The following is a 46,375-nucleotide window of genomic DNA, read 5'->3' on the forward strand; positions in this document are numbered from 1 at the left end:
AGATATTGTAATGCTAGCTTAGCCTTGACTGTAACAAATATTTTTTATTAGATTAATATTTTGGTTGGATTTTTTTCAGGAACTCAGAGAGGGATTCAACAAGATATTTGAATTTCACAAAATTGATTGGAGCCTTGATCAAAAAAGTCGATGCCTGATATAGATGTGGTCAAAAATGTCTGATTTTGCGGATATCACTATACCCCCCATACCAATGGACCGACCTCATGCAATAACTCCTTCGTATTGAGCGATCGATTCATGGCGCTGCAATCAACTTCCAATACGCCGTCCGCCGTTACCATGCGGGGATCGGATCATCTTTACCAATAGCTGGAAAATGAGCAAATCAGCCTTGCATTTACCACCTATCAGACCAATCGGTTATTTCTAGTCGGGCGCAAAGCCAATGGGCGCCTGGCAGTCAACGAGCGCTTGTTTGATAAGCCGATGGGACTATATGCCAGCGGTGAAAATCTTTACATGGCGACTCGCTACCAAATCTGAGAATTGGAAAACCGCCTGGCACAAGGCGAGCAACATCAAGGCAGCGACCGTTTATACGTGCCCAGTCAATCCTATACAACGGGTGACTTGAATGTGCATGATGTAGTGGTGACCCAAGCACAACAAATACTCTTCATCAATACTGATTTCAGTTGCCTGGCAACATTGCAAGCAGGATTCAGCTTCGCCCCTGTTTGGAAACCGCCATTTATTACCAAACTAGCAGCAGAAGATCGTTGCCATTTGAATGGTCTGGCGATGCAAGATGATCAACCAATGTACGTCACCGCATGCAGCGCTACGAATGAAGCGGCAGGCTGGCGTAATCATCGAATGGATGGCGGTGTGGTGATGCACATTCCCAGCAATGAAATCATCGCCACGGGTTTATCGATGCCACACTCACCGCGCTGGTATCAGGGCAAGTTATGGTTGCTTAACTCCGGCACCGGCGAATTGGGTTATTTGGACGACCATAAATTTGTATCGGTCACATTCTACCCAGGCTTTGTGCGCGGCCTTGCGTTCTGGAAAAACTATGCTTTGGTAGGGCTTTCACAATTACGTTCTAAAACTTTTACCGGCTTGACGCTGGAAACTCGCCTTAGCGATCAGAACATGACAGCTCAATGCGGCTTGGCCGTAATCGACTTTAATACCGGTAACCTTTTACACGCATTACACATTGGCGGAGTCGTTGAAGAATTATTTGATGTTGTGGTGTTGCCCGATGTGCGCCAGCCTATGGTGATTGGTTTTCAAGATGACGATATTGATCGGCTGATTTCTTCCCCCGATTCGGGTGGATTGATGATTACTAAGCCGACCATGAAACGCCCTGGATTTGGTCAATCGACGCAGGTGGCTGGTTTGCCACGCGCTTCACAATCGGCTGATTCTGCAGATATAGCTGAATGGTGGTGCAGGAAAAGATACTTTGGACGGAGGAACCGGTCGCGAGACTCTTGATGGCGGATTTGGCGCGGATTTACTCAAGGGTGGATCTGGTGATGACAATTATGTGGTCGATAGCGCAGGTGACAGCGTGATCGAGGCTGCGGGTGGAGGTATCGACGCAGTTAGCAGCAATATAACGTATGCATTACCCGCTCAGGTCGAAAACCTGATTTTAACGGGAATATCCGTTATTAACGGTACCGGCAATAGTCAGGCCAATCAGATCACAGGAAACTCTGCTAATAATCAATTAAAAGGTGCAGCGGGTAACGATATTCTCGACGGGCGGCAAGGCGCAGACACGCTGACCGGCGGAATGGGTAACGATATTTTCAGATTGACCACGATGGGACATGTGGATGCGATAACGGACTTTAACGTTGCCAATGACACGATCCAGCTTGAGAATGCCATCTTCCCTGCTTTGACGGCAACAGGCACTTTAGCCGCCAGTCGATTCAGAATCGGTGCTGACCAATGCGGATATCGTGATGATTTGATCTGGATTGCTAGTTTTGGGAGAGTTTTTGGATAAACAGCAAATTCCTATGCTAGCCAGAAAAAGAAGGGATAGCATTAAGATCAGCCTAAACTTGATTTTGATGCTAATCCGGTAATGAGTAAACAGACGTAAGGTCGATTTTGTTTTAACGAGTAATAGGCTTCCAAGCTGATGGCGTGTTTAAATACGACCGCTAGTCGAGAACAGGCATCACATCAGCACGCCACCTTCCGGTTCTAGCGGCGCAGGGATGGAAGATTCTCCCAGTTGTTGTTTTAAGTCAATTTCGATATTACGACAAATGGCAGACATTGGGACGTCTTCCATTTTTCGTTCAAAGGGTTCTTCGGTGCGTTGTCCAATACGCTCAGTGATCGTAAAAATTGAAGCCAAGATTACATAAATCGGTAAAGTCCCCCATCCAAGGTGCTGGACAAGCCCTAGTGGGAGTAATAGCACAAAAATCCAGACGAAGGATTTGGTGAAAAAACCGTATTGGCGAGGCAATGGCGTGGTTTTGATTCGCTCGCAACTGCCTTGAGCAGCAAAAAATGCTTTGATTGATTCCATCAGTCCGAAGATATAGGCTTGTTCGTCAATCCAGCCCGTCATATTCAGCTCCTTTAATCGTTGAGCCTGCCGGTGGTTCAATTGCGCTGCTTTATTCGCCGCCTTGCTCAGTTCTTGATATTCTGAATCGGACAAAAAAGGTTTTAGTTCTTGCCAGGTTTCCTCGCGCCGCAATTGCAAGCGAAGGGCATTTAAAAAAGCCAGGTGCCGATAGATGATTTCGGTATGGATGTTTGTTATGGTTTCTTGAAGTGCTGGTATTTGCGAATTTGGATAGCGAACGTATCCCATCACCTGAGAAGTAAAATTCCGTGAAGCATTTGTCAGGCTACCCCAGGCAGTCCGAGCTTCCCAGTATCGATTGTATGCTTCGTTATTCCGAAAACCCAATAAAATCGCCACGGCGATTCCAAATACACTGATTTCTGCATCAGGAAAAGTTAAGTTTTCAAAATAAGAACGTGCATTTAATGCACAGACGAGATACCCATATGCAAGGTAAAACAGGATATTCCACCCATCAATTTTGAGTATCCATTTAAGTCGTATTGTTCGTTGTACAATCATAGATGGTTTTTCTGTTAAATGTGGGATTAAAAGAAACTTCAACGCAAGCTGGAGAAGAATTCTGCAAATATTCGTTCAAGCGGTCATTAGCAGATATTGGAAAGTGCATTGACTAAGATTCATGGTATACCGTTTAAAATTTTTTGTGTATGCAATTATCCAGTAGAGTAGAGCTGCAACCAATACAGGCTGTACGCTGGCTTAGCCGAGTGATGATTTTGACAGGTATGGTTTTGTTTCTGGTGTCGCTATCCGGCTGTGTACATCAAAAATTCGTCAATGAGACTTATCCTCGTTGGGGGAAAGAAGTTCGAATTGATCCGTCCGATGGTGATGGGTCAATGATACTGCGAACACTCTCTCCATCGGATTCTGCTAAAACCTTTGCTTGTGTGTTATTGGTTCACGGCATGAACGAGCATATCGGACGCTATGGCGAGGTGGCGCGTTATTTTGCCCAGCAGTTTATGGTTGCGGGTTTTGATCATTATGCGCATGGGTTGTCCAATCCGATATTGCGACAAGCAGATTTAGCGATAGTGAACGGTGCAGGTAGACAAGAAGTCAGCGATGCTTACCTAGCGCAAACGACGCTGAAGGACTTGCAACCACTTCGACGCAATCTGGATCGGGCGCTTAGAGAAACGATTACGCAGTGCGACAAAGAGAGCGATCCGGGACGTCCATTATTTATCGTTGCACATAGTTTGGGTGCTTTGGTGACGGCTTCTTACTTGATACAGCTGCAAGATGAGGTTGATCTGATCAAGCGCGTGCGCGGGGTCATTTTTCTGGCTCCTGGATTTGCCGTCAGTGAACCGCCGGGGTGGCGCGGTTGGGTGGCTAATCCGTTGATCAAAATGTCTTTTCATGCTGAAACGCATTTCTTGCACCCCCAGGATGAACCCTTGCCTTTGTTAATTTTTAATCAGGCACTAGCGTTAGTGACTGTGCCCATTTTGGACAGCTTGTTTGAAATACTGTCCTGGCCTGGTTTGCGCAGCCTTGTGACACCTATTGCTCCGGATTGGGTGCAGGATTATTTGACCGATAGTGAAGAAGAAAAGGCACACCTGCGGGCTGATGGCTGGGTTGTTCGCCGTAGCTTGCTGCGTTTCGTGAAAGGTATTGAAGCAGAGATTGTGCATTTCCGCCTCCAAATGACACAATTTACAACACCTTATTATCTGGTGTATTCGGAGCAGGATCCGATCACGCCAGCATGGGGCAGCAAGGATTTTGTTCATGCGACTATACAGCATCATCCTGATAACGAAATTCTGACGTTTCCCAACTCTCACTATCACCAGCATCTGTTTTTAAAAGAACCTGCGCGTACCGAGCTTTTGAGAAATATTGTGCAATGGATGGAGCATCGCTTGAATGCGTCGGAATGATCACTGGCATGCGGTATCAGTGCCACGATTGGTGGTCTCGACTAATGTGATCCTTTATACTTGTCATGCTGTTTAAAAGCACAGTCTGAATAGAATGTGAGGTGATAGAGACATGATGAAGGCAGCATTATCGGAACTGATGCAACGTATACCCGGCAAAGCGAGTGCGGAATGGCCCATGGGTGAGCCTTTTACGCTGGCATTTGCGCATGGCACCATGTCGGTTGAAGTTTATGCACCCAAGGATACCGATATACAAACGCCGCATGATCAGGATGAGTTGTATTTTATCCAATCCGGACAGGGCGAGTTTGTGGTGGCTGGAGAACGCCATCCGTTTGAACCGGGCATGGTGTTTTTTGTTGCCGCTCATGTGGAGCACCGCTTTGAAAACTTTTCCCCGGATTTTTGTACCTGGGTTGTGTTCTGGGGGCCGAAAGGTGGCGAATAATTATTTTACACACTGTGAGTTATAACGATTATGCTCAAATTTTATGGCTATAAGCAGTGCGGCACCTGCCGCAAAGCGGAGCAATTTTTGCAGCAGGCCGAAATTGATTACGAATTCCTTGATATCACCGAAAATCCACCAGCTGTTGATGAACTAGCCGCTATTGTTGAGCGCGCCAATGTTTCACTGAACAAACTTTTTAATACCAGCGGGGTGCAGTACCGCGAATTAAAAATCAAGGAGCAATTGCCCGCATTATCTAGCCGAGAGATACTCACGATACTTGCTGGCAATGGTCGTTTGATCAAAAGACCGCTGATTACCGATGGGGAACGTGCAAGCGTAGGTTTTGACGCTGAGAAATTCGCGCTTATCTGGGGTTAACATTTTTCAATTGCAATTCTACGCTCAGGCGTCGGTGGTGTGAAGCGCTGCAGGTATTATTCCTAGCTTCAAAAATAAACAAGCTTGCGCTTTAGGTTCCATGCTTGTACTCTTTCAGCCACGATCAATACGAACAGTGTCTTATTCCATAACCGGATCAAGCAGGAGGCGAAATTGAGAAATCAACGGTTTTTAGTGCGCAAGGCGGCGGTATTAGGGGCTGGTGTGATGGGCGCGCAGATTGCGGCACATCTGGTCAATGCCAATATCGAAACATTGTTGTTTGAGTTACCAGGGGATACAGATAATCCCAATGCCAATGTAATTAAGGCGGTGGAGAAACTTAAAAAGCAAGAGCCTGCTCCGCTATCGATCAAAACCAAAGTCACCTGCATTCAACCGGCGAATTATGATCAACATCTGGAACGGCTCAAAGACTGTGATCTGGTGATCGAAGCGATTGCCGAACGGATGGATTGGAAACGTGATCTGTACACCAAGGTTGCACCTTATCTGGGTGAACATACGATTTTTGCCAGCAATACCTCAGGACTATCGATTAATCAATTGGCAGAAGCTTTTCCAGAAGCATTGCGACACCGCTTCTGCGGCATACATTTTTTTAATCCGCCACGCTATATGCATCTAGTCGAGATGATTCCTTGCCAAAACAGCGATGCGGCTATGCTTGATCACCTGGAAGAATTTCTGGTGACTGATCTGGGCAAGGGGGTGATACGTGCCAAAGACACCCCCAATTTTATTGCCAATCGTATCGGCGTGTTTTCTCTGTTAGCGACCATGTATCATGGACGGGAGTTTAATTTTGGATTTGATCTGGTTGATGCATTGACGGGCTCGCTGATTGGGCGTCCTAAAAGCGCAACATTCCGCACTGCGGATATCGTTGGTTTGGATACTTTGGCGCATGTTATCAATACGATGCGCGATACGTTGCCAGGTGATCCCTGGCATCGCTATTTTGCGGTGCCGGATTGGTTGCAAGGCCTAATTGATAAGGGCGCGCTGGGTGAGAAGGTCAAGCGCGGGGTGTATCAGAAAATAAAAAATGAAATTCATGTGTTTGATCTGCCATCGCAAACATATCGTATGTCTGCGGGTGAAGTGGATGAAGAACTGAAGCGATTGTTGAAATACAGCACTCCTGCAGAAAAATTTGCTGCGCTACGCAATAGCCAGCAGCCGCAAGCGCAGTTTTTGTGGTCAATATTCCGCGATTTGTTTCATTATTGTGCGGTGCAACTGGAGGCGATTGCCAATAATGCACGTGATCTTGATCTGGCGGTGCGTTGGGGATTTGGCTGGAATCAAGGGCCGTTTGAAATCTGGCAAGCAGCGGGATGGAAGCAGATTGCCACCTGGATTCAGGAAGATATCGCTGCTGGTAAAAGCATGAGTCAGGCGCCATTGCCGCAATGGGTAATGACGATTGCCGCAAGCGATAAGCAAAGCGTGCATACTGACCAAGGTTCTTTTGCTCCAGGTTCTGGCGAGCTACAACAGCGTTCAACACTGCCAGTGTATCAACGCCAGCTTTTTCCTGATCGATTAGTTGGCGAAGAAGCGGTATATGGCCAAACCATATTTGAGACTGATGCCGTAAGAATGTGGCATAGCGGCGATGGCATTGCCATACTCAGTTTCAAAAGTAAAATGCATACGATTGGTATCGATGTGCTGGAAGGCGTGCAACAAGCAATTAAGGAAGCTGAAAAAGATTGGCGTGCCCTGGTGATCTGGCAAACAGAGCCGCCGTTTTCCGCCGGTGCTAATTTGCAAAAAGCCACCGAGCGACCTAAGCCGGATGCACAGCATGGTGGTAGTGCGCCGCCACAGCCACCCACTGCATTTCAGTCATTCCTGAAAAAATTCAAGAAGTCAGCGCAAGCCACAGTGCTGCAAGTGGCGCGAGAATTGGATCTCGCTGATGCGTTGATGGCCAAGAAACTGGCAGAAGTGGAAGCAATGATCAAACAGTTTCAACAAGCTTCGCAAGCGCTACGCTATTCGATGATTCCGACTGTTGCCGCCGTGGATGGTTTAGCGTTGGGTGGTGGATGCGAATTTGTCATGCATTGTGATCGTGCTGTTGCAACATTGGAAAGTTATATTGGTTTGGTGGAAACTGGCGTTGGGTTATTGCCTGCGGGAGGTGGATGCAAGGAGTTTGCCATGAGAGCAGCACATAAAGCCAAGGACGGCGATCCTTTTCCGTCACTCAAATATTATTTTCAGACCGTAGCGATGGCAGAACTGGCCAAAGGCGCAGAGCAAGCAAAAGATCTCGGTTATTTACGTCTTGCTGATATGGTAGTGATGCATCGTTTTGAATTGTTGCACGTGGCTAAAGCACAGGCGTTAGCATTAGCAGAAGCGGGCTATCGTCCGCCCTTACGCGCGCGCGAAATTCCGGTGGCGGGTAATACTGGCATTGCAACGATCAAAAGTCAGTTGGTCAATCTGCGCGAAGGTGATTTTATTTCCGAGCATGACTATCTAATTGCCAGTAAAGTAGCGCATGTCATGTGTGGCGGTGATTTAACCCCCGGCAGCTTGGTCGATGAAGATTGGTTCCTGGAGTTGGAGCGGGCAGCATTCATGGAGTTGCTGGCAACCGAAAAAACCCAGGCGCGTATTGCACATACACTGAAAACCGGTAAACCACTTAGAAACTGATATCACGATTCACGGAGAATCCTATGACTAAGCAAACTCAAGAAGCCTATATTGTAGCTGCTGCACGTACTCCGGTGGGAAAAGCGCCGCGCGGCATGTTCAAAAATGTACGCCCTGATGACATGCTGGTGCATGTGTTGCGTGCGGTGATGAAACAATGTGAGGGGCTTGATCCGACAGCGATTGATGATGTGATTGTCGGTTGTGCCATGCCGGAAGCAGAACAGGGCATCAATGTTGCGCGTGTGGCGTTGTTATTAGCAGGTTTACCCAATAGCGTGGCTGGCATGACAGTCAATCGCTTTTGTGCGTCGGGCCTGCAGTCGGTCGCTTTGGCTGCGGATCGTATTCGCCTCGGAGAAGCCGATGTGATGATTGCGGGCGGTACTGAAAGCATGAGCATGGTACCAATGATGGGCAACAAAGTTTCCATGAATCCAATGATGTTTCAACATGAAGAAAATGTGGCGATCGCTTATGGGATGGGCATGACCGCTGAAAAAGTGGCCGAACAGTGGAAAGTATCACGCGAAGATCAGGATGAATTTGCCCTGACCAGTCATCAGCGTGCCATAAAAGCCATCGAATCTGGTGAGTTCCAACAGGAAATCGCACCTTATCCGGTGGACGAGAAGCGCCCTGATTTGGTTGCGCATAACGTGCGTGAAAAAGTTATCGTTAAAAACAAAGACGAAGGGCCGCGAGCCGATACCAACCTAGATGCATTGGCCAAATTGAGACCGGTTTTTGCTGCAAAAGGTTCGGTGACTGCAGGAAATAGCTCGCAAATGTCGGATGGTGCCGGAGCAGTGGTTCTGATGAGTGAGGCTGCGATGCAACGTTTTAATCTGTCCCCATTAGGACGATTCATTGGATTTTCGGTTGCAGGTGTGCCGCCTGAAATTATGGGTATTGGCCCGATCAAAGCCATTCCCAAAGTGCTCGCACAAACCGGAATCAAGCAGGATGATTTGGATTGGATTGAGTTAAATGAAGCATTTGCGGCGCAAAGTCTTGCCGTGATACGTGATCTGGAACTGGATCGCAATAAAGTAAATCCTCTGGGCGGTGCAATTGCATTGGGTCATCCGTTAGGGGCAACGGGTTCAATCCGGGTAGCCACATTGCTGCATGGATTGCGACGCCATAAGCAGAAGTACGGCATGGTGACTATGTGCATTGGTAGCGGTATGGGGGCAGCAGGAGTGTTTGAGGCCCTTTAACAAGTCAGATAAAAGCGGGGCAATCAAACCTGCCCGGCTTTTGATGTGTCACGGAAACGGTGACTGACCCATAAGGATGCTGCAAATAGCATTACTGCGCCACCCTGATGGGAAGCTGCCAGATGGATTGGTACCACCTTCAATAACGTTGTGATACCTAAACTGATTTGCACTACCAGCATTAGTAGAAAAAGATTACAAGCAAGGCGTGTAGTACCGGAAAGTTCAGCCTTGTGCGCTTTGAACCAGAATAGCGGGACTAAAAAAGCTAATAGCCACGCAATCAATCGATGGTCGAATTGCACTGTAGTGATATTATCAAAGAAATTTCGATACCACGGCTCCAGGATGAAGAGATCTGGTGGAATCAAATACCCATTCATTAACGGGAAGGTGTTATAAGCTAAGCCAGCGCGAATACCAGCAACAAAACCGCCGGACAGGATCATAATAAAAATTAATGACGTGAGGCTATAGGAGAATCTGCGCAAGCTTTGAATTTTTTCGCTGGGCCTGGAGTGTTCGCTTTGTGGTGTGAGTAAGCCCAGAGCAACCCAAAACATTGCGGCAAAAATCACAAAGGCCAGCCCAAGATGCGCGGTGAGCCGATACTGACTGACATGCGGATCGTTAACCAATCCGCTCATGACCATGTACCATCCCATAAATCCCTGCAATCCTCCCAGAATAAATATACCTGTCAACTTGATCCCCAGGGATCGATCGATACTTTTCTTAACCAGAAAATAAACAAAAGGGACAAAAAATACTATACCGATAAGCCGTCCCAGTAGGCGATGAAAGTATTCCCACCAGAAAATGTTTTTAAATTCGTCAACACTCATACCTTTATTAATTTTTTGGTACTGAGGGGAAGAGCGGTATTTCTCAAGCAGCACGTCCCAATCTTCCTGCGTGATTGGAGGCATGGTGCCCACGATAGGTTGCCACTCGACAATCGAGAGTCCTGAATCAGTTAACCGCGTAACGCCACCAACCACTATCATGGCAAATACCATGACACAACAAATAAGCAACCAAGTCGCAATAGGTTTTTGCATAATCGTAAAAGTTATTAAATAAAATTAAATCGATGAATTGTAGTAAATTGTTTCATTTGTTACGCATCAAGCGTTGTTTAGTGCGTTCCCATTCTTTTTCTTTCTCGGACTCGCGCTTATCATGTTGTTTTTTGCCTTTGGCTAAGCCTATCTCCAGTTTAATCCTGCCTGCTTTATAATGCATATCCAATGGAACCAGAGTATATCCTGCGCGTTCGACTTTGCCGATAAGTCGTCTAATTTGTTCTGCGTGCAGCAACAATTTGCGTGTGCGCACCGGGTCAGGGTTAATATGCGTGGAGGCGGTCTTAAGCGGACTAATATGGCTGCCAATGAGATATAACGCGCTGTTTCGAATAATGACATAAGCTTCTTTTAGCTGAACCCGACCATCGCGTATGGATTTGACCTCCCATCCTTCCAGCACTAAGCCTGTTTCGTATTTTTCCTCGATAAAATAATCGTGAAAAGCTTTTTTATTTTGTACTATACTCATACAGGAATTAAGCGGTGGGAATGACTAAAATTAGGCATATTTTATCAGTTTTTCGGTGTTTCCTCATTGATATGGGTTGATTTACTTTATGGCAGAAATAGAAAAATCAGTTTTGGTTGAATACTCAGCCAGTCAAATGTTTGCATTAGTCGATGATGTTGAGGAATATCCAAAATTCCTTCCGTGGTGCGGCGGCACTTCGGTAGATCCGCAGGATGAGGTGACTACGCATGCTACAGTTAAGATTGACTATCATCATATCCGACATAGTTTTACCACTAAAAATAAGCGCTTTCCGCCTGACTTGATTGAAATGAGCTTGCTGGATGGCCCCTTTGAGCATCTGGATGGTTACTGGCAGTTTGTTCCATTATCCGATAATGCGTGCAAGATAAAATTCCGCTTGCACTACACTTTCTCGAATAAAATCCTGGAGAAACTGGTGGGGCCGGTGTTTCACATGATCGCGAATAGCTTCGTCGAATCTTTTGTTGACCGGGCGGAAGAAATCTACGGCAAGAAATGACTGTAGTACTTCAGATTGAAATTGCCTATGCACTGCCTAATATTCAAATTCTGAAAAAAATCACTGTACCGTTGGGTTGTACGGTTGAGCAAGCACTTGCAATTTCAGAGATTTTACAGAAATTCCCAGAAATTGATCTAGCCAAAAATAAGTTGGGTATTTTTGGAAAATTTGTGCGATTAGATACGCAATTACATTCTAACGACAGAATCGAAATTTATCGCCCGTTGATAATAGATCCGAAGGAAATCAGACGAATGCGCACTAAAAGTTCGGTACATTCAGATAATCGGTGACCTTGGTTACCATCACTGAATAACTCTTTCTTTTGGATAGTTTCTAATGAATTTATTCATCCCGAAAGTTACATGTTGTGCTTATTGATATCTTGAATTTATATTGTTTCATTCTAATTATTTCAATCTTGCCCGAAGATATCATTTCCAATAAATTGTGATGCTTGTATAGCCTTGGAATTTCGGCAGATCTGACTCTATGCTTGATATTGATTCCATTTTTTCATCCGATGGCGTACTTTCTAATCACATTACGGGGTTTCGTGCGCGTTCACAACAATTAGAAATGGCGCAAGCTATTGCAGTAGCGATCGCCAAGAACGAGGTTCTGGTTGCTGAAGCGGGCACTGGAACAGGCAAAACTTTCGCCTATTTGGTGCCAGCCTTGTTAGCGGGTGGTAAAGCAATCATATCCACAGGAACAAAGACGCTACAAGATCAATTATTTAATCGTGATATTCCGACATTGCGCGCAGCACTTAAAATGCCGGTTACGGTTGCATTATTAAAAGGGCGAGCGAATTATATTTGTCATTATCACTTAGAAAAAAGCCTGCAGGATACGCATTTGAGCTTTATCAATCGGGACGAGATCCAATATCTACAAAAAATAGAACGTTACGCCAACATCAGTAAAAGTGGTGATAAAAGTGGCTTGAGCGAAGTGCCTGAAATGGCTGCCATTTGGCAGCATGTGACTTCAACCCGAGATAACTGCCTGGGTTCCGAATGTCCAAACTATAAAAAATGTTTTGTGATGGAAGCGCGCAAGCAAGCATTAGTGGCGGATATAGTAGTGGTGAATCACCACTTGTTTTTTGCCGATGTTATGCTGCGTGATGAAGGATTATCTGAGTTGTTACCCGCTTGTAATACGGTCATTTTTGATGAAGCGCACCAATTGCCGGAAACGGCCAGTTTATTTTTTGGTGAATCGATAAGTACCGGTCAATTGCTGGAGCTTGCGCACGATGTCAAGCTGGAAGCAATTCAGGCTGCCGGTGATTTTGTGCAGCTGCCAGAAGCAATTGCCGCCATGGAAAAAGCTGCACGTGATTTGCGTTTAACCATCAAGGAAGACAACACACGGTTGTCTTTGTCGGCGGCAAATCAACAGACGGATTTTAATGTGGCACTGGATAAGCTACTGGAGCAATTCATTGATTTGGTAAAACTACTGGAAAGTCAGGCAGAACGATCTGAAGGATTGGAAAACTGCCGGCAGCGAGCAACCAATCATTTGTATTTAATCCAGCGCTGGCGTAATGAAACCGAAATGCAAGACCATGTTCGCTGGATTGAAGTTTACCATCAGGCATTGCAACTCAATGCGACGCCACTATCGATTTCTGAAATCTTCCAAAAGCAATTGATGGCATCGCCACGCGCCTGGATTTTTACTTCAGCAACATTGTCGGTTAAAAAGGATTTTTCCCATTACAATAATCAAATGGGATTGAATACAGCACAAACTGCTTGTTGGGACAGCCCATTTAATTTTTCTGAGCAGGCGCTGCTCTATGTGCCACTTGGTTTGCCGGAACCACATCATAAAACTTATATCGATCAGGTTGTTCAATCGGCATTACCGGTGCTGCGTGCCAGCCGCGGGCGCGCTTTTTTCCTTTGCACCAGTTTACGCGCGATGCAGCGTATTTATGAGCTATTGCAGAACTCCGATGACTTTGGTGATTTCCCGTTACTGCTTCAGGGGCAGGGTTCGCGCTCATATATGCTAGAGCGATTCCGCACACTAAATAATGCAATTTTGGTGGGTAGCCAATCTTTCTGGGAAGGGGTTGATGTGCGAGGGGAGACGTTATCGCTGGTTATCATTGATAAACTGCCGTTTGCGCCCCCGGATGACCCGGTTTTATCAGCGCGCATCGAGAAAATTAATAACGAAGGCGGCAACGCTTTCATGGAGTACCAACTGCCCCGAGCAGTTATCAATCTGAAGCAAGGTGCCGGACGGTTAATCAGAGATGAAACAGACCGCGGTGTGTTGATGATTTGTGATCCGCGTTTGACAACAAAAGCTTATGGCAGACAAATATGGCAGAGTTTGCCCCCTATGAAGCGTACTCGGGATTTGGCAGAGGTCGAACGCTTCTTTTATGCTGATGAAGAGAATTGATTTTTTAATTTGGAATGATCTATTTTACCAATGATATTAAAATCTTAATGATTTCCGATAGCACGAATAACACAAAGATCAGGCCAATATTAAACATAATGCAATGATATGTGATGATTTCTCTGAGGCTTATTACGAAAATGATGATATAGGGTATAAATAGATTATGGTTATGAAATTAGCAACCTGGAATGTTAATTCACTCAAAGTACGTTTGCCGCAAGTCATTGACTGGCTATTTGAAAATAAACCCGATGTACTATGTCTTCAGGAAATAAAAGTAATCGATGAAAATTTTCCTATTGATGAAATAATGACTGCAGGTTATGAATCCGTTTTCATCGGGCAAAAAACTTATAATGGTGTTGCGATACTCAGTAAACAAAAAGCAAGCAAGGTAATTACTGCAATACCCGGTTTGGCGGATGAGCAAAAAAGAATAATTGCTGCAACTTATGGCGATTTACGTGTCATTTGTGCTTATGTGCCGAATGGAGATCATGTTGAATCGGAGAAATATGAATATAAACTGCGTTGGCTGCCGGCCTTTACCCAATGGCTACAGCAAGAATTAATAGATTATAAAAATTTAGCTGTACTGGGCGATTTTAATATCGCACCGGAGGATCGTGATGTCTATGATGCCGAACTTTGGAAAGGAAAGGTGCTATGCAGTGAGCCAGAGCGTACGGCTTTTAGAAATATACTTAATTTAGGATTGACTGATAGCTTTCGTTTGTTTGAACAACCTGAGAAATCCTATACCTGGTGGGATTATCGAATGATGGCTTTTCGTCGCAACCAGGGATTGCGGATTGATCACATATTGCTGAGCAATGAACTCTCTAGCGCATGTGTGACATGTATCGTTGATAAAACAATGCGCAAACTGGAACGTCCCTCGGATCATGCGCCTGTTTGGGTTGAGCTTTCCGCCTGATCTTGTAGTTTAATCGACTACTAAAAACGCGCTGAATCGATGCAAGACAAAAAGCGAGTAAAAGTATGCAGTTACGCCCCGAATAAAAGATCATCCTTAGCCCATCTCTTAACCTCGCAATACAATACAGTTTGCTTCGATATAGCTTATCTGGTTTTTACGGGCACCTTATCCAGATCGCTTTTCATCAATTCTAGATTTTTCTCGCGTGCACTGATTTCTTCTCTTAACCGATCTACCCGGTTAAGGTATCTTTGGTAATTGCGCTCACTACCCAAGCGATCTGGCATGCCATCTTTGTATTCACTTTTGGCTTCATTAAGTTGCGCCTCTTCCTCGGCAATTTTATTTTGCAATTGTTCGCGATGCTCTTTGAGTTTCATGGATTCTCTGCGCTTCGAAATTCGATCTTCAACTTCGCCAGTATCTACAGGTGGAACAACAATAATCGGGGGTAAATCGACGCGTTTGGAATCGTTGGAAGGTATATTTGAATAGGTTACGTTACCGTTCTCATCAGTATGCTTATAGACGCCGGCATGAGATAAACTAAAATATAGAATTAAGGCTATGAAGAGGAAAGAATTTCTCAGCATTTTATCGATTCAGCTCTTTTTTTAATGTCGCAACGTTTCTTTGGTGCAGAAGCAATTTATTTTGTAGTTGCACAGTTTTTTCCTGAGAATTATTCTTGAATTCAGGCTTGCTGCGAATCTCATCCAAAAAATTCTGTGCTTCAGAAAAAAGTTTTTCTTCAGTGATAAGCTCTTTTTGTAAAATTTCACGGCGCATGACATCACGGCCTTTCTGTGTGGTATCAGTCACACGTGGAAAATTTAAATTTGAACTTGGTTTTGATTGACTGGATTTCGTATTTCTCGAAAACGAGGCAATAGAAATTTTTTCTGCATTAGGGATACGTCGATTCGTAAAGGTGATGTTGCCATCTTTATCGACATATTTATATATTTCTGAGCTGGCAATTGCTTGTGGAAAGCCAATCGGCGGTATAAAGATCAATAAAATCAAGAATATTTTTGTTTTCATATTTTGCTGAAAGAATATTAATGACAGTTACAACTGTTTGATTAGTTTATCAAAGCTTTCTTTATCGAAAAGCAAAAAAAGAACTGTAATTCCTCCTTATTACATCACTTAAAATATATTAGATTCTATACGTTTTCCAGTGGGCATTCATCTTGTCCTGTACATTCAGTTTTCTGAGCTTTCTGAAAATTATAAGCTGTAATACAAATCAAATTCAATCGGATGTGTGGTGCTACGTAATAATAGCACTTCATCCATCTTAAGCTGAATGTATGCATCAATCAGATCATTGGAGAACACGCCGCCACGAATCAAGAAATCCCGATCTTTATCCAAGCATTCCAAAGCTTCATCTAACGAAGTACAGGAATTAGGCACCTTGGCGGCTTCTTCTGGCGGTAAGTCATAAAGATTTTTATCCATTGGATCGCCGGGATGTATTTTATTTTGGATACCATCTAAACCCGCCATCATTAATGCAGTGAATGCGAGATAAGGATTTGCGGTTGGATCAGGAAAACGAACCTCAATACGCCGTCCTTTGGGATTGCTGGTATGTGGAATACGAATTGCTGCCGACCGGTTGCTAGCCGAATAAGCCAGATTGACCGGTGCTTCAAATCCGGCGACCAATCGTTTATATGAGTTGGTGCTGGGATTGCAGATGGCATTTAGTGCTTTGGCATGCTTGAGAATGCCACCAAGGTAATACAAGGCAATTTCAGATAAGCCCGCATAGCCGTTGCCAGAGAATAAGTTCTTGCCATCTTTCCAGATCGACTGATGCACATGCATGCCTGAGCCATTATCGCCCACGATTGGCTTGGGCATGAAAGTTGCAGTTTTGCCGTATGAATGCGCAACGTTATGGATCACGTATTTAAGAATCTGATTCCAATCTGCACGTTTCACCAGACTGTTAAAGCGTGTGCCTATTTCACATTGACCTGCGGTAGCTACTTCATGATGATGAACTTCGACCCCCACACCCATTTCTTCCAGAGTTAGGCACATGGCGGAGCGAATATCTTGCAATGCGTCTACGGGGGGTACCGGGAAGTAACCGCCTTTGATGGCAGGACGATGACCGACATTACCACTTTCATATTTGATTGCCGAACTCCAGGCAGCTTCCTCAGATTCAATTTTGACCGAGCAACCCGACATGCCGGTATGCCAGCGGACAGAATCGAAAATAAAAAATTCAGGCTCCGGGCCAAAATAGGCTACGTCGCCGATGCCTGTTGATTTAAGGTAAATTTCTCCGCGTCTGGCGAGTGAGCGTGGATCGCGACTATAACCTTTACCGTCAGCGGGTTCGACGACGTCGCAGGTGAGCAGCAGTGTTGGTTCATCCATGAATGGATCCACATTGGCGGTATCAGGATCAGGAATCAATAACATATCGGATGCTTGAATGCCTTTCCAACCGCCAATTGACGAACCGTCAAAAGGATGACCATCGTCAAATTTATCTGCATCAAAGTTGTGCGAAGGTAGGGTGACATGATGCTCTTTTCCATTGGTATCGGTAAAACGCAAATCAACGAATTTAATTTCATTGTCTTGAATCAATTTCAAAACATCAGCTACCACCATATTCATTTCTCCAAACTAATGTCACAAATTTTATAATTAAAGGTTCATTTAGATAGAATTATACCAGCACAACCGCATGAATAATTTGAAACGACATTAACGATTGTTATCTGATCGAATGAATGGAAATAAACATGCAAGTGTCTGGATGTGCATTCTATTGTAGTATCATGTTTGAAGTCCTTACGATTCGTAAAAGTCAATTTGCAGTAGCTCAATTCTGAATGCCCGAAGCACTCAACATACTCAAGGAAGTTTTTGGTTACCCAGCTTTTCGCGGGCAGCAAGCGGGAGTCATTGCGCATCTCGCCAGTGGGGGCGACTGTCTGGTATTGATGCCAACGGGGGGTGGTAAGTCATTGTGCTATCAAATTCCAGCGTTAATGCGCAATGGTGTTGCTATTGTAGTGTCTCCACTCATTGCCTTGATGCAGAATCAAGTCACCGCATTGCACGAAATCGGGGTGCGTGCCGCAGTGCTGAATTCTTCATTGTCACAACAAGAAGCCATCCAAGTTGAGCAGAAGCTTTTAGCGGATGCATTTGATTTGTTATATGTGGCGCCTGAGCGCTTGTTGACTGCGCGGTTTCTGAATCTGATTGCACGCATCCCAATCGCCTTGTTCGCAATTGATGAAGCGCATTGCGTTTCGCAATGGGGGCATGATTTCCGACCAGAATACATTCAATTATCAATTTTACATGAACGTTTCCCTGAGGTTCCCCGTATTGCATTGACAGCAACCGCTGACATGGATACGCGTAAAGAAATTATTGAGCGCCTTGGGCTGGGTATAGCCAAGGTATTTGTTTCGAGTTTTGATCGCCCGAATATTCGTTACCAAATTGTCGATAAAACCAATAGCCGCTCACAGTTATTGACTTTCATCCAAGCGGAACATCCAGGAGATACTGGGATTGTGTATTGCCTGTCGCGTAAAAAAGTGGAAGAAACCGCCCTTTGGTTGGTGAAACAAGGCTTGCATGCGATAGCCTATCATGCTGGCATGAGCATGCAGCAACGAAGCTTGAATCAGGAAAAATTTTTGCGTGAAGAGAGCATCATCATGGTTGCTACAATAGCGTTTGGTATGGGGATCGATAAACCGGATGTGCGTTTTGTTGCGCATCTGGATTTGCCGAAAAGTATCGAAGGCTACTATCAGGAAACAGGCCGTGCTGGCCGCGATGGTCAAGCCGCTAACGCTTGGATGGCGTATGGTCTTGGTGACGTTATTCAACTGCGGCGTATGATTGAAGAATCTGAGGCGCAGCATAAATTTAAGCAAGTGGCTGCGCGCAAACTGGAAGCCATGCTATCGTTGTGCGAAACGACTACTTGTCGCCGTATTCGCATGCTAAGTTATTTCGGTGAGAGCATCGAGACAGTAGGGTGTGGAAATTGCGACATTTGTCTAAACCCGCCCAAAGTGTGGGACGCTACGGTGGAAGTGCAAAAGGCAATGTCGTGCGTTTATCGTACGGGGCAGATTTTCGGGGCAGGTCATTTAATTGATGTTTTGCGGGGCAATCTGACCGATCGTGTAAAAGAATGGCATCATGACAGAATCAGCACTTTTGGGATTGGGGGAGATTTACCCGAAAAGACCTGGCGTGCGATATTTCGCCAGATCGTTGCGCTGGGCTTGTTGATACCGGATAGTGAAGGGCACGGTGCTTTGCATCTGACTGAGGCGAGCCGTGCTGTGCTTAAAGGACAGCAGAACGTGTGTTTGCGTCAACAAACAAAAATTGAGCAAATATCCAGTAAACGCACTGGCGATGATCTAATTTCCTTGGCTCCAGCCGAACGCTCCTTGTGGGAGCAATTACGTTCATGGCGGGCAAAGACAGCTAAAGAGCATGGCGTTCCGGCTTATGTGATTTTTCATGACGCCACTTTGCACGAATTGGCGCGTTTATGCCCGCAAACGGAAGATGAATTGAGTCAAGTGACCGGTATCGGTGCGCGCAAACTCGATAAATATGGTATTTATCTGATGGAGATCCTACGTGGTGATTAAGAAATCGCCGGCTGACAAAAGATAAGTTGAGCGGCATTAACCAAGTGCTTGGAAATTTTTTCTGTTCTGTTATATACTCAAAACCTCAAAACATACATGGTAAATCTAAATAAGGAAATTAAGTGATGAAACTGTCAATATTTACTGTAGTACTATTAGCTTTCTTCTTATCCGCCTGCGGTAGTGCTGATATGGGCGATCCAAGCGCTAGTGCCGATGACTGTGAATTTGGAATAGATGGTAATGGCAATTGTCTCAAAGAAGGGCAAGATCCACGTCCTTTCGGTGGCACCAGCAAACCTGGGCATTAATCCCTCAAGATTTAATACCGAAACAATCTCATTGCGATGAGACAAAAAAACCGCCCAAAGTGGCGGTTTTTTTGTCTCCGTCAATAAACGCTTTTCAATACAAAGCTTCATGATCTCAAAGGTTCATTAACACAATATAAAGTAAGAAATCTTATATGTGCGAACATTCAGTGGTATATAGGATAAAGACATAATCTGATCGGCAGTTAGGTTAATAGTTAATAGCACTCCCACCAGGCTGTTTTTTCTTGATTAATCAGACTTTATCTGTCGGAAAGTTTACTGCCGTAGTGCAAATTTCCAATTGCGGATGGAGTAGAACTCTCGTTTAAGTAACTTCTGACGCTCTATTTTTTGCTCACTGCAAAATAACTCGTCATTAAATTCCGGTAGTTCGGAAGATAATTGGAGAACAAAGCACCCAAACCTTCGACATCGTTGCGCCAGTCACGGTGTAACTCGCAAGCCACGCCAAACCAGCTCATCAGCTGCACACCGGCAGACTGCATTCTCGCCCAGGCAGCATCACGGGTCACTTCATTGAAGGTGCCAGAAGCATCAGTGACTACGAAAACCTCAAACCCTTCTTCGATGGCCGATAATGCCGGAAAAGCAACACAGACCTCAGTTACCACACCGGCAATAATGAGTTGTTTGCGCCCAGTCTTTTTGATGGCATTGACAAAATCTTCGTTATCCCAGGCATTGATGTTGCCAGGGCGGGCAACATACGGTGCGTCGGGAAACATTTCCTTGATTTCCGGAACCAGTGGACCGTTTGGGCCATCCTCAAAACTCGTTGTCAGGATTGTCGGCAGCTTGAAATATTTTCCGCAGGCTGTTAAGGCTAGTACATTATTTTTGAATTCATTGGGTGAGAAATCCTGCACCAGCGAGATCAGGCCCGCCTGATGATCCACTAGCAGCAGAACCGCATCATCCTTAGAAAGTCGTTTATATTTAAAAGATTTATCCATTTATATACCTCTTGCAATCATTAAAAAGACCAGAAATGAAGTGAAATTTTTATGCGAAGCTATTGCTTAATATAGTGCGTAGAATTGGTCACTCATGATCTTCCCATCTTTCCAATGCTGAACGGCAACCTGATCAAAGTTTTTGTGGCCATACTCTTTATGTTTGTATTCGAAGTGCCACTCGGTCATCGTCACGTTTTCACCCACAGCAGTCGATTTAATCTCTGATTTGAGCCATTCCTCAACGCCTTCAAATACTGATGATTCCCGATCTTTGGCTTGTTGTAATCCTTTTGCTACCACATCATTCTTTTCAATCACAACGCAATCGGGGTGATAGTATTTATCCATGGATTGCAAAATCTCGCCATTAAGTATCATATTGTTTAAGTCGATAAGTTTATCTTCCAAAGTCATTGATTCCTCCTGTTTTAGTTATATTTTGTTGCGGTGCAGCTCCAACCTCGGGTCTTTTCGCCAACTGGCATATACCTCTCTGATAGCTAATTTAACGTGCAAATCCTCAAGATGGCAAATGTCCCATTTTTCCGCTTTGATAATCGGCCTTGGCTTGACGGATTTCATCTTCTGTATTCATCACAAATGGGCCGCTGCCAACAATCGATTCGTTAATCGGTTCGCCACTCAGTAACAATAACGTTGTGTCTTGTATGGTACTGATACCAATCTGATCGCCAGCCGAATCAAATACGGCGACCTCTGCTGCGCCAATTATTTCTGAATCATTAATCTGCACAGAACCTTTCAGAATTGCCAAGATCGTGTTGTAGCCGCTGGGAACAACAAGATTAATCGTTTGTTGGCCAGACGCACGTATATCCCAGATATGAATCGGCGTAAACGTCTGAGCTGGCCCTCTTAACTCATCGAATTCACCTGCAATGACGCGTACGTTTCCTTGATCACCAGGAAGCTTCGCGACAGGAATCTGATCATTTAAAATGTTCTGATAGCGTGGCGGTGACATTTTATCTTTGGCCGGCAAATTAACCCATAGTTGCACCATTTCAAATAATCCGCCGCGCTGCGCAAAATCCCGGCCATGAAATTCTTCATGAACAATACCGGAAGCGGCGGTCATCCATTGCACATCCCCAGGGCCTATCTTTCCGCCTCCGCCAGAGCTGTCGCGGTGTTCCACTTCGCCACTATAAACAATGGTCACTGTTTCAAAACCACGATGTGGATGTTCATCGACACCCAGACGTTGGGTTGTCGGCGGAAATTCAATCGGACCTGCATAATCAAATAGTAAAAAAGGGCTAATGGATGCTCCAAGCTTCGGGTAACTAAATAGGGAACGAACAGGAAAGCCGTCCCCAACCCAATGCTGGTCATTATTACGCAAAATATGCTGGAGTTTCTTGGCTGATAATTCGGATTTGGTTGTGAACATTGACTATTTCCTCCTTTAATTTTAAGGCCATAAGCTAAGACTATACACTTACATAATTGTTTGGAATCAGGGATTCTATGAAATTCGCGTTCGGAAATGGGTAAATTCCAACAAAGGTACGTAATACGTCATAGAGAAATTACTGATGGTTTGAATTTTAACGGGAAATAGCCATTAACATTTGTTGGAATTTAATTTAACAGCGAAATAGCTCTACATCAGCACAACCATCTTGTGGCTTCACCGGGGGAGGAACGGAGCGCTCACCAAGCTGCTGCCGCAGATTAATCTCAATGGTGCGACAAATAGCATTCAGGGGAATATCTTTCATTTTCTGATCGAAAGGGTCTACTGTCCGGCCTCCTATTCTTTCCGTGGTAGTAAAAACCGTCGCTAAGGCGATGTGCACTGGTATCATTTGCCAGTCTAGATGTCGCACTAGTCCAAGTGGCAACTGACATGATCTAATAGACTCGGACTAACCCAGTTAAGAGAAAATAATCTTAACTGGAGAAAAGATGAGAACAAGAAAGCAGTACACAAAAGAATTCAAATTAGATGCAGTTAACTTGGTTCTGGATCAAGAGTATCCGATAACGGAAGCTGCACGCAGCCTGGAGATTAACGCTAATATGTTGAGGCGCTGGATTAAAAAGTATCAGGCAGATGACGGCGGGCAGTTGTTCAGAGGCAATGAAAAGCTGACGCCAGAGCAGGAAGAAATTCGACGACTGAAAGCGCGGATCAAGCAGTTCAATCTGGAGAGGAAAATATTAGAGGAAGCGGCTGGAGATTCAATGGGTGAAAGCAACGAAGTGAAATATTCGTTTTTCACCCAAAAGAAGAAGACCTGCCCAGTTGGCTTGGGGTGTCAACTAATATCGACTGCATTTATACTTGGGATAAAAAGCCCAACTCAATATGAGGCAGAAACAGAAAAATTGGAGAAAGTTGCTTAACTGGATTGTCTAGAATTAGTTGACCACGTCGAACCTTTCAAATAGATTGAAAATAAAATTTGATTATTTGTAGACCGTCGACAAGAGGAAGATACCGTGACAAAAATTATCGGAATTACGGGAAGTCTGCGCAGTGCCTCGTTCAATACTGCGCTATTACATGCAGCTAAAGAATCGCTGCCTAACAATAGTGTGCTTGAGATTGTAACGCTCAAGGGTATTCCACTTTACGATGGCGATATTGAAAGCACAGAAGGAATTCCTCAAGCAGTCACCACGCTGCAAGATAAAATCGCTGCTGCTGATGGATTATTGTTGGCTACGCCGGAATACAATAATTCTATGCCAGGCGTATTCAAGAATGGATTGGATTGGTTGTCGCGGCCGCCCAGTGCGACTGCACGGGTTTTTAGAAATCGTCCGGTTGCGGTGATAGGCGCAACACCCGGTGGGTTTGGCACAGTACTGGCTCAAAATGCCTGGCTACCCGTACTACGTACATTAGGCACATCCCCATGGTTCGGTGGAAGATTATTAGTATCTCGTGCACATCAAATTTTCAACGAAAATGGGGCGATGGTGGATGAAACGGCGCGACAACAACTGGCGGATTTTCTTGTGGGCTTTATAGAATTCATCCACGTCAGCAATAAGCTGCAGCGATAAAATAATCAAACTTCTGAAGAAGGCGACGATAGGGTTTTCATTTTTTTGTCTTTGCAATGGCAAACTTGGGCGCTACATAATGGGTAACTACAGGTTCGCTTCCGCTTACGAGTAATGTATGGAGTTCTGTCTGTAACACACGATCTGCATGAGTTACGCGCTCGTGCTGACGAAGATGCTCAAGCCAGGAATCGACACTGAAGGATTCGATAAAGTGATTCGGTTTTTCGGTATGCTCAAACACACCCCAGGCAAAAGCACCATCACGACGACGTCGTTTGCTGAGTTCGCGTATCATGGTTAAGAACTCACTTGTTTTGTCGTTCCGAACCATATACTGAATGGTCACCAGGACTGGCCCGCGATCATGTGACACACCCTCATGCACCATGGGTGTCGGCCAATGCATCGAAGGTGTAAGATCAACATTTTCGATGCCGCTGATGTGCCAGCGCCAAGTGAGCAGTGTGGCTATCACTGCGCCAGATGCTGCAATCATTAGTGACTCTGAAATGCTAGTTATTTCGGCGACTTTGCCCCACAGCAGGCTGCCGAATGCCATAGAACCCATAAAAACTGCCATAAAGACAGCCAGCCCGCGCGATCGTACCCAATTAGGAAGTGCCATTTGTGCTGCTACCTGGAGTGATGACAACACAGTGATCCATGCAATACCACTTACACCCGCCGCCAAACACAGGAAAATCAATTGATCGAATGTTGCCAGCGCAAACATGGTGCATGCGTACACGACCGCCGCTAACGCAACTAAGCTATCGCGTGAAATTTTTTCACGCAGCTGGGGTAACGAGAGAGCGCCGATGACAGCTCCGGCACCAATCGAAGCTACCAAGATGCCAAATGTTTGCGGCCCACCGTTTTCTAAGCTCTTAACTAGCAGCGGTAATAGGGCCCAGGAAGCACTGGCAAATAGAAAAAAACCGAATCCTCGAATGATAGCGGCTTGGAGGTCTGGTGCATGACGTGCAAAGCGGAAACCGGAACGTAATGCACTGAAGAATCGCTCGCTCGGCAATTCACTGATGGGTGCCTCGCGTCGCCAACGTACCAAAGCAAAAATGACAAGAAAATACGTGAGTGCATTCAAAACAAACACTGCACCGGTTCCGGCAAAAGATACAATTACTCCAGCCAATGCCGGACCAATTGTACGCGCCATATTGATTCCAAGGCTGTTCAATGCAATAGCAGACTGTAGCTCGTTGCGCGGCACAAGTTCCGGTGTTATCGCTGCCCACGCTGGCAGCATCATAGCTGACCCGATCCCCATCGCAAACGTCAATGCAATCAGGCTCCATGCCGAGGTAACACCCGTCAGTGTCATAAATCCCAGTAGCCCAGCCACCAGCGCCAACCATAATTGCACCACGATAAGGTAGCTACGCCGATCAACGATGTCAGCCAAGGCGCCCGCTGGCATGGCCAATAGAAAAATAGGTAAAGTGGTGGCGGTTTGGATCAGCGCTACCATAACGGGTGTAGGCGACAGTGTGGTCATTAGCCAGCTAGCGCCGATATCATGCATCCAGGTTCCGATATTCGATATCAGAGTTGCCATCCATAGCATGCGAAAAACGGGAATCCTGAACGGAGACCAAGCCGACGGCGTGTTGGTCAAGTTGTTCAATCTTTCACCTGTGCCTTACAATATGCAAGCTGTGCAAATTCAATCACTTTCTGATTATATACGCAAAATAAGAACGTACAGATAACAAGGTGGGCATCAATGAATGAAATTACGATCGTCTCAAGCCAAAATCAACATCGAGTACTCACAGAGTGGATGCTTGGCAGATTTACCAACACGAAAAATGAAACCTCCCAAAAGTCCTGCATATATTGACACTGCTGAAGAATAACACTGCTATTGTAATGATACTACGCAGACAGAACCGCAACACCTGTATGACTCAGGCGCCAGTGGTGTTTGCGGTTCAGGTCGGTCATTTCGTGGTGGTAATCAATATATGATCCATTACTGCGTCGAAAGCAAAGATCGTCCATTTAGGTTCTGAGGCGCTCTCGCATTATTGGTATAAATATCCTTGAGTTGCACAAGTTGTGCAGCCGAGATAGTGATCACTTTCGGCAAAAGATACCATTGCACACCTTCGCTGCACGGAGGCGTAGTTAATGAACCTGCAACGGTATAATAATCCAAGTTTGCGGGATCCAAATCAGCAGGAAGCAGTTCTGCGGGATTAATCTGTATACCGGAACTTGCGTTCTGACCGCCTTCTTCATGTGGGATATTATCCAGAATGGTGCCAAACACAGGATTTTCCTCCCCAATATCAACTGCGACAGCCAAGACTATAATTCTCCCGTCTTCATTAATATGAACATAATGTAGTTCAGCCGGAAATGATTTGCCCCCTACGACATGTTCACTGGGCTCATGAAAATGGAATTGAATCAATGGAAAAGATTCTTCACCAATCATCAACACACCCGAATAATCTTCAGATGTATTCACTTGTATACCATGCCCGCTATTGAAGAAAACCGGCGCGGTGTCAGTGTCATATAAAGCCGCTAGTTTATTGAGAGATTTTGAGTCAATGATAGTTGCACTTGCAAGATCTACTGGAGATTGATGCTTGCCAATACCGCATTCTCCAAAGGGATAGTTCAGTGGCACATTTTGTGTTGTATCCTGAATCGCCCACCATGTTGATTGCTCATCATGACTCCAGTGCGGCGTCTCAGAAACAGCAATGGTTACATAACATGTAAAAATTGTAAAAGCCAGGTTTCTCAATATTTTCGTATTCATGAATTAACTCCGATTGCAAGTAGTAATTGGATTAGCAAGGGTTTTTTCTACAAAAATCAATCATGGATGGTTTATTTTCCTGATTTGAGTTTTGAGGCGATTGAGAGTCTGTGCTCTTAGTTGATGCATTGGGTTGAGCGGCTTGTTTCTGCTGGCTGCTGTCAGTCGATAATCTTTTTTGCTGACTCGGATCAATCAGCGATTTTGATTTATTTCCATCTGATTCAGCAAAACATGAAGCAACACTTAAACTTAATGACACAGCCAAAAATAATTTTATAAGCATGATGTACCTCTTCAAGAAAGAAAGAATTTTGTTGCAGTTCGTAAAATGCGATTGGCACATTACCATAAAGATATTGAGAAAATGTTAAGAGAGTGTCATAAATATGTGAATAAAATATCAACCGAGACAAATAATAAAAGTAGGGTTATTACAACTTATATTAAATATATTCTTGTTAAGGGATGAAATTGCAAACTTATGGCGTCAGATTATTTACCTCGATATTTTACTCTGCGGCGGCTTTAAATCCATTTGAGAGGATTCTTCTAAATGTCAACAAACCAACCGTATAGCTCATTTGCATATTTTCGGCGCATCTGATTTCTTATAACCCTATCCTTTCAAGAAATAGAAGCTCCGGTAAATTCAGGCGATTCATGATTAAAATCCTGATTAGACGTCTTCTAGAAAGTAGCCATATGTCATGTTAATAGTCTGAAACAATGATTAGAATCAGAAAATAAATGCAGTATTAAAAATGTCGAGTGTATGAATTACACAACAATATAATAGTAAAACTTCGGTGCTAAAGTAGGGATTTGAGCGATTATCATGTAAATTTGAAGCTGTAAGCTGTTTAAGAAGATGCAGGATTTTGCACGTCTGAATCAAAACATGTGTAACTGTCATGTTATAACTTGATCGGACTTAACTCATTAAGGGGAAAATCACCATGCTCGCGTTTCTCTTCTACGTCATTCTGTTCGTGGTTGTCATCGTTGGTTTGATTCTGGCTGTTCCTTTGATACGCCGTCATCTAGTCACCAATCAAATACTGAAAGTTTTTCGCAAAATGTTGCCGCAAATCTCGCAAACGGAACAGGAAGCACTGGATGCTGGCACGGTATGGTGGGAAGGCGATTTATTCAGCGGAAAACCCGATTGGAAAAAATTATTGGCTTATCCTAAGCCGCAGTTAACAGCAGAAGAGCAAGCGTTTCTCGATGGTCCGGTTGAACAGTTGTGTGTGATGCTGGATGAATGGAAGATTACGCATGAATTAAAGGATTTGCCACCGGAAGTGTGGCAATTTATCAAGGAAAAAGGTTTCTTTGGTTTGATTATTCCCAAGCAGTACGGCGGTTACGGGTTTTCAGCATTGGCCCACTCTGAAGTTGTGATGAAAATCGGCTCGCGTAGCGGCACAGCAGCGGTGACGGTGATGGTGCCGAATTCACTGGGGCCGGCTGAGTTATTGCTGCATTACGGTACTGAGAAGCAAAAAGAACATTATTTGCCGCGTCTAGCAAAAGGTCTGGATGTACCCTGTTTTGCGCTGACTTCACCAGATGCGGGTTCTGATGCCGGTGCGATGCCGGATTTTGGCATTGTGTGCCGCGGTGAGCATGACGGTAAAACAAATGTCTTAGGTATGCGGGTAACTTGGGAAAAGCGCTATATTACGCTGGGCCCAGTTGCAACTATTCTGGGATTGGCTTTCAAATTATATGATCCGGATCGATTGCTGGGCAAGGAGGAGGATCTCGGCATTACGTTAGCGCTTATCCCCACGGACACACCGGGCGTGAATATCGGGCGTCGCCACTATCCGTTGAATGGCGCATTCCAGAATGGGCCAAATTCCGGTAAAGAAGTGTTTATTCCAATGGAATGGATTATCGGCGAACAAGAAGGTGTCGGGCAAGGATGGCGCATGCTGATGAATTGCCTGTCCGTAGGACGCGCTATCTCGTTGCCAGCCACCAGTGTAGGAGCAGCCAAATTGGCGGCGCGCACCAGTGGAGCCTATAGCCGGGTACGCACGCAATTCAAAACACCGATCGGTTATTTTGAAGGCGTCGAGGAAGCATTGGGCCGTATTGGCGGCAACACTTACATGATGGATGCTGCGCGTGTCATGACCGCCTCTGCAGTAGATCTGGGCGAGAAACCCTCGGTGGCATCGGCGATCGTCAAATATCATTTAACCGAGCGCGGACGGCAAGCAATCAACGATGCCATGGATATTCACGGCGGCAAAGGCATTTGTATCGGCCCGAGAAACTATCTGGGACGTACTTATCAGCAGATTCCTGTCAGCATCACCGTTGAAGGTGCCAATATCTTGACGCGTAACATGATCATTTTCGGTCAGGGTGCGCTGCGTTGTCATCCTTATCTGCTAAAAGAAGTGAATGCAGCCCATGATAAAAATCCGGATAGCGCATCGCTGGCATTTGATGAAGCATTGATGGGACATGCAAAATTCACATTGCGAAATACCGCAAACAGCTTGGTGTATGCATTGTTCTGCAACCACATCAAGGGCAATGCGCCGGAAAACTGCACCCCAGAGACAGCTGGTTATTATAGACAATTGGCACGCTTTTCCGCCAGTTTCGCCTGTATTGCGGATATCGGGCTCATGCGCTTGGGCGGATCACTTAAACGCAGGGAAAGATTATCCGCCCGTCTAGGTGATATTCTGAGCATGTTGTATCTATGCTCAGCAACCCTGAAACGTTTTGAGGACGATGGTCGTCCTGACGCTGATTTGCCCTTGCTGCATTGGTCGATGCAGGATGGCATTTATCGAATGCAGCAGGCATTTGATGAGTTCCTGGACAATATTCCGGGGCATTTCACCTTCGTTTGGTTACTGAGAGCCTTGGTTTTCCCGCTCGGTAAGCGCTGCAAGCCACCCGTTGATGCAATAACCCATGAAGTTGCCAGATTAATGATGGTACCCGGTGCTGTGCGTGATCGATTGACGGCTGGCATTCATGTGCCAACTGCAGAGCATGAACCGATGGCTGAATTGGAGCAGGCATTGCAATGCATCATCGAATGTGGCGCGATCGAAGCCAAGCTACGGGAAGCTATCAAGTTGCGTAAAGTTACTGATCATGGAGATGGGCAGATTGCTCAGGCCGTGCAACTAGGCGTGATTACTGAAGAAGAAGCCAGCCTGCTGAACAAACTGAAAGATTTACGCAGCAAGGTGATTAAGGTGGATGATTTTAGACCGGATTTTGAAAGCGAAAAGAAATCTTTAAGAAATGACAGCACTAATGCTGCGATGGGAACCAGAGGCGCTATCAACGCTAATTTCGCTATCGATAGTGAGGTTATGGATGAAATTAATGGCACGACTACTGTTGCCAAAGCTAAAAGTAGCGCCAAAACCACGAGCAGAAAGAAAAGCAGTCCCGTGACAGAAGAATCAGAGACGGTTGAAACCGTTAAGTGAATTGGAATATCAGAATAATCAGAAAATACACTGATGCAGCATCGCCAGTAAACGGATACAAAGTTGGGGCCTGCGCATAGAGGAAAAGTTATGCAAATCGAGCAAAACGGAATGACCAGCGTTATTTCGGTGGATAAAGCAGAAACACTGGATGGTCTGTTTAGTGAACGTGTGCAACGCTCGCCGCAGAATGTGGCCTATCGTTATTTCGATCCGATCAGTGAACAGTGGTGCAGCTATACCTGGGAACAGATGAATCAGCACGTGGCCCGTTGGCAGGCAGCTTTGATTAAAGAAGAATCACTGGTTCCTGGCGACCGGGTCGCAGTAATGATGAGAAATTGCCCGGAATGGGTGATGTTCGAGCAGGCGGCAATGGGTCTGGGGCTCGTGGTAATTCCTTTATATACCGATGATCGAGTTGAAAATGCAGCTTATGTCATTAATGATGCAAATGTGAAATTACTGTTGCTGGAAAATTCACAGCAATGGCGGCAATTTCTTACCTTACAGAATGAAATAGAAGGATTGCAACGGGTTGTTATCCTCCGGCCTTTTGAGTCGAGTAGTGTTGATGTTTGTGATAACGTGCGCATCGTTTCGGCAATGGAATGGCTGTCAGCGCGCGCCACTGAGGTGAAGCATATTAACAGCGACCCCAATTCGCTTGCTACCATCATCTATACCTCCGGTACATCAGGTCGTCCCAAAGGTGTGATGCTCAGTCACCATAATATTCTGACCAATGCTTTTAGCTGCCTGCAAGTTATCCAGGTGACGTCCGAGGATCTGCTGCTTTCTTTTTTGCCTTTGTCGCATACCTTTGAACGTACCGCAGGTTATTATGTGCCGATGATGACCGGCGCCACAATTGCATACGCACGCTCGATCCCGCAATTGCAAGATGATCTGTTGATCATCCGGCCAACCTTAATGATATCAGTGCCGCGTATCTATGAACGGGTTTATGCGGGCATACAGGCAAAACTGGCCGAGGGTCCCGGTTTTGCGCGCTGGTTATTCAATTTTGCGGTTGCTGTGGGTTATAGCCGGTTTGAGTGCCAACAGGGAAGAGGGTATCAGCGACTGTCACATGTGTTGTGGCCACTATTGAAAAAATTGGTGGCTGATAAAGTGATGGGTAAACTGGGCGGTCGATTGCGTATGGTGATGAGCGGAGGTGCCGCATTGTCGCCAGAAGTTTCGCGCATTTTTATTGGTCTCGGGCTACCGATTCTGCAAGGATATGGAATGACCGAGAGCAGTCCGGTTGTCTGCGCCAATCGACTCGAAGACAATATGCCGGCCAGTGTCGGCTTGCCGATTCCCGGCGTAGAAGTCAAGCTGGGAGAAAGTGACGCATTGCTGATTCGTGGGCCGAACGTAATGTTGGGTTATTGGAATAACCCCGACGCAACGAAAGCAATCATTTCATCGGATGGCTGGCTGAATTCGGGTGATATCGCATCGATTGATGCCCAAGGTCACGTGACCATCACCGGACGATTGAAAGAAATTATTGTGCTGTCCACCGGTGAGAAAGTGCCCCCGGCGGATATGGAAACGGCCATTTTGCGTGATCCGCTATTTGAGCAGGTCATGCTGATCGGTGAAGCACGCTCCTACTTGAGTGTTTTAGTGGTACTGAGTCCGAAGCACTGGCAAAGCTACGCCACACAGCATGGCCTGGAGGAAGATCCGACGCATGAGCAATCAAGGCAACGAATTGAAGAAATTTTATTGGAAAAAATTTCACATCAAACCAGCGAATTCCCAGGCTATGCCAAAATACGCCGTGTTGCAGTTGCACAAGAGCCGTGGAGCGTTGACAATGGTCTGCTGACGCCGACGCTGAAATTGAAGCGTACCAAGGTGTTTGAAAAGCACCAGGTGGAAATCGATGGGCTTTATGCAGGGCATTAGCAGGCTGTTGAAAAACTATCTGACTTGATCTGTAACTAGGAAGGAGGTAGATGGATGGCAAAAGAGTTCGCTAAACTGGATAAAGTAGTTCTGGAAGCACGTCAAAATGCAGAAAAACGCGCTCAGGGCTATCGGGCGCAGGCGCTCAAATTGTTTCCCTGGGTGTGTGGCCGTTGCGCGCGTGCATTTGATCATAAGAATTTACAGTTGCTGGAAGTGCACCACAAGAACAGTAATCATGATGATAATCCGCCGGATGGCAGTAACTGGGAATTGCTTTGCACCTATTGCCATGAGAATGAGCATTCTAAGTTGAAGGATTCGATGGGCCGTGATACTGGCGAGCAAGCAGAAGCGGTCGCTACTCATAATCCATTTGCCAAGCTTAAGGATATGCTGAAGAAATAGACTTAATGCAGAAATAAAGTGAGCTGGCTTGTTCATTGCGGGATGTTTGTTACTTTTAGTTAACAAGTAGGCTTGAATGAAAGCTCGTTGTATTTAATCAACAGACCGTTATAATGCGATTTTCAAGCCAACAGGAGTCTCGTCATGGTTAAATTAACTGATGTAACTGGAATCGGCCCCGCCACAATCAAGGTTTTAGCTGAACATAAAATCAAAACAGTCGAAGCATTGGCCGCGATTAGCTTGACAGATTTGCAAAAAATACCAGGATTCAGCGGCGCGATACGAGCGCGGGTAGTGAAGCAGTCGGCTGTCGATTGCTTACAAGATAAACCGGTTAAGCCATCAGCAACTCCTGTCGGACGCACACAAGCAAAAACCAAAAAAGCGCCGAGTATAAAAACGGAGAGAAGTCCGATTGTTAGTCAGCCTGAACCCGTTAAACTTAATAGTGAAAGCAAGAAAAAAAAACACAAGGTCGAAAAGCAAAAAGACAAAGTAAAAGATAAGAAAAAGAAAGATAAAGATAAAAAGAAAGGTGGCAAGAAGAAAGGAAAGAACCAAAAGAAATCATAGCTCCTTGGGTCTGATTAAGTATCGCAGTTGCGCTTCATGAGCGTTAACTGCAATAGCACTGCTTCCAAAATCCAAGACAGCCAAGGCGGCGGTTGTCAACAACTTGCCGGAATTGTCAACGGGTGGCGGATCTTGAGATAAATGACAGAGTAATTGGTCGAGACCTGGGTTATGTCCAATGATAAGTAATGTGTATATTCCTTTGCTATATTGCTTGACTAGGGCAATGAGGTCATTGCATGATGCATCGTAGATTGTGGGTTCCCAGTGTATTTCTGTTTCAGACAGGCTTAATTCGTTTACGACCCGATAGCAGGTCTGTCCTGCTCGTAATGCAGGAGAACAGAGAATTCGGTCTATGCGAATTTTTTTTTGTTTTAACCACTTACCCATCTGTTTAGCAGCTTTTTTTCCGCGATTTGTCAAAGGACGATCGAAATCCGATCTGCCTGCCTCAGACCAGTCTGATTTGGCATGTCGCATAATAATCAATTGATATTTAGGCATTCTTAGTATGAGATCGATTAATTGGATGATTAACTTCCATTCTGGCGTGCTTCACTATGGATGAATCCTACGCTGCTGTTGATTTAGGTTCAAACAGTTTTCACATGATCGTGGCGAGCATGGTGGATGGCCGTTTGCAGATTATTGATCGCATGAAGGAGATGGTCAGACTGGCTTCGGGATTGAATGATGAGCAGGAGTTGTCGAAAGAATCCATGCAACAGGCCCTGGAATGCTTGCAGCGATTTGGCCAACGGATTCAGGAAATTCCGCATCTGAATGTGCGCGCTGTAGGTACAAATACACTCCGTCAGGCGCAAAATGGCAATGTTTTTTTGTCACAGGCACATAGCGCGTTGGGTCACCCGGTAGAGATCATAGCGGGGCGCGAAGAAGCAAGGTTAATCTACTTAGGCGTTGCACACAGTTTATATGATGAGACTAATAAACGCCTGGTGATTGATATCGGCGGCGGGAGTACGGAGTTAGTCATTGGCCAGGGTTTTGATACGTATGCGACTGAAAGCCTGCATATGGGCTGCGTCAATGTCGGCCAGCGTTTTTTTGATGATGGCAAGATAAAAGCCAAAAAAATGCGCAAAGCCGTATTGTTTGCGAGGCAGGAGCTGGAATCCATTGAAACAGCCTATAAAAAAACAGGCTGGGATTCTGCGTTGGGTTCTTCCGGCACTATCATTGCAGTGCGGGATGTCGTTCAAGCACAAGGTTGGTGTGATTCAGGCATCACCCTGTCTGCATTGACGAAACTAATGGAAGCTTTAATCGAGATTGGCGATAGTGCATCGATTGATTTTGCCGGTGTACCTGAGCGCAGAAAACCAGTTTTTGCCAGCGGTGTGGCGATATTGTATGGTGTTTTTGAAACGCTTAAGCTGGAACAGATCAATGTTTCTGAAGGTGCATTGCGTGAGGGTTTGTTGTATGACCTTATCGGTCGGATGCATAATGAGGATATCAGGGATAAGACCATTGAAATTGTTACGCAAAGATACAGCATTGATACCGAGCAGGCCAATCGAGTCAAGGATACTGCAGAAAAACTTTTTCATCAGGTAAAAACCGACTGGGAATTAGACGAAAAAACAGATTTGAAACTGTTGACATGGGGAGCGCTTATTCACGAAATTGGTTTATCGGTTGCGCATAGTCAGTATCACAGGCATGGCGCGTATTTAATTGCCAATTCTGATTTAGCAGGATTCTCCCGTCAGGAGCAAATGAAACTGGCGATGTTAGTGCGGAGTCATCGTCGTAAATTCCCGCTGGAAGAATTTGAATCAATAACTGTTTCTACGAAAAATTCAGTCATCAGGCTATGTATTTTGCTAAGGCTGGCAGTGTTGCTCCATCGCAGCCGTTCCAATAGCGACTTGCCGGAAATTCGCATCGGTGTGAACAAAAACCGCATTACTTTGGATTCTCCATCAGACTGGTTAGAACAGAATCCTTTAACACTTGCCGACTTGAATACCGAGCAAGACCTTCTTCAGGCTACTGATATTAAACTGATATTCGATTAAATCGCTTGTATTAGAGACCGCAATAGTGTTCCAAGAGAAATTGCTGTGCAGAACGTGGTTTAGCAGTGCCTGGTTTTAAGCGTTTATAGGAACCATCGCTTTGCAACAACCAAGCTTGTGTGTTGTCGGAAAGATAGCATAATAGCCCCTGCTGGATGACTGTATCGCTGGTGCGTTTTTCCTCAATTGGAAAGCATACCTCTACCCGGTGATGTAAATTACGTGTCATCCAGTCAGCGCTGGAACAAAAGACCAATTCTTCGTCATCGCCCCCATTTTGAAAATAATAAACGCGGGTATGCTCCAGGAAACGACCTACAATGGAGTGTACACTTATATTTTCCGATACATCTTTGATTCCCGGACGCAGGCAGCATACGCCACGAATGATCAAGTCTATTTTTACGCCGGCTTGAGAAGCCTTATATAGCGCTGCGATAATTTCCGGATCAACCAGTGCATTCATTTTGGCAATGATCCAGGCTTTTTTTCCTGCACTTACGGCACTGATTTCTTTGTCGATATAACTCAATATCCCTTTATGCAGCGTGAAAGGTGATTGCAAAAGCTTTTTTAATTTGCTTGCTCGTCCTAATCCGGTTAATTGATGGAACAGTTTATTTACATCCTCACCGATGGCTTTGTCACAGGTCAACAAACCGTAGTCGGTATATAAACGCGCAGTTCGTGCATGATAGTTACCGGTTCCTAAATGTACATAACGCCGTAATGTACGGCCTTCTCTTCTGACGACCAGAATCATTTTGCCGTGAGTCTTATAATTAACCACGCCATACACGACATGCGCGCCAACTTGTTGTAATTCACTGGCGAGCCCAATATTGGCTTCTTCATCGAACCTGGCTCGCAACTCAATGACTACCGTGACTTCTTTACCTGCACGCGCAGCCACCTTGAGCGCTTCAACAATCGCCGAATCAATTCCAGTACGGTAAAGCGTTTGCTTGATCGAGAGCACGCCAGGGTCAGCGGCTGCTTGTCGCAAAAAATCTATGACGGGAGTAAACGATTGAAATGGGTGATGCAGTAGAATGTCACCGTTGTGCAACACATCAAATATGTTGGTATTTTTGACCAGACGTTTGGGAATGTTTGGTGTGAAGCCGACAAACTTCAGTTCGGGACGATCAACCAAGTCGCAGATTGCAAGTAAGCGATTCAAGTTGACAGGCCCAGTTACCCGATAAAGATCATTTTGCTGTAACTCAAATTTGTGTAACAAGAAAGAGCTTAGAAGATCCGGGCAATTATCCGCAACTTCCAATCGCACTGCATCGCTAAATCTTCGCGAAGGCAACTCGCCCTCCAGAGCGCGCAACAAATCGTCAATTTCATCATCGTCGATCAGTAAATCGCTATTGCGCGTCACTTTGAATTGATAACAGCCGATGACATTCATACCCGGAAAAAGATCCGTGACATGCGCATGGATAATCGAGGAAAGCATCACAAAATCGTGATTTTCTTCACTGTATTTAGCTGGGATTGATACAACTCTTGGCAATGAGCGTGGTGCTTGCACGATGGCCATACCTGAATCACGTCCGAAAGCATCCTTTCCTTCCAATGAGATGATGAAATATAGATTCTTATTAAGAACCTTGGGAAAAGGGTGCGACGGATCTAATCCGATCGGACTTAATACCGGTAAAACTTCTTCTTTAAAATAGCGATGTATCCAGCGGCTGGTTTGAAGTTTCCATTGCGAACGGCGCAGTAGCCTGATTTTATCTTTGGCCAGCGCAGGTATGATCATGCTATTCCATACGCTATATTGCTCCAGCACAAGCTGATGCGCAGTTTCACTGACACGCGAGAGCACCTCTGTTGGAGACAGATTATCCGGACCTGTTTGCATCGAGGCGTACTTAATCTGCTGTTTGAGTCCAGCTACACGTATCTCAAAGAATTCGTCTAGATTGGTGCTGGCAATGCATAAAAAACGTAGCCTCTCCAGCAACGGAAGAGTCTCATCTTTGGCCTGTTCGATCACACGGCGATTAAATTCCAACAGGCTCAGTTCGCGATTGATATAAAGCGCAGGATCTTTGAGGTCAACAGTATCCATCAGTGAATTGCTCGGGTAAATATTATTGTAACTGGCTAGTCGATCTTTGTTTAAGTGTGGCCGGCAGGAAAGAAATTAAATAAGCTGCATTCTAGCTTAGTTTGTGTGGAACTGAATGTTACTTAGGTGTTAACTTTAGAAGCTTACCGTTTTCTTCATCAGTCAATAAATACAATGCACCATCCGGACCTTGCTCTACATCGCGAAAGCGCAATGTATTGGTTAATAATCGCTCTTCATTGAGAATCTTCTTGTTATCGGTTGAAAGTCGGACTAAATGTCGTCCTGCCAGTGTTCCGATAAACAAGCTGTCACGCCATCCTGGAAATTGCTTCCCAGTATAGAACACCATGCCAGAAGGTGCGATTGATGGCGTCCAGTAGTGTATGGGTTCTTCAAACCCTTGTTCTGCATGTTCATTTTTGATCGGCACACCAGAGTAATGATTGCCATAGTTTGCCTTTGGCCAACCGTAATTTTTACCGGGTTGCGGAATATTGATTTCGTCGCCACCTTTGGGGCCATGTTCATGAATCCAAAGCTGGCCCGTTTTTGGGTGAATTGCGGCACCCTGGACACTGCGATGCCCATACGACCAGATTTCGGGTTTAGCTTTCGGGTCATTAGCAAACGGATTGTCAGCGGGAACTGTTCCGTCAGGTCGGATACGGATTATTTTGCCGATATGATTGTTCAGCTGCTGCGCTTCTTCCATATAATCACCACGATCACCCAGTGTGATAAATAGATTTCCATCCGGTGAGAATATCAAGCGTGAGCCAAAATGCACGCCGCCTTCAGTTTTGGGCAACTGACGGAAAATTATTCGCAAATTTTCCAAGCTGCCATTTTTCAGTTCAGCTCTAGCGACTGCGGTACTAGCTTTTGCTCCTTCCGGCTCAGAATACGATAAATAAATCAAATGGTTTTTGGAAAACCCTGGATCCAACGCAACATCCAGCAAGCCGCCCTGCTGTTGAAATAACACAGCAGGGACGTTTTTCACCGGCTCTGAAACACGACCATCCGGCGTGATGATACGTAATTGACCAATTTTTTCTGTTACCAATATATTGCCATCTGGCATAAACGCCATGCCCCAGGGGAATTGCAACCCTTCGGCCACTAAGCGGACATCGTACTCGGTTTGAATGCGTTGAGCTTGCACAGCAGGCAGCAGGAAAGAGCTGAAAACAAAAAGTACAGCAATTATGTTAGTTTTTAGTGTCATTTTCTGGTTTTAGGCAATTAGTACACAGTAGCTGTTAAATGTACCATTGTCGGCAGTTCATCTCAACTACTCTGAATTTCTCTAGCTGAAGATTGAGGATCGGAAAATTGAAATTTTTGTAGTGCCTGGACTACGTATTCTGCAGTAGGGCGGGGAGCCATTTGAGTATCGAACATGACCGCATTCAGATTGCCCAATTCGCGAGCTTTTTCCGAATTTGTTGCAAGATGAATTGCGCGTTCAACAATTTCATCCGGATCTGAATAAGCGAATTGTTCTTTTAAATGTGGGTTTGCGATTAATAATTCCGGGTTGTTTTCTAAAGGTTCACCGATAACGGCAACTCCCAGCGCCATGGCTAAGCCGAATTTGGAAGATAAGCAGCCTGCAATACCTTGCGTGTAAATAACGACCTTTGCGCGCGCCAAGGTTTCAAGATAACTTTCTTGACTCAGACGCGGATAAAAAACTTCGGCATATTTTTCCGGGAGCGGTTTCTCGCATGAAAAACCTGTAGCCGTGTTAAGTGAGGCTGCATCGAAAAGTTTCTTGATAACCTGGTAGCGACGTTCCATGACCGCTACATGACGAGAATTATGCCGAAAACTGGTTACAAAGAAAACATCGATATCTTTTGGAGTTGCTCGATGAGCCAGTATTTGTTCGAGTGACTGAAAATTTTTCAGGTCACGTAAGCGAAACTTGGCATCCGTTAAATAATTTTTATAGGGTACGTTATAATTAATCCCGGGTTTAAAACCAAACAGCGCCGGAGTCAACAGCAATCTGCGGCTAAGCGATAGGAATGATTCCGGTCTTATCGGGAAAAACTGTGAAACGCTAAGAATTTTTTCACGAAAATCTTTAAGTGCTGGTGTGTACTCAATCTGGTCCGGGTTGTAGTTAACCTTAAAGTAGACATCCACGCTTTGCAGCAGCGGTAAATGATATCCACCTGTATGATTCGTAACGTTGACTGAATTGACATCATGTGTATCAATGCAGAAATACCACTCGTGATCACCTTGCTGAAATTTAAAAAGTACCATTGCAAACAATAAATGTTGCCAATCAGCATCTTGAATGGCTGGCATCAAGCGTGCTGGAAGCGAATGCCCTGTTCTGATTTGCAATTTCCCACTTTTTGCTAATTCATGGAATCCCTGCAGATAATAACTTGCATAATAAGCACGTGATGTGTCGTAGAAAGTAAGATGCGCGTCGGTCATTTCAAATAGGTTACTAGAAAAATAGATATAAGCAAATCAAGCAGCCCATTCAGTTACTTTGGTGCGTAACAGCGCCAAAGCTGCGGTTTGCTGATCCGCTCCTGTTTGATGCCATTGGTCTAGCATAGCACGTGTAGCATTGACTTCATGCGTGAGATTCAGCGCGCGGAAATCGGGTGTATAGAATACGCGTGCAACCAATGCACGTGTTGCGCCAAGTCGCGGGTATTGAGCATAGATTAAATCGCTAGGTATCGGTAAACGGCTATCATTAAGCCGACCAATGCCGGCAAATCCATAAGGTACTCCGGCCGTAGATGCGATATCGGTCAGTCTATCCAGAAAACCGGAGGTTAGTACCTCGAAATGATTGGATAGTTTCATATCCAAATACATATCGTTCAATCCGAAGTGGATTTCACCAATTCCTGGAAGTTTGACAACTTCACGTAAGCGTATTGCGGCTGCCGCAGTTTCGACTAATAAAGAGACAAATGCGCGGCCATCCACGAGTTCAATGAAAGTGGCCGCTTCTTTAATCGTGCGAAACATCGGCAACATCAGCACAGTTACGCCTTGATCAATCAAACAATTGATTTCATCGCGTGAGCCGGCATGAATTGGATTGGTGCGGGCAAATAACGCAGATTGCGTTAATTGATCGCGAATAGCTTCCAGCTCATGCATCTGATGATCAGAAATCCATGCTTTCTTGGCATCCTGGCGATGCTCTTTACCCATTCTTTCCAAGTCAAGGCCAATACGATTAATGCCAGCCGCATTGCCAGCCCGTGCCAAATCCGGATCATTGGTGAATAATGTGAGAACGAAGTCGCTGCCAAAGCTCATGAGATGAAGTCCTAAGTTAGGAATTGAAGGAATTTACGGCTTACTTATAACTTACTTGAATTGATAAGGGATTTTGTCGGTGTCAGATGGTAAGCGCCATTCATCCGGACCAGAATAAAGATAAGGATTATTAAAATAATTAATAAAACTACTTTCGAAATTTTCCAAATTCTGTAAACCATGCCAAATACCAGGCGGAATAGTGATTAATGTAGGCCTCATACGACTCAGATGAAAGACGTTAATTTGACCTCTTGTCGCTGAATCAGCGCGATCATCATACAGAACCAATTTTATTGTCCCATTAATCACGAAGATAGTATCAATTTGCGATTCATGCGCATGCCAAGCACTGATGGCACCGGTTCGCAGTATGGCGTGAATCATATGCCGTATCTGATCGGGGCCTACGTCCCATTCCGGACGATAAAGCTCTGTGGTGATGCCGTTGGGCGTGATGATATTGGGTACTTCATATTTTTTCACTCCTGTCAGCAGAACATTTGTCGATTCACCCTCTGAGGTTACCGTTTGTTGATCTTTGATTGCGTCTTCTATGAGCATGATTTAATCTCCTGCAGCTTTGTCGATAGCGAAATTGGATTGCGGGTAGTGGACGAGACGGGATACAGCAATATAATTATTATTTTCTAAACGCTCTAATTATACTTGATACTTAAATGTTAAGTATCAAGTGGTCACAAGAACCGAAGTATAGCAAATTGAGAATAGTTACATTTCAGGAAAAGAGCTAGTAAAACATGATATTTACTAAAACACGACAACACGCATTCGTATTCCACCAAATAGATTGAGCGGTGGCCCCGGCTCGTAATAGCGGCCGAGCGCCGCATTGACTCGTGTGTTCGCGTTATATTGCGCATCAAACAGGTTATTGACACCGAGAAACACCGAACCTTCGATCCAGTTTCGTCTCAATTCCCAGCCGAAGAGTAATTGTCCTAAATTATAGGCCGGGTTGGTCGCGGTATTAAGGTCGTTAACATAAAACCCACCAACACGGTGCACATGCAATTGTCCAAAGAAACCAAACGGATGTGAATAGCGCAGCAATCCTTCCCATCGGTGCATAGGGATACCGGGAAAAACGTTGCCTTTCAGACTGATGTCATTAACTACGTATTTTTCGAATGCAAAATCAGAGAATGTGTAACTGACTTCGCCTCGGAAGCCTTTCCATTCTGGCGTGGCAAGACGTGTTTCCACGCCGACACGTCGTGATTGGCCGGCATTGCGGAAAAATGCTCGGCCCGGTGATGTCGCCAGCTCGAACGGTGTGATTTCGTCCCAGGTGCGAATAAAGAATACTGCAGCATCGTACTGAAACCCTGCGGAATTACCGCGAAAACCGAGTTCGCTGCTGAGCGATGTTTGCGCGTTTAAATTCGGATTGAATCCACCTCTTCCAGCAGGGTTGTTCAGTAGTTCAGTCGTGGTCGGCGCTTCAAAAACGGATGCAACATGCGCATAAAGTTGCTGCTGATCGGTGGGATGATACACCAGCCCAGCAGAACCACTACCTTGCGATACTGCCCGCGAACCGGATTCATTGCCATCACTTTTAAATTGATCTTTGACTTGATAATGCAACCAATCCCAACGACCGCCGAGCACCAAATCGAGCTTATCGGCAACATTCCATTCATTGCGCACAAATGGTCCAACGCTTTGCACGCGCTCAATTTGACTTAAATTCAGTGCGCTGCGCACACCAAAGTTGTTATTGAAGCGCTGCCGATCATCATTTTGTATGCCGTAGTCGACACCAACCAAAAAACGATTAGGGCGGTTGAACAAATCATGATCATTGACAAATTGCATCATCAATCCGCCCACTAAGCGATCAAACTGAACCTGCCCGCCATCGAAAAAAGGTTGACGGCTTTGGAAGTCACGGTGCTGCATGTGCGCCGTCACAGTAAATTCTTTTCCGGCAGAAGGTCTTTGGCGAAACCGTATGCCCATTTCCTCCTGTCGAATTTCCTCGCCAGCGTTATACTGCACGTTGCGTGCCGAGGCCTGTCGTGGATTGGCCTGCATCTCCGTACTAGTCAAGGCACCTGGATCCTTGGATAGCGGGGAATAAAGCTCCCGGAATACCAGCATCAGATCGGAATTCATGCTGGTTTGGAAATTCAACTTAGCCTGCGAAAACGTATTTTGCATCGCGCTATGATTGCGCCAGCCATCTTGCTGCAAGTGAGAACCATACAGACTATAGCCGAAATTCCCGCTGCGCCCACCCATGAACAACTCAGATTTCAGGTAACCGTATTGTCCGAACACTTGGCGTGGCATCACCACGAATTTCTCTGGTGGTGCTTCGCGCGTGGTGATATCGATCAAGCCACCGGAAGCATTGCCATACAACGCAGCCGATGGTCCACGCACAATATCCATGCGTTCGATTAACGAAGGGTCGATTGAATCCAACTGCGTTTGCCCGTCCGGCAACGTCTGTGGAATTCCATCTACGCGCATCTGAATTCCGCGCACACCAAACGGCGAACGCGCGCCAAATCCACGAATGGCAATGCGCACATCCTGCGCAAAATTAAACTGATTCTGAAAGAAAACTCCCGGAGTGCCGCGCGCAAACTCATCTAAAGTCGCACCCGGTTGAAAGCCCTGCTGCGAATCACGTTTGATCTGCGTAATGCTATTGGGAATCTGCGAAGGTGGGCGTTCGCTGCGAGTGGCAGTAATGTTAATCGAATCCAGGATAACAGATTGAATCTTTTTAGGTTCTTGTGCCAGACTGGCAGTCGCGAATAACCATAAAATGCACAGAGTAGCTAAAAAACCAAGAAGATATTGCATTCGTGAAAACAACTAAGACAAAAAACGTGAGTGACAAGAACGATGATAAAAATCACATAGGCGCATTTGGAAATACTCTCGAGAACACTTGACGGGTCATCATTCGGTTCATTTTATTTATCACTACTAATGTAACGATCGATTGATTCCTCATGCATAACCCGGCTGGATTTAATCCTGCTCTGTTTTCAAAATTGTTCCTAAAGTATCCATGTGAAGTTCAAACTTCTTTCCTTCTGATTTGATTTCCACCTCATAGCCAGTAACTGTTCCATCGGGCTTCATCACTTTCTCAGCTTCTTCGATCGTGGCGTTTGGGTATACCTTGGCAATGGCCTGGATTACAGGTTCAGGCAGTGCTTTGACATCAATGGATTCTTCCTTCTGCAGAACTTCCCCCTCGGCGTCATACAAAATTTCGTACTCTCGGTCATTTTCTTTATATTCAATTTCATACACGGCTTTACCTTCGATCATTCCTTGCTCAAATTCTACTTCTTTAGCATTGGGATGAGCTTTTTCAAAAGCTTCGAGTACTGCTTTAGGTACTTGATCTTTACTCACTTCTTTTTCACTGGCATGTGCTTGACTTAATGCTATCAATAGGGTCACTAGTATCGTTGTAATCCAAAATTGCTTTTTCATAAGACCTCCTTTGGTCGAAATCAAATATGTACTGATTAGAATCAATCGATTTGATCACATTTTCTGAATCTGATCAAAAGACCTTAACGGAAAAATTCCGCTACCTTCTGTCTACTCTTTAGCAAAATAATTGTCAATATTTCAAAGTATGCGAGGTGTAAACGTTTTTGGTAATAATGAGGTTAGGGGGATTTTTGTACAACGAATGCGATCCCAGTAGTTTCTGCGATTGATCCCTCGGAATTTGAGCGTTATCATGCGGGATCAAAAAAGCAATAGAGATTTGCAAACCCAAGATCGAAGCGCAATATTAGACAACAATAAACGAATCGCTTAGCCTACTAAAGTGGATAGTTATCACGAAACGCCTAAAAACCGCTTTATCCTGCTCGGAGCGAGCAACCTTACCCTGTCGCTACGTTTGACTATTCACTTAATGCAACAGCGATTTGGCGGGCCAAGCGAAGTGCTTACGGCGCTTGGGCATGGACGTGCGTATGGGACGTTCACCCAAGTATTGTGGCGCGGTTTGCCGGGGATTTCGGATTGCGAGTTGTGGCGACAGTTGGATTTGACTGAGACACACCCGACTTATGCGCTGTTAACTGATATCGGTAATGATATTTTGTATGGATTGCCACCAGAACAGATATTGCGAACGTTGGAATGGTGCATCAATCAGCTACAGAAACACGCGGCGCAGATTGTGGTGACTAATCTACCGATGGCTTCGATTGAAAGTTTATCCGAGCGGCGGTACATTTTTTTTCGTAATATTTTTTACCCATCCTGTCAGTTATCTAAAGATGAAACTATTAGCCGTGCGCAAGTAGTGTATCGCGGATTGCTGGAAATGGCGGCACAACGGCATTTTAAACTGTATGAACAGGGTTCGGATTGGTTTGGTCTGGACGGCATTCATGTGAATTATTGGCAGCGGAAAGCGTATTATCAGGATATCCTGAGTCAGTTTCCTGATTCTAGCAAGAAACCTGAAGCCGTGGGGGATAAGCAGGAATTTTTGCTAACCTGGCAGCGACGACCTGAATTTGCTTATAAAACTGTATTGGGGCGCACTTCTCATTGTCCACAACCCAGCGGGCAACTGCCAGACGGATCGCTTGTCTGTAAGTGCTAAGTGATAGTCGTTGACGTAAGATAGTCTTAGTCACGATGCATACTGTTACTTACTAAAAACAGTTTGCAAACCCTTCAAGGAAATATTATCGATGTTATCTCAGGATGCTTATGGGTCAGGAATCGCCGATTGTGTTGTGATGCAAACATATTTGTTGTAATTACAACACGCCCCATTTAAATATTGGCACGGATGTGGTGATGCTTTCATTTGCCACGGGTAAGTTATTACCGTTAATAATTCAATGAGATAATTTGTCACGATACCTAAAAAAGATAGGTTTTTAAGCGTCCGAGAAATAAAGCACCCCGCCGCAAGCAGCGAGGTATTAAAAGCGCTCTTCAGACTGCTGGTTTTCAACCAGCCTTCGCCCCAAGGGGCGAGGAATTAAACCCGGAAGAGATTAAATAATGTATTAAAGGGCATACATCCGCTTATTATCTGCTTAGCTATATATATTATTATGGTCAAATTGATTCTGCTCAATTTAGTATTAGGAAAAATCTTCAATTAGATTAGAGGGAAATCAAATGAAAACAGATAAACAAGTAGGAACAGAATGCTATTCAGTATTCAATCATTTGCAACGTCTCACTGATTCACACATTCCAGAGTTAGATTCTAAAACCGTCGTTCATATTCCTGAAAATTCATTCCATATCCATACAGTTACTTTCCTACACAATATGCGGTTAGCTGCGCTTGAAAACAATTTCGCCAATCTATTAGCAAACTGTTATTTGGAATCTGCAGATTTTGAACAATTTAAACGATTAACGCCTTTTTTATGTTCTGCCAGTCATTTATTGTGTAGCAGCACGTTGAATCCTTTCCATCAAGTAGATGAAGATAAAGTGCTAGATTTTTTCATGCGCTATGCTGCTAATTTTTCAATGGAAGAAAATATCGCTGAATTTATCCAATTTAAAGTAATTCCGTACATGCACAACTTTAATATACGTAATGAAAATACTAATTTTATGCCTAAGAATCATCGATCGGCAAATCAGCTGCTCCATTGATTTAAAATTTCATCCTAACTATAAGAGAATCGCGCCGATAGCGAGCGTGAAGGACGCTTCTTTTCGCACTGCAGGCAGGTTATGTAGAACATGAAGTAAGCTTTGTTTTGCATTGCATACGCTGTCGTTGACATGCAGATATAATTCTTCGTATTTGACGATCTTCTACAGCCGCTCTATAAATCCGTTGTCACGCCAGCTACCCTTGGCCATCTGCGCTGATCTGGATACCCACTGGTCTGTGAAATTGAATTCGTTCGCGTCACCAATGGCAACGCATCCAGAAACATCATCAACTCAATTAAAGCATTAGCGAGAGGTGGCCGCACTTGATTGGACAGTTTTACCCATATCTTAAGTGGAAATCTCGCGTTAATGCCTACGCTGTATTT

Annotated in this window: 42 protein-coding genes and 2 pseudogenes; 22 read left to right on the top strand and 22 right to left on the bottom strand. The window is 45.0% G+C overall.

Annotated features, from left to right (window positions below; genetic code table 11):
- The first annotated feature begins 333 nt into the window (after window positions 1-333).
- A pseudogene (locus tag K2Q13_RS11160) lies at window positions 334-1,476 on the top strand (TIGR03032 family protein).
- The gene (locus K2Q13_RS11165; protein WP_292921185.1) at window positions 1,445-1,999 is read left to right on the top strand and encodes a hypothetical protein; all 555 of its coding nucleotides are present in this window, start codon (window positions 1,445-1,447) and stop codon (window positions 1,997-1,999) included. The pseudogene K2Q13_RS11160 and the gene K2Q13_RS11165 overlap by 32 nt, the downstream one beginning before the upstream one ends.
- A gap of 177 nt (window positions 2,000-2,176) precedes the next feature.
- Here the strand turns inward: K2Q13_RS11165 and K2Q13_RS11170 are convergent, their stop codons facing one another.
- The gene (locus K2Q13_RS11170; RefSeq protein WP_292921186.1) at window positions 2,177-3,103 is read right to left on the bottom strand and encodes a bestrophin family ion channel; all 927 of its coding nucleotides are present in this window, start codon (window positions 3,101-3,103) and stop codon (window positions 2,177-2,179) included.
- Between the two features lie 212 nt (window positions 3,104-3,315).
- Between K2Q13_RS11170 and K2Q13_RS11175 the strand changes: the two genes are divergently transcribed.
- The 5 genes from K2Q13_RS11175 (at window position 3,316) to K2Q13_RS11195 (ending at window position 9,255) form a co-directional block, all read left to right on the top strand.
- Complete coding sequence (locus tag K2Q13_RS11175; protein WP_292921230.1) at window positions 3,316-4,500, top strand: alpha/beta fold hydrolase; 1,185 nt, start codon at window positions 3,316-3,318, stop codon at window positions 4,498-4,500.
- 112 nt (window positions 4,501-4,612) lie between these two features.
- Window positions 4,613-4,951: a cupin domain-containing protein gene (locus K2Q13_RS11180; protein ID WP_292921187.1), complete on the top strand. Its 339-nt coding sequence runs from the start codon at window positions 4,613-4,615 to the stop codon at window positions 4,949-4,951.
- 30 nt (window positions 4,952-4,981) lie between these two features.
- Window positions 4,982-5,335, top strand: coding sequence for a Spx/MgsR family RNA polymerase-binding regulatory protein (locus K2Q13_RS11185; protein ID WP_292921188.1), 354 nt, complete (start codon window positions 4,982-4,984; stop codon window positions 5,333-5,335).
- A gap of 174 nt (window positions 5,336-5,509) precedes the next feature.
- Window positions 5,510-8,032 carry a 3-hydroxyacyl-CoA dehydrogenase/enoyl-CoA hydratase family protein gene (locus tag K2Q13_RS11190; RefSeq protein ID WP_292921189.1) on the top strand — a complete coding sequence of 841 codons (2,523 nt, stop codon included), beginning with the start codon at window positions 5,510-5,512 and terminating at the stop codon, window positions 8,030-8,032.
- A 23-nt stretch (window positions 8,033-8,055) separates the two neighbouring features.
- Window positions 8,056-9,255, top strand: a complete 1,200-nt coding sequence (locus tag K2Q13_RS11195; RefSeq protein ID WP_292921191.1) for an acetyl-CoA C-acyltransferase — start codon at window positions 8,056-8,058, stop codon at window positions 9,253-9,255.
- Between the two features lie 23 nt (window positions 9,256-9,278).
- Here K2Q13_RS11195 and K2Q13_RS11200 read toward each other — a convergent pair whose 3' ends face one another.
- Together K2Q13_RS11200 and smpB are read right to left on the bottom strand one after the other, a co-directional pair.
- A complete protein-coding gene (locus K2Q13_RS11200) occupies window positions 9,279-10,316 on the bottom strand; it encodes a COX15/CtaA family protein (RefSeq protein WP_292921192.1) in 1,038 nt (345 codons plus the stop codon).
- Window positions 10,317-10,368: 52 nt separating this feature from the next.
- Window positions 10,369-10,812 carry an SsrA-binding protein SmpB gene (smpB, locus tag K2Q13_RS11205; RefSeq protein WP_292921194.1) on the bottom strand — a complete coding sequence of 148 codons (444 nt, stop codon included), beginning with the start codon at window positions 10,810-10,812 and terminating at the stop codon, window positions 10,369-10,371.
- A gap of 88 nt (window positions 10,813-10,900) precedes the next feature.
- On the opposite strand from smpB, the gene K2Q13_RS11210 reads away from it, so the two are divergent.
- The 4 genes from K2Q13_RS11210 (at window position 10,901) to xth (ending at window position 14,711) form a co-directional block, all read left to right on the top strand.
- Complete coding sequence (locus K2Q13_RS11210) at window positions 10,901-11,338, top strand: type II toxin-antitoxin system RatA family toxin (protein ID WP_292921195.1); 438 nt, start codon at window positions 10,901-10,903, stop codon at window positions 11,336-11,338.
- Entirely contained in the window at window positions 11,335-11,634 is a 300-nt protein-coding gene (locus K2Q13_RS11215) for an RnfH family protein (RefSeq protein ID WP_292921196.1), read from the top strand. Before K2Q13_RS11210 ends, K2Q13_RS11215 begins: the two co-directional genes overlap by 4 nt.
- 199 nt (window positions 11,635-11,833) lie before the next feature.
- Entirely contained in the window at window positions 11,834-13,771 is a 1,938-nt protein-coding gene (locus K2Q13_RS11220) for an ATP-dependent DNA helicase (RefSeq protein ID WP_292921197.1), read from the top strand.
- 172 nt (window positions 13,772-13,943) lie between these two features.
- Window positions 13,944-14,711 carry an exodeoxyribonuclease III gene (gene xth, locus K2Q13_RS11225; protein WP_292921198.1) on the top strand — a complete coding sequence of 256 codons (768 nt, stop codon included), beginning with the start codon at window positions 13,944-13,946 and terminating at the stop codon, window positions 14,709-14,711.
- A gap of 146 nt (window positions 14,712-14,857) precedes the next feature.
- Here xth and K2Q13_RS11230 read toward each other — a convergent pair whose 3' ends face one another.
- The 3 genes from K2Q13_RS11230 to glnA form a co-directional block, all read right to left on the bottom strand.
- Window positions 14,858-15,307 carry a DUF4124 domain-containing protein gene (locus tag K2Q13_RS11230; protein WP_292921199.1) on the bottom strand — a complete coding sequence of 150 codons (450 nt, stop codon included), beginning with the start codon at window positions 15,305-15,307 and terminating at the stop codon, window positions 14,858-14,860.
- A gap of 1 nt (window position 15,308) precedes the next feature.
- The gene (locus K2Q13_RS11235; protein WP_292921200.1) at window positions 15,309-15,758 is read right to left on the bottom strand and encodes a DUF4124 domain-containing protein; all 450 of its coding nucleotides are present in this window, start codon (window positions 15,756-15,758) and stop codon (window positions 15,309-15,311) included.
- Window positions 15,759-15,947: 189 nt separating this feature from the next.
- Complete coding sequence (gene glnA, locus K2Q13_RS11240; protein WP_292921232.1) at window positions 15,948-17,357, bottom strand: type I glutamate--ammonia ligase; 1,410 nt, start codon at window positions 17,355-17,357, stop codon at window positions 15,948-15,950.
- 224 nt (window positions 17,358-17,581) lie between these two features.
- On the opposite strand from glnA, the gene recQ reads away from it, so the two are divergent.
- Entirely contained in the window at window positions 17,582-19,381 is a 1,800-nt protein-coding gene (gene recQ / locus K2Q13_RS11245; RefSeq protein ID WP_292921202.1) for a DNA helicase RecQ, read from the top strand.
- A gap of 125 nt (window positions 19,382-19,506) precedes the next feature.
- On the top strand, window positions 19,507-19,692 hold the full coding sequence (locus K2Q13_RS11250) for a hypothetical protein (RefSeq protein WP_292921203.1): 186 nt from the start codon (window positions 19,507-19,509) through the stop codon (window positions 19,690-19,692).
- Between the two features lie 347 nt (window positions 19,693-20,039).
- Here K2Q13_RS11250 and ycaC read toward each other — a convergent pair whose 3' ends face one another.
- The 4 genes from ycaC to K2Q13_RS11270 all read right to left on the bottom strand — a co-directional run bounded on the left by ycaC (window position 20,040) and on the right by K2Q13_RS11270 (window position 22,540).
- Window positions 20,040-20,669: an isochorismate family cysteine hydrolase YcaC gene (ycaC, locus tag K2Q13_RS11255; RefSeq protein ID WP_292921204.1), complete on the bottom strand. Its 630-nt coding sequence runs from the start codon at window positions 20,667-20,669 to the stop codon at window positions 20,040-20,042.
- Window positions 20,670-20,735: 66 nt separating this feature from the next.
- The gene (locus tag K2Q13_RS11260; protein ID WP_292921205.1) at window positions 20,736-21,086 is read right to left on the bottom strand and encodes a SnoaL-like domain-containing protein; all 351 of its coding nucleotides are present in this window, start codon (window positions 21,084-21,086) and stop codon (window positions 20,736-20,738) included.
- 106 nt (window positions 21,087-21,192) lie between these two features.
- The gene (locus K2Q13_RS11265; RefSeq protein WP_292921206.1) at window positions 21,193-22,086 is read right to left on the bottom strand and encodes a pirin family protein; all 894 of its coding nucleotides are present in this window, start codon (window positions 22,084-22,086) and stop codon (window positions 21,193-21,195) included.
- A gap of 196 nt (window positions 22,087-22,282) precedes the next feature.
- Window positions 22,283-22,540, bottom strand: coding sequence for a bestrophin family ion channel (locus K2Q13_RS11270; RefSeq protein WP_292921207.1), 258 nt, complete (start codon window positions 22,538-22,540; stop codon window positions 22,283-22,285).
- 64 nt (window positions 22,541-22,604) lie between these two features.
- On the opposite strand from K2Q13_RS11270, the pseudogene K2Q13_RS11275 reads away from it, so the two are divergent.
- A pseudogene (locus tag K2Q13_RS11275) lies at window positions 22,605-22,964 on the top strand (transposase); the annotation flags it as partial.
- A gap of 177 nt (window positions 22,965-23,141) precedes the next feature.
- Window positions 23,142-23,711: an NADPH-dependent FMN reductase gene (locus tag K2Q13_RS11280; RefSeq protein WP_292921208.1), complete on the top strand. Its 570-nt coding sequence runs from the start codon at window positions 23,142-23,144 to the stop codon at window positions 23,709-23,711.
- Window positions 23,712-23,748: 37 nt separating this feature from the next.
- Here K2Q13_RS11280 and K2Q13_RS11285 read toward each other — a convergent pair whose 3' ends face one another.
- The 3 genes from K2Q13_RS11285 to K2Q13_RS11295 form a co-directional block, all read right to left on the bottom strand.
- Window positions 23,749-25,359, bottom strand: coding sequence for an MFS transporter (locus K2Q13_RS11285; protein ID WP_292921209.1), 1,611 nt, complete (start codon window positions 25,357-25,359; stop codon window positions 23,749-23,751).
- Window positions 25,360-25,707: 348 nt separating this feature from the next.
- Window positions 25,708-26,508 (bottom strand): carbonic anhydrase family protein, encoded by an 801-nt coding sequence (locus tag K2Q13_RS11290; RefSeq protein WP_292921210.1) that lies wholly within the window; start codon window positions 26,506-26,508, stop codon window positions 25,708-25,710.
- A gap of 31 nt (window positions 26,509-26,539) precedes the next feature.
- Window positions 26,540-26,794 carry a hypothetical protein gene (locus tag K2Q13_RS11295; RefSeq protein ID WP_292921211.1) on the bottom strand — a complete coding sequence of 85 codons (255 nt, stop codon included), beginning with the start codon at window positions 26,792-26,794 and terminating at the stop codon, window positions 26,540-26,542.
- A gap of 673 nt (window positions 26,795-27,467) precedes the next feature.
- Between K2Q13_RS11295 and K2Q13_RS11300 the strand changes: the two genes are divergently transcribed.
- The 4 genes from K2Q13_RS11300 to K2Q13_RS11315 all read left to right on the top strand — a co-directional run bounded on the left by K2Q13_RS11300 (window position 27,468) and on the right by K2Q13_RS11315 (window position 32,891).
- A complete protein-coding gene (locus tag K2Q13_RS11300) occupies window positions 27,468-29,984 on the top strand; it encodes an acyl-CoA dehydrogenase (RefSeq protein ID WP_292921212.1) in 2,517 nt (838 codons plus the stop codon).
- Between the two features lie 90 nt (window positions 29,985-30,074).
- Entirely contained in the window at window positions 30,075-31,907 is a 1,833-nt protein-coding gene (locus K2Q13_RS11305) for a long-chain fatty acid--CoA ligase (protein WP_292921213.1), read from the top strand.
- Between the two features lie 54 nt (window positions 31,908-31,961).
- Window positions 31,962-32,315, top strand: coding sequence for a YajD family HNH nuclease (locus tag K2Q13_RS11310; protein WP_292921214.1), 354 nt, complete (start codon window positions 31,962-31,964; stop codon window positions 32,313-32,315).
- A gap of 144 nt (window positions 32,316-32,459) precedes the next feature.
- Entirely contained in the window at window positions 32,460-32,891 is a 432-nt protein-coding gene (locus K2Q13_RS11315; RefSeq protein ID WP_292921215.1) for a helix-hairpin-helix domain-containing protein, read from the top strand.
- Here K2Q13_RS11315 and sixA read toward each other — a convergent pair.
- Window positions 32,886-33,398: a phosphohistidine phosphatase SixA gene (sixA, locus tag K2Q13_RS11320; RefSeq protein WP_292921216.1), complete on the bottom strand. Its 513-nt coding sequence runs from the start codon at window positions 33,396-33,398 to the stop codon at window positions 32,886-32,888. The two genes, K2Q13_RS11315 and sixA, sit on opposite strands and share 6 nt — an antisense overlap.
- A 56-nt stretch (window positions 33,399-33,454) precedes the next feature.
- On the opposite strand from sixA, the gene ppx reads away from it, so the two are divergent.
- Entirely contained in the window at window positions 33,455-34,939 is a 1,485-nt protein-coding gene (gene ppx, locus K2Q13_RS11325) for an exopolyphosphatase (protein ID WP_292921217.1), read from the top strand.
- A gap of 10 nt (window positions 34,940-34,949) precedes the next feature.
- On the opposite strand, the gene ppk1 is transcribed toward ppx, so the two are convergent.
- The 7 genes from ppk1 to K2Q13_RS11360 form a co-directional block, all read right to left on the bottom strand.
- Window positions 34,950-37,028: a polyphosphate kinase 1 gene (gene ppk1 / locus K2Q13_RS11330; protein ID WP_292921218.1), complete on the bottom strand. Its 2,079-nt coding sequence runs from the start codon at window positions 37,026-37,028 to the stop codon at window positions 34,950-34,952.
- 118 nt (window positions 37,029-37,146) lie between these two features.
- Window positions 37,147-38,259: a PQQ-dependent sugar dehydrogenase gene (locus K2Q13_RS11335; protein WP_292921219.1), complete on the bottom strand. Its 1,113-nt coding sequence runs from the start codon at window positions 38,257-38,259 to the stop codon at window positions 37,147-37,149.
- Between the two features lie 62 nt (window positions 38,260-38,321).
- Window positions 38,322-39,488 (bottom strand): hypothetical protein, encoded by a 1,167-nt coding sequence (locus K2Q13_RS11340; RefSeq protein WP_292921220.1) that lies wholly within the window; start codon window positions 39,486-39,488, stop codon window positions 38,322-38,324.
- Window positions 39,489-39,524: 36 nt separating this feature from the next.
- Window positions 39,525-40,337, bottom strand: a complete 813-nt coding sequence (locus K2Q13_RS11345) for an aldolase/citrate lyase family protein (protein WP_292921222.1) — start codon at window positions 40,335-40,337, stop codon at window positions 39,525-39,527.
- Window positions 40,338-40,388: 51 nt separating this feature from the next.
- Complete coding sequence (locus tag K2Q13_RS11350) at window positions 40,389-40,901, bottom strand: dTDP-4-dehydrorhamnose 3,5-epimerase family protein (RefSeq protein WP_292921223.1); 513 nt, start codon at window positions 40,899-40,901, stop codon at window positions 40,389-40,391.
- A gap of 207 nt (window positions 40,902-41,108) precedes the next feature.
- Window positions 41,109-43,178, bottom strand: a complete 2,070-nt coding sequence (locus tag K2Q13_RS11355; protein WP_292921225.1) for a TonB-dependent receptor — start codon at window positions 43,176-43,178, stop codon at window positions 41,109-41,111.
- 171 nt (window positions 43,179-43,349) lie between these two features.
- Complete coding sequence (locus K2Q13_RS11360; RefSeq protein ID WP_292921226.1) at window positions 43,350-43,823, bottom strand: PepSY domain-containing protein; 474 nt, start codon at window positions 43,821-43,823, stop codon at window positions 43,350-43,352.
- Window positions 43,824-44,169: 346 nt separating this feature from the next.
- Between K2Q13_RS11360 and K2Q13_RS11365 the strand changes: the two genes are divergently transcribed.
- Entirely contained in the window at window positions 44,170-44,961 is a 792-nt protein-coding gene (locus K2Q13_RS11365) for a hypothetical protein (protein ID WP_292921227.1), read from the top strand.
- A gap of 530 nt (window positions 44,962-45,491) precedes the next feature.
- Window positions 45,492-45,983 (top strand): hypothetical protein, encoded by a 492-nt coding sequence (locus K2Q13_RS11370; RefSeq protein ID WP_292921228.1) that lies wholly within the window; start codon window positions 45,492-45,494, stop codon window positions 45,981-45,983.
- 176 nt (window positions 45,984-46,159) lie between these two features.
- Here the strand turns inward: K2Q13_RS11370 and K2Q13_RS11375 are convergent.
- Window positions 46,160-46,375 (bottom strand): hypothetical protein (locus K2Q13_RS11375; RefSeq protein ID WP_292921229.1); only part of this gene is annotated, 216 nt, incomplete at its 5' end.

This window comes from Nitrosomonas sp. (assembly GCF_019752095.1).
GTDB lineage: Bacteria > Pseudomonadota > Gammaproteobacteria > Burkholderiales > Nitrosomonadaceae > Nitrosomonas.

Coding starts and splice junctions, on each gene's coding strand:
- K2Q13_RS11310 (WP_292921214.1), top strand. CDS start 31,962: ATGGCAAAAGAGTTCGCTAAACTGGATAAAGTAGTTCTGGAAGCACGT.
- ycaC (WP_292921204.1), bottom strand. CDS start 20,669: ATGGATAAATCTTTTAAATATAAACGACTTTCTAAGGATGATGCGGTT.
- K2Q13_RS11305 (WP_292921213.1), top strand. CDS start 30,075: ATGCAAATCGAGCAAAACGGAATGACCAGCGTTATTTCGGTGGATAAA.
- glnA (WP_292921232.1), bottom strand. CDS start 17,357: ATGGTGGTAGCTGATGTTTTGAAATTGATTCAAGACAATGAAATTAAA.
- K2Q13_RS11215 (WP_292921196.1), top strand. CDS start 11,335: ATGACTGTAGTACTTCAGATTGAAATTGCCTATGCACTGCCTAATATT.
- K2Q13_RS11340 (WP_292921220.1), bottom strand. CDS start 39,488: ATGACCGACGCGCATCTTACTTTCTACGACACATCACGTGCTTATTAT.
- K2Q13_RS11260 (WP_292921205.1), bottom strand. CDS start 21,086: ATGACTTTGGAAGATAAACTTATCGACTTAAACAATATGATACTTAAT.
- K2Q13_RS11355 (WP_292921225.1), bottom strand. CDS start 43,178: ATGCAATATCTTCTTGGTTTTTTAGCTACTCTGTGCATTTTATGGTTA.
- K2Q13_RS11295 (WP_292921211.1), bottom strand. CDS start 26,794: ATGCTTATAAAATTATTTTTGGCTGTGTCATTAAGTTTAAGTGTTGCT.
- K2Q13_RS11180 (WP_292921187.1), top strand. CDS start 4,613: ATGATGAAGGCAGCATTATCGGAACTGATGCAACGTATACCCGGCAAA.
- K2Q13_RS11235 (WP_292921200.1), bottom strand. CDS start 15,758: ATGAAAACAAAAATATTCTTGATTTTATTGATCTTTATACCGCCGATT.
- xth (WP_292921198.1), top strand. CDS start 13,944: ATGAAATTAGCAACCTGGAATGTTAATTCACTCAAAGTACGTTTGCCG.
- K2Q13_RS11265 (WP_292921206.1), bottom strand. CDS start 22,086: ATGTTCACAACCAAATCCGAATTATCAGCCAAGAAACTCCAGCATATT.
- K2Q13_RS11315 (WP_292921215.1), top strand. CDS start 32,460: ATGGTTAAATTAACTGATGTAACTGGAATCGGCCCCGCCACAATCAAG.
- ppx (WP_292921217.1), top strand. CDS start 33,455: ATGGATGAATCCTACGCTGCTGTTGATTTAGGTTCAAACAGTTTTCAC.
- K2Q13_RS11345 (WP_292921222.1), bottom strand. CDS start 40,337: ATGAGCTTTGGCAGCGACTTCGTTCTCACATTATTCACCAATGATCCG.
- recQ (WP_292921202.1), top strand. CDS start 17,582: ATGCCCGAAGCACTCAACATACTCAAGGAAGTTTTTGGTTACCCAGCT.
- K2Q13_RS11200 (WP_292921192.1), bottom strand. CDS start 10,316: ATGCAAAAACCTATTGCGACTTGGTTGCTTATTTGTTGTGTCATGGTA.
- ppk1 (WP_292921218.1), bottom strand. CDS start 37,028: ATGGATACTGTTGACCTCAAAGATCCTGCGCTTTATATCAATCGCGAA.
- K2Q13_RS11175 (WP_292921230.1), top strand. CDS start 3,316: ATGATTTTGACAGGTATGGTTTTGTTTCTGGTGTCGCTATCCGGCTGT.
- K2Q13_RS11195 (WP_292921191.1), top strand. CDS start 8,056: ATGACTAAGCAAACTCAAGAAGCCTATATTGTAGCTGCTGCACGTACT.
- K2Q13_RS11250 (WP_292921203.1), top strand. CDS start 19,507: ATGAAACTGTCAATATTTACTGTAGTACTATTAGCTTTCTTCTTATCC.
- K2Q13_RS11170 (WP_292921186.1), bottom strand. CDS start 3,103: ATGATTGTACAACGAACAATACGACTTAAATGGATACTCAAAATTGAT.
- K2Q13_RS11290 (WP_292921210.1), bottom strand. CDS start 26,508: ATGAATACGAAAATATTGAGAAACCTGGCTTTTACAATTTTTACATGT.
- smpB (WP_292921194.1), bottom strand. CDS start 10,812: ATGAGTATAGTACAAAATAAAAAAGCTTTTCACGATTATTTTATCGAG.
- K2Q13_RS11300 (WP_292921212.1), top strand. CDS start 27,468: ATGCTCGCGTTTCTCTTCTACGTCATTCTGTTCGTGGTTGTCATCGTT.
- K2Q13_RS11210 (WP_292921195.1), top strand. CDS start 10,901: ATGGCAGAAATAGAAAAATCAGTTTTGGTTGAATACTCAGCCAGTCAA.
- K2Q13_RS11350 (WP_292921223.1), bottom strand. CDS start 40,901: ATGCTCATAGAAGACGCAATCAAAGATCAACAAACGGTAACCTCAGAG.
- K2Q13_RS11220 (WP_292921197.1), top strand. CDS start 11,834: ATGCTTGATATTGATTCCATTTTTTCATCCGATGGCGTACTTTCTAAT.
- K2Q13_RS11335 (WP_292921219.1), bottom strand. CDS start 38,259: ATGACACTAAAAACTAACATAATTGCTGTACTTTTTGTTTTCAGCTCT.
- K2Q13_RS11230 (WP_292921199.1), bottom strand. CDS start 15,307: ATGCTGAGAAATTCTTTCCTCTTCATAGCCTTAATTCTATATTTTAGT.
- sixA (WP_292921216.1), bottom strand. CDS start 33,398: ATGCCTAAATATCAATTGATTATTATGCGACATGCCAAATCAGACTGG.
- K2Q13_RS11185 (WP_292921188.1), top strand. CDS start 4,982: ATGCTCAAATTTTATGGCTATAAGCAGTGCGGCACCTGCCGCAAAGCG.
- K2Q13_RS11360 (WP_292921226.1), bottom strand. CDS start 43,823: ATGAAAAAGCAATTTTGGATTACAACGATACTAGTGACCCTATTGATA.
- K2Q13_RS11370 (WP_292921228.1), top strand. CDS start 45,492: ATGAAAACAGATAAACAAGTAGGAACAGAATGCTATTCAGTATTCAAT.